Origin of the sequence: Corallococcus llansteffanensis (assembly GCF_003612055.1) — a bacterium.
Lineage (GTDB): Bacteria > Myxococcota > Myxococcia > Myxococcales > Myxococcaceae > Corallococcus > Corallococcus llansteffanensis.
In genome coordinates this window covers 1-49,320 of the sequence record NZ_RAWB01000009.1, presented here as the reverse complement: position 1 = coordinate 49,320, position 49,320 = coordinate 1, and the positions used below count along the sequence as shown (strand labels likewise).

37 protein-coding genes are annotated in these 49,320 nt (G+C 70.1%); 22 read left to right on the top strand and 15 right to left on the bottom strand.

The window, feature by feature from the left end; all coding sequences use genetic code 11:
• The 8 genes from D7V93_RS01855 to D7V93_RS01820 all read left to right on the top strand — a co-directional run.
• A partial coding sequence (locus D7V93_RS01855) for an AMP-binding protein (protein WP_147451005.1) occupies positions 1-697 on the top strand: 697 nt, incomplete at its 5' end.
• Positions 698-731: 34 nt separating this feature from the next.
• Positions 732-2,492 carry an acyl-CoA dehydrogenase family protein gene (locus tag D7V93_RS01850; RefSeq protein WP_158623620.1) on the top strand — a complete coding sequence of 587 codons (1,761 nt, stop codon included), beginning with the start codon at positions 732-734 and terminating at the stop codon, positions 2,490-2,492.
• Between the two features lie 62 nt (positions 2,493-2,554).
• Positions 2,555-4,606, top strand: coding sequence for an aminotransferase class I/II-fold pyridoxal phosphate-dependent enzyme (locus D7V93_RS01845; protein WP_120641690.1), 2,052 nt, complete (start codon positions 2,555-2,557; stop codon positions 4,604-4,606).
• Positions 4,603-5,007: a nuclear transport factor 2 family protein gene (locus D7V93_RS01840; protein ID WP_120641689.1), complete on the top strand. Its 405-nt coding sequence runs from the start codon at positions 4,603-4,605 to the stop codon at positions 5,005-5,007. The genes D7V93_RS01845 and D7V93_RS01840 overlap by 4 nt, the downstream gene beginning before the upstream one ends.
• 56 nt (positions 5,008-5,063) lie before the next feature.
• Complete coding sequence (locus D7V93_RS01835; RefSeq protein WP_244237056.1) at positions 5,064-6,266, top strand: c-type cytochrome; 1,203 nt, start codon at positions 5,064-5,066, stop codon at positions 6,264-6,266.
• Positions 6,267-6,314: 48 nt separating this feature from the next.
• A complete protein-coding gene (locus D7V93_RS01830) occupies positions 6,315-8,714 on the top strand; it encodes an efflux RND transporter permease subunit (RefSeq protein ID WP_147451004.1) in 2,400 nt (799 codons plus the stop codon).
• Between the two features lie 94 nt (positions 8,715-8,808).
• Entirely contained in the window at positions 8,809-9,627 is an 819-nt protein-coding gene (locus D7V93_RS01825) for an outer membrane lipoprotein-sorting protein (RefSeq protein ID WP_120641686.1), read from the top strand.
• A gap of 38 nt (positions 9,628-9,665) precedes the next feature.
• Positions 9,666-11,618: a DUF1302 domain-containing protein gene (locus tag D7V93_RS01820; protein WP_120641685.1), complete on the top strand. Its 1,953-nt coding sequence runs from the start codon at positions 9,666-9,668 to the stop codon at positions 11,616-11,618.
• 47 nt (positions 11,619-11,665) lie between these two features.
• On the opposite strand, the gene D7V93_RS01815 is transcribed toward D7V93_RS01820, so the two are convergent.
• Both D7V93_RS01815 and D7V93_RS01810 read right to left on the bottom strand, forming a co-directional pair.
• Positions 11,666-13,408 (bottom strand): fatty acyl-AMP ligase, encoded by a 1,743-nt coding sequence (locus D7V93_RS01815; protein WP_120641684.1) that lies wholly within the window; start codon positions 13,406-13,408, stop codon positions 11,666-11,668.
• A 55-nt stretch (positions 13,409-13,463) separates the two neighbouring features.
• Complete coding sequence (locus tag D7V93_RS01810; RefSeq protein WP_120641683.1) at positions 13,464-13,910, bottom strand: hypothetical protein; 447 nt, start codon at positions 13,908-13,910, stop codon at positions 13,464-13,466.
• 131 nt (positions 13,911-14,041) lie between these two features.
• On the opposite strand from D7V93_RS01810, the gene D7V93_RS01805 reads away from it, so the two are divergent.
• The gene (locus tag D7V93_RS01805; RefSeq protein WP_120641694.1) at positions 14,042-15,967 is read left to right on the top strand and encodes a cytochrome c3 family protein; all 1,926 of its coding nucleotides are present in this window, start codon (positions 14,042-14,044) and stop codon (positions 15,965-15,967) included.
• 15 nt (positions 15,968-15,982) lie between these two features.
• Complete coding sequence (locus D7V93_RS01800; protein WP_120641682.1) at positions 15,983-17,068, top strand: hypothetical protein; 1,086 nt, start codon at positions 15,983-15,985, stop codon at positions 17,066-17,068.
• 102 nt (positions 17,069-17,170) lie between these two features.
• Here the strand turns inward: D7V93_RS01800 and D7V93_RS01795 are convergent, their stop codons facing one another.
• Positions 17,171-17,476, bottom strand: a complete 306-nt coding sequence (locus D7V93_RS01795) for a hypothetical protein (protein ID WP_120641681.1) — start codon at positions 17,474-17,476, stop codon at positions 17,171-17,173.
• 240 nt (positions 17,477-17,716) lie between these two features.
• Here D7V93_RS01795 and D7V93_RS01790 point away from each other — a divergent pair, with 240 nt between their 5' ends.
• From D7V93_RS01790 to D7V93_RS01775, 4 genes are all read left to right on the top strand, one after another.
• Complete coding sequence (locus tag D7V93_RS01790) at positions 17,717-18,247, top strand: SLOG cluster 4 domain-containing protein (protein WP_120641680.1); 531 nt, start codon at positions 17,717-17,719, stop codon at positions 18,245-18,247.
• Positions 18,248-18,286: 39 nt separating this feature from the next.
• On the top strand, positions 18,287-18,751 hold the full coding sequence (locus D7V93_RS01785; RefSeq protein WP_341870903.1) for a hypothetical protein: 465 nt from the start codon (positions 18,287-18,289) through the stop codon (positions 18,749-18,751).
• 15 nt (positions 18,752-18,766) lie between these two features.
• Positions 18,767-23,074, top strand: a complete 4,308-nt coding sequence (locus D7V93_RS01780; protein WP_120641679.1) for an AAA family ATPase — start codon at positions 18,767-18,769, stop codon at positions 23,072-23,074.
• 90 nt (positions 23,075-23,164) lie between these two features.
• Entirely contained in the window at positions 23,165-23,980 is an 816-nt protein-coding gene (locus tag D7V93_RS01775) for an acyl-CoA desaturase (RefSeq protein WP_120641678.1), read from the top strand.
• 27 nt (positions 23,981-24,007) lie between these two features.
• Here the strand turns inward: D7V93_RS01775 and D7V93_RS01770 are convergent, their stop codons facing one another.
• Positions 24,008-25,423, bottom strand: coding sequence for a B12-binding domain-containing radical SAM protein (locus D7V93_RS01770; RefSeq protein ID WP_120641677.1), 1,416 nt, complete (start codon positions 25,421-25,423; stop codon positions 24,008-24,010).
• A gap of 221 nt (positions 25,424-25,644) precedes the next feature.
• Between D7V93_RS01770 and D7V93_RS01765 the strand changes: the two genes are divergently transcribed.
• On the top strand, positions 25,645-27,429 hold the full coding sequence (locus tag D7V93_RS01765; RefSeq protein ID WP_120641676.1) for a hypothetical protein: 1,785 nt from the start codon (positions 25,645-25,647) through the stop codon (positions 27,427-27,429).
• Positions 27,430-27,514: 85 nt separating this feature from the next.
• On the opposite strand, the gene D7V93_RS01760 is transcribed toward D7V93_RS01765, so the two are convergent.
• The 3 genes from D7V93_RS01760 to D7V93_RS01750 all read right to left on the bottom strand — a co-directional run bounded on the left by D7V93_RS01760 (position 27,515) and on the right by D7V93_RS01750 (position 30,003).
• A complete protein-coding gene (locus tag D7V93_RS01760) occupies positions 27,515-28,540 on the bottom strand; it encodes an inorganic phosphate transporter (RefSeq protein ID WP_120641675.1) in 1,026 nt (341 codons plus the stop codon).
• A gap of 1 nt (position 28,541) precedes the next feature.
• Entirely contained in the window at positions 28,542-29,168 is a 627-nt protein-coding gene (locus tag D7V93_RS01755) for a DUF47 domain-containing protein (protein WP_120641674.1), read from the bottom strand.
• Positions 29,169-29,340: 172 nt separating this feature from the next.
• Positions 29,341-30,003 carry an iron-containing redox enzyme family protein gene (locus tag D7V93_RS01750; protein WP_120641673.1) on the bottom strand — a complete coding sequence of 221 codons (663 nt, stop codon included), beginning with the start codon at positions 30,001-30,003 and terminating at the stop codon, positions 29,341-29,343.
• 340 nt (positions 30,004-30,343) lie between these two features.
• Between D7V93_RS01750 and D7V93_RS01745 the strand changes: the two genes are divergently transcribed.
• Complete coding sequence (locus D7V93_RS01745) at positions 30,344-31,222, top strand: fatty acid desaturase family protein (protein WP_120641672.1); 879 nt, start codon at positions 30,344-30,346, stop codon at positions 31,220-31,222.
• Positions 31,223-31,239: 17 nt separating this feature from the next.
• On the opposite strand, the gene D7V93_RS01740 is transcribed toward D7V93_RS01745, so the two are convergent.
• Positions 31,240-31,890 carry a macro domain-containing protein gene (locus tag D7V93_RS01740; protein ID WP_120641671.1) on the bottom strand — a complete coding sequence of 217 codons (651 nt, stop codon included), beginning with the start codon at positions 31,888-31,890 and terminating at the stop codon, positions 31,240-31,242.
• Between the two features lie 13 nt (positions 31,891-31,903).
• Positions 31,904-33,289 carry a M28 family metallopeptidase gene (locus tag D7V93_RS01735; RefSeq protein ID WP_120641670.1) on the bottom strand — a complete coding sequence of 462 codons (1,386 nt, stop codon included), beginning with the start codon at positions 33,287-33,289 and terminating at the stop codon, positions 31,904-31,906.
• Positions 33,290-33,583: 294 nt separating this feature from the next.
• On the opposite strand from D7V93_RS01735, the gene D7V93_RS01730 reads away from it, so the two are divergent.
• Positions 33,584-34,396, top strand: coding sequence for a hypothetical protein (locus tag D7V93_RS01730; protein WP_120641669.1), 813 nt, complete (start codon positions 33,584-33,586; stop codon positions 34,394-34,396).
• A 73-nt stretch (positions 34,397-34,469) separates the two neighbouring features.
• On the opposite strand, the gene D7V93_RS01725 is transcribed toward D7V93_RS01730, so the two are convergent.
• Both D7V93_RS01725 and D7V93_RS01720 read right to left on the bottom strand, forming a co-directional pair.
• Positions 34,470-36,935 (bottom strand): lytic transglycosylase domain-containing protein, encoded by a 2,466-nt coding sequence (locus D7V93_RS01725; RefSeq protein WP_120641668.1) that lies wholly within the window; start codon positions 36,933-36,935, stop codon positions 34,470-34,472.
• 210 nt (positions 36,936-37,145) lie between these two features.
• Positions 37,146-37,829 carry a DUF5689 domain-containing protein gene (locus tag D7V93_RS01720; protein WP_120641667.1) on the bottom strand — a complete coding sequence of 228 codons (684 nt, stop codon included), beginning with the start codon at positions 37,827-37,829 and terminating at the stop codon, positions 37,146-37,148.
• A 252-nt stretch (positions 37,830-38,081) separates the two neighbouring features.
• On the opposite strand from D7V93_RS01720, the gene D7V93_RS01715 reads away from it, so the two are divergent.
• Positions 38,082-38,717, top strand: coding sequence for a proline and serine-rich protein 1 family protein (locus tag D7V93_RS01715; protein WP_120641666.1), 636 nt, complete (start codon positions 38,082-38,084; stop codon positions 38,715-38,717).
• Positions 38,718-38,782: 65 nt separating this feature from the next.
• Here D7V93_RS01715 and D7V93_RS47250 read toward each other — a convergent pair whose 3' ends face one another.
• From D7V93_RS47250 to D7V93_RS01700, 3 genes are all read right to left on the bottom strand, one after another.
• Complete coding sequence (locus tag D7V93_RS47250) at positions 38,783-43,141, bottom strand: carbohydrate binding domain-containing protein (RefSeq protein WP_120641665.1); 4,359 nt, start codon at positions 43,139-43,141, stop codon at positions 38,783-38,785.
• Positions 43,142-43,227: 86 nt separating this feature from the next.
• A complete protein-coding gene (locus D7V93_RS01705) occupies positions 43,228-44,625 on the bottom strand; it encodes a BamA/TamA family outer membrane protein (RefSeq protein ID WP_120641664.1) in 1,398 nt (465 codons plus the stop codon).
• Positions 44,626-44,698: 73 nt separating this feature from the next.
• Positions 44,699-45,379 (bottom strand): lysophospholipid acyltransferase family protein, encoded by a 681-nt coding sequence (locus D7V93_RS01700; RefSeq protein WP_244237054.1) that lies wholly within the window; start codon positions 45,377-45,379, stop codon positions 44,699-44,701.
• 144 nt (positions 45,380-45,523) lie between these two features.
• Here D7V93_RS01700 and D7V93_RS01695 point away from each other — a divergent pair, with 144 nt between their 5' ends.
• Positions 45,524-46,000 carry a MaoC family dehydratase gene (locus D7V93_RS01695; RefSeq protein ID WP_120641663.1) on the top strand — a complete coding sequence of 159 codons (477 nt, stop codon included), beginning with the start codon at positions 45,524-45,526 and terminating at the stop codon, positions 45,998-46,000.
• Positions 46,001-46,100: 100 nt separating this feature from the next.
• A complete protein-coding gene (locus tag D7V93_RS01690; protein ID WP_120641662.1) occupies positions 46,101-47,261 on the top strand; it encodes a fatty acid desaturase family protein in 1,161 nt (386 codons plus the stop codon).
• A 1-nt stretch (position 47,262) separates the two neighbouring features.
• Here the strand turns inward: D7V93_RS01690 and D7V93_RS01685 are convergent, their stop codons facing one another.
• Complete coding sequence (locus D7V93_RS01685; RefSeq protein WP_120641661.1) at positions 47,263-47,760, bottom strand: hypothetical protein; 498 nt, start codon at positions 47,758-47,760, stop codon at positions 47,263-47,265.
• 152 nt (positions 47,761-47,912) lie between these two features.
• Between D7V93_RS01685 and def the strand changes: the two genes are divergently transcribed.
• The gene (def, locus tag D7V93_RS01680; RefSeq protein ID WP_120641660.1) at positions 47,913-48,539 is read left to right on the top strand and encodes a peptide deformylase; all 627 of its coding nucleotides are present in this window, start codon (positions 47,913-47,915) and stop codon (positions 48,537-48,539) included.
• Positions 48,536-49,320: NADH:flavin oxidoreductase/NADH oxidase (locus tag D7V93_RS01675; protein ID WP_147451003.1), on the top strand; the 785-nt coding region annotated here is incomplete at its 3' end. The genes def and D7V93_RS01675, both read left to right, overlap by 4 nt.

Sequence of the window (49,320 nt, the reverse complement as noted above, 5' to 3'; positions counted from 1 at the left end):
CTTCATCGGCGTGGGTGGCGCGGCGGTGTCCGCGGGGCTCGTGGAGCGCGCGCACCGCGTGGGGCTGCCGGCCTTCGAAGGCTATGGGCTGACGGAGATGGCGTCCGTGGTGACGCTCAACTCGCCGTCGGGCAATCGGCCCGGGAGCGCGGGCAAGGTGCTGCCGCACGTACGGGTGCAGTTCGCGCCGGACGGCGAGCTGCTCCTGGGCGGCGCGAGCCTCTTCTCCGGCTACACCGGCGACGTCGTCTCCGGCATCGAGGGCGGAATGTACGCCACCGGGGACCTGGCCCAGCTGGACGCGGACGGCTACCTGCACATCACCGGGCGCAAGAAGAACATCTTCATCACCGCCTTCGGCCGGAACGTGTCGCCGGAGTGGGTGGAGCGCGAGGTGTCCACGGACCGCGTCATCGGTCAGGTGGTCGTCTTCGGTGAGGCGAAGCCCTTCAACACCGCGGTCATCTTCCCGGTGCCCGGCGCGGCGGACGCGGACGTGGACCGGGTGCTGGCGGCCGTGAACCCGACGCTGCCGGACTACGCCCGGGTGTCGCGCTGGGTGCGCGCGGACGCGCCCTTCACCCCGGCCAACGGCCAGCTCACGGCCACCGGCAAACCGCTGCGCAATTCCATCCATGCCGCGTACGCCGAACGCATCTCGGCGCTGTACGCGGACGACACCGCGACCGGCGGCTGACCGTCAGCCCCACGCAGCCCGGAGGAGCCACCCCGTGCCGAGCCATCCCATTCCACCCCCCTCCACGCAGCAATGGGCGGAAGAGCTGGAGCGCAGGCTGGGCAGCCCGTGGGACGAGGAGAGCCCCCTGTCGCTGGCGCGCGGCGCGCGGCTGGACGAGGAGGAGCGCTTCCCCCAGGAGGCCATCCAGTCGCTGCACGCGCTGGGGCTCCCGGAGTTCTACATCCCCACGGAGTACGGGGGGCGCTTCGAGTCCTACGAGCAGCTCCTGCTGCTCGCGCGCCTGCTCGCGCGGCGGGACCTGACGGTGACGGTGTCCTCCAGCACGCTGGCCTGGTCCACGCTCACGTGGCTGGGCGGCACCGACGCGCAGAAGCGGCGGCAGGCGGCGTTCCTGCGCGCGGGCCACAGCCCGTGCCTCGCGTACTCGGAGGAGGCGCACGGCGCGGATTTGTTGTCGGGCGCGACGACGGCGCGTCGCGTCGCGGGGGGCTACCGCATCACCGGTGAGAAGTGGCCCATCAACCGCGCCACCCGGGGCGAGGGCTACATGGTGCTCGCGCGCACCGACCCTTTGGGCGGCCCCCGGGGCCTGTCGCTGTTCATGCTGGACAAGGCGCAGCTGGAGCCCGGCACCCACGCGCCGCTCCCGCGCGTGCCCACGGTGGGCGTGCGCGGCTGTGACATCAGCGGCGTGCGCTTCACGGACTGCCTCGCGCGCGACGACGACCGGCTGGGACCGGAGGGCGGCGGCCTGGAGCTGGCGCTCAAGGCGCTGCACATCACGCGCGCGCTGTGCTCCGGCCTGGCGCTGGGCGCGGCGGACACGGGGCTTCGCACCACGCTGAACCTGGCGCGCGGCCGCAGGCTCTACGGCGACACGGTGTTCGCCATCCCCAGCGTGTCGCGCGCGTGCGCGGATTCGTTCCTGGACGGGCTCGTCGCCGACGCGGTGGCGCAGACCGTCCTGCGCGGCGTGCACGTGGCCCCCGAGCGCTTCGCGGCCTGGTCCGCCATCGCGAAGTACTTCGTGCCGTCGCTGTCGGAGCGGGCCTTCCAGCGGCTCACCGCCGTGCAGGGCGCGCGCTTCTACATGCGGGACCGGCACGACTGGGGCGCCTTCCAGCGCTTCTACCGGGACAACCTGCTCATCGGCATCTTCGACGGCAGCGCGCCGGTGAACCTGCACTCGCTGGGGCTCCAGCTCCGCGCGCTCTGCCAGGGCACCCTGAAGGGCACCGGCGTGCCGGACCTGGACGCGCGGCTGGAGAACCTGTTCACGCTGTCCCAGCGCGTGCCGCCCCTGGATCCGCAGCGCCTGGACCTGGTGGCGCGCGGCCCCGACGAGGTCTTCCTGGGGCTGCCGGACGCCGTGCAGCGACTGGAGGGCCAGGTGGGGCACCTGGACGAGTCCCACCGGGGCGTGCTGCTGGCGCTGGCGCGGTGCCTCATCAAGGAGCAGGGCGCGCACGCGCAGGCGGTGCTCCAGCTGGCGACGCGCGCCGGGCGGGCCTTCGCCACGTCGCCGGAGCTCTTCGACCTGGCGCGGCGCTACGCGGTGCTCTTCAGCGCCGCGTCCTGCCTGCACCTGTGGGTGCGCAACGCCCGGACGCAGGGTGGCTTCTTCGAAGCGGGGGCCTGGCTCATCCTGGCCCTGTCGCGCCTGCTGCGCGAGGCCGGGTCGCTGGACGCCCCCGAGCCGCCGCCGGGCCTCTATGACTCCCTGACCTCCGAGCTCGTCCGCCGCCACGACGCGCGCCAGCTCTTCTCCCTTCAGCCTCTCCAGGTGGCCTGACCGGGCAGCCTGTTTCTCCCCCTGCAGCACCCCCGCAGTTCCTTTCCCCCGAGGGACGCACCGTGAACGCCCAAGACACTTCCGTTTCCGCCCAGGATGGCGCCACCCCCGAGCTCCGGCCCGGGGGAAGCGCGCAGCAGATCGAGAGCTGGCTCGTCCAGCGCATCGCGACGCTGATGCAGCGCTCGGCCCAGGAGATCGACGTCAAGGTGCCGCTCACGCGCTATGGCCTGGACTCCGTGGAGGCGGTGACGCTGTCGGGCGACCTGGAGGACCTGCTGGAGCGCCGGCTCGCGAGCACGCTCGTGTGGGACTACCCCACCATCTCGCAGCTCGCCCAGCACCTGGGCCAGGCGGCGGCGCAGGGCAGCGCCAACGTCATGACCAACCGCGTGCGCGTGGAGCCGCAGACGACGAGCGCGGCCCCCAGCTTCGCGGACGACGACGACGTGAAGAACAACAGCCGGCGCCTGCGGCTCTTGGACGTGCCGGGCGTGGGCAACCCGTACTTCCGCCGGTGCGAGGGCATCAACGGCGACCGCGCCATTATCGGCCAGCGCGAGGTCGTCAACTTCGCCAGCTACAACTACCTGGGCCTGTCCGGCCACCCGGACGTGTCGGCGGCGGCGAAGGACGCCATCGACCGCTATGGCACGTCCGTGTCGGCCAGCCGCCTCATCTCCGGCGAGCGGCCGGTGCACGTGGAGCTGGAGGCGGCGCTCGCGAAGCTGGTGGGCGCGGAGGACGCGCTCGTCTACGTGGGCGGCCACGCCACCAACGTGACGACGCTGGGGCACATGTTCGGCCCGCAGGACCTCATCGTCTACGACGAGCTCATCCACGACAGCGTGCTGGGGGGCGCGGAGCTGTCCGGCGCCACGCGGCTGCCGTTCCGGCATCAGGACCTGGCGGGGCTGGACGCGCTCTTGACGCGCCGGCGCGGGGACCACGCCAACGTGCTCATCGTCGTGGAGGGCGTGTACAGCGCGGACGGCGACGTGCCGGACCTGGCCGCGCTCGTGGCCCTGAAGAAGCGCCACCGCGCCTTCCTGATGGTGGACGAGGCGCACTCGCTGGGCGTGCTCGGCAAGACGGGGCGCGGGGTGGGGGAGCACTTCGGCGTGGATGGCCGGGACGTGGACCTGTGGATGGGCACGCTCAGCAAGTCGCTGGCGAGCTGCGGCGGCTACATCGCGGGCTCGCGCAAGCTGGTGGAGTACCTGCGCTACACGTCGCCGGGCTTCATCTACAGCGTGGGCATGCCCCCGTCGAACGCGGCGGCGGCGCTCGCGGCCATCCAGGTCATGCAGCGCGAGCCGGAGCGGGTGACGCGGCTGCACGAACGCGTGAAGCTCTTCCTGTCGCTCGCGCGGGAGTACGGGCTGGACACCGGCACGTCGGCCGGCTCCGGCGTGGTGCCGGTCATCGTGGGGGACACGCTCCAGGCCATCCGCCTGTCGGGCATCCTGATGGACCAGGGCATCAACGTGGCGCCCATGATCTACCCCGCGGTGGCCAACGACGGCGCGCGGCTGCGCTTCTTCATCTCCTCGCTTCACACCGAAGAGCAGATCCGCCACACGCTCGAGACCGTGGCCCGGGAGCTTTCGCGGCTCAAGCGCGACTTCTCCGGCAGCTTCGAGGTGATGACGCTCAAGGCCTCGCCGGACGAGCACCCCAACATGACGCTCGCGCGCGAGGGCTTCGACGGCTTCGTGACGTTGGACCTGCCGGCGCTGTCGCGGCAGCTCGCCCCGGACGTCGTCTACCACTTCCCGGGCCGCAGCCCGCTCGCGGGCGCGCACAAGGGCAAGGACGCGGTGCTGGACTTCTTCGTCAACGCGTTCCGCTACACGGTGGGCACGCTCAACGTGCGGCTCAAGGAGCTGCTCGCGGACGCGAACCACGCGGTCCTCTACTGGAGCAACACCGCGCACCTGCCGGGCACGGACCTGCGCCTGTCGGCGGACATCTGCGAGGTGCTCACCCTCAAGGACGGCAAGGTGGTGGAGGCCCACTGGTTCGTCGACAACCAGCGCGCCTTCGACGAGTTCGTCACCCAGGGCGCGCGCTTCATCGAAGCGCACGAGGCGGCCGTCGGAGGAACGCGATGAACGCGCTCCAGTCGCAGGTGGAGGTCGCCCGCCGCAGCCTGGAGGCGCTGGCGGGCGCGGATGCCGCCACGCTCTCCGGCTACCTGGACGAGGCCTCCGTGTTCCGCTTCCGGGGCGACGTGCCCCTGGCGGGCGAGCACCGGGGCCCGGAGCACGTGGGGCGCTTCGTGCGCGACTTCGCGGCGCTGCTCTCCGCCCGGGGCGCTCGCCTGGAGGTGGCCCACGTCGTCCCGGGCCCCGAGCATGTCTACGCACGCTTCCGGGTGACGGCCCCTGCGTCGCCCGGCCGTGCCCCGGTGGAGCTGGGGGGTTGCTTGATGACCCGGGTCCGTGAAGGCCACATCCTGGAGTCCTCGTTGCTGCTGGACGACGCCTACGCGTTCCAGCGCGACCTGGGATAAGACGACACCCCCGCGTGGGCATGCTGCCCGATGAAAGAGGAAGGTCTCCCTTGGCGATGAAGGTTCTGAAGACGCTGGGCGCACTCCTGGCGCTGCTGCTGCTGGCGGTGGTGGGCATGGGCTTCTGGGGCGGCTCGAAGGTGTCCGAGGTCGTGGACGCGCCGCTGCCGCCGCTGGTCGCCGCCACCGACCCGACCCAGGTCGAGCACGGGCGCGCCATCTTCCGCGCCGTCTGCGAGGACTGCCACCGGCAGGACAGCAGCGGCCGGGTGACGGGCGGCGCCATGAAGGGCGTGCCGTCGTTCCTCGGGAAGTTCTACTCGGCCAACATCACCGCGCACCGCGAGGCGGGCATCGGCGCGATGAGCGACGGGGAGCTGGCGCGCGCCATCCGCTACGGCATCAAGCGCGACGGCCGGCGCGTCCTCATCATGGGCCACTACGGCCTGGATGACGCGGACCTGTCCGCGGTGATGGGCTTCATGCGCTCCGACGACGCGCTCTTCGCCGCGGATCCGCAGGCGCAGCCGAAGTCGGAGACGGGCCCGCTGGGCAAGGTCGTGATGGCGGTGATGCTGGGCAAGGTGCCGCTCGACCGTCCCGCGTCCGGCCTGAAGGCGCCCCCCAGGGGCGCGACGGTGGAGTACGGCCGCTACCTGGCGCACAACGTCTATGAGTGCGCGGGCTGCCACACGCCGGGCCTCAACCCGTCGAAGGTGGACGGCGACAAGGCCTTCTCCGGCGGCTTCAAGTACTCGGAGACCCCCACGAGCGTCGTCTACTCCAGCAACCTCACCCCCCACGAAACGGGGCTCAAGGGATGGACGCAGCCGCAGTTCACCCGCGCCATGCGTGAAGGCATCACGCCCAATGGGTACGTGATGCGCCCGCCCATGCGCCGCTTCCGCGGCATGGACGACGTGGAGGCGGAGGCGCTCTTCCGCTTCTTCGAAAGCCTGCCCGCCATCGACCATGAGATTCCCCAGGGCAGCGTCCCGCGCGTGAAGGCCGCGCAGGGCACCCCCGAGCAGCTCTTCACCAGCCTGGGCTGCGCGGTGTGCCACCAGGAGGGCGCCAAGTTCCGCGCCATGCTCAAGCAGTCGCGCGCGAAGCCCACGGTGGAAGTGGCGAAGTGGATCCGCAACCCGGAGTCCATCGCGCCCGGCACGCAGATGCCCACCTACAGCGAGCTGCTGGACGAAACGCAGGCCCTCTCGCTCGCCGGCTGGGTGCAAGAGCAGGCCGCCCTGATCCCCTAGATCCAGGACGTTCTGGTATAACGCGGCCCCCCTGCTCTGGACTCCCCCATGATGACCCCCCGCAGTCGAGTCGAACGCGTCGCCGCGTGGATGGTGACACACCCCAAGACGCTGCTCTTCGTCTTGTTGGCCATCATCGCGGTGAGCGCCAGCGCCCTGCCGCGCCTGAAGATGCAGGCCGGCTTCGAGGCGCTGACGGACCGCACGTTGCCGGAGCAGCGGGTGCTGGACACCGTGGTTGAACGCTTCGTGGGCGACAACCTCATCGTGCTCGCCTACGAGGCGGATGACGTCTTCTCGCGGCCCGCGCTGGAGACGGTGTACGGGCTGTCGGAGGACCTGCAGGGGCTCACCATCAAGCACCCGGACGGCGCGGAGGTCCGCCCCGTCGCGCGCGTGGACAGCCTCACGCACGTGAAGGACGTGGTGGGCGCGGACCTGAGCTTCCGCGCGGAGCCGCTCGTGCCGCAGCCGGTGCCGCAGGACGCGGCGGCGCTCGCGCACATCCGTGAGCGGGCCCTCTTCAACCCGCTCATCTCCGAAGGGCTGCTGTCGCCGCAGGACCCCAAGCTGGCCATGGTCGTGGTGCGGCTCATCCCGGACCTGTCGGACGACGACAACACCGCCACCGTGGCGAAGGTGCAGGCCCTGGTGGAGAAGGCGAAGGCCACCGGCGGCGTGAAGGCCTTCTACGTGACGGGGACGCCCACCATCCTCGCGGAGCTGGGCGCGTTCATGCAGCGCGACCTGAACGTCTTCATCCCGGCGCTGATGGTCTCCATGTTCGTGCTGCTGCTCGTGTGCCTCCGCCGGCTCGCGGGCGCGGTGCTGGCGTTCGTCAACATGATGGTGGCGCTGGTGGCGGGCCTGGCCATGTTCCCGCTTTTGGGCCGCTCGATGACGAACTGGTCCGTCATCGTCGCGCCGGTGGTGCTGGTGCTGTCCACGGCGCTGCTCATCCACTTCCTGTCGGAGCTGGCGCACCACGCGAAGGAGCAGGGCGGCCGGGAGGTCGTGGAGTCCACGCTGGCGGAGCTGCTCATCCCCGCGACGATGTGTGAGTTCACCACCATCATCGGCTTCGGCTCCATCGCGGTGAGCAACATGCCGGCGCTGCGCGACTTCGGCATCACGTCCGCGCTCGCCATCGTGGCCGTCTTCCTGACCACGATGACCATGGTGACGCTGGCGGCGCTGTGGAAGCCGCCGTCCTTCTGGGTGGCGCCCGGCAGCCTGGGCGTGTCGCCCTTCTTCACGAAGTGGGTGGGCCGCTACACGGCCGCGGTGCAGCGCCGTCCGCTGCCCATCCTCATGGTCAGCATCGTCCTGCTGGTGCTGGGCGCCGCGGGCATCCCGCGCATCTACACGGACTCCAACCTCCAGGAGAACCTGGGGCACGCGACGCCGGTGCGCGCGGCCACGGAGCTGGTGGACAACCGCCTGGGCGGCGCCAGCGCGCTCGTCATCTCCCTCAAGCACGACAAGGAGGGGCACTTCCTGGAGCCGGAGGCGCTCCAGCGCGTGGAGGCGCTGGAGGAGTTCCTGCGCAAGGACCTCAACGCGAAGGTCGTCACGTCGCCCGCGGACTACATCAAGCTGATGCACCGCGGCTTCTTCGGGGATGATCCGAAGGAGTACCGGCTGCCGGAGACGCGCGAGCAGACCGCGCAGCTCTTGCTGCTCAACGGCGACGACAGCTTCGCGGAGTACCTGGACCCGTCGCGCGGCTGGGCGCGCGTGGTGGTGCGCTACAACGAGCACAGCGTCGCGAAGCAGAACGTCATCTTCGACCAGGTGGACGCGTACCTCGTGAAGCACTTCCCGGCGTCGGACGGCTACGCGGCGGTGGCCACGGGCGACAACCGGATGCTCGTGAACACCATCGACCGGCTGGTGCAGAGCCAGATGGGCAGCCTGGGGCTGGCGTTCATCCTCATCTTCGGGCCCATCTTCATCGTGCTGCGCTCGGTGCGCGCGGGCCTCTTCAGCATCCCGTCCAACATCTGGCCCGTCATCGTCATCCTGGGCGTGATGGGGTGGATCGGCGTGCCGCTCAACGAGGCCACGTCGATGATCGCCTCCATCGCGCTGGGCATCGTGGTGGACGACACCATCCACTTCCTGGAGTACTTCCGCTCGCGGCTCGCGGAGCACGACGACCGGGAGCGCGCGCTGCGCGAGACGATGCTCGTGAAGGGCGCGGGCGTGTCCATCTCCACGCTCGTCTTCACCATGGGCTTCGGCGTGCTGATGCTCTCGCAGTTCCCGCTGGTGTCCTGGTTCGGCCTGCTCACGGCGCTGGCCATCCTGCTGGGCATGGTGTCGGAGATGCTGGTGCTGCCGCCGCTGCTGGCCGCCACCCGCACGCGGCTGGGCGTTCCGGTCCGCACCCCTGCCAGCCACCCGGCGGGGGACACGGTGCCGTCGCTGCCCGGGACCGGTGCCTGAGAGCGATCCTGCCGCGGACCCTGGAATTCGCGGCCTCCTCGCGCGTCTGACGCAGCAACTCGCGGTTTCCATTCCGCAATCCGGAGGACTCACCATGGAACGGTCGCAAAACCGGGGCACGGCCACGCGCCGCCTGCTCCTTGGAAGCGCGCTGGCGCTCGTGCTGGGGACCCCGGGTATCGGGGCCGCGGCGGACAGCGCCCAGGACCTGATGCGCAAGAGCGACAAGCTGCACCGGCTCAAGTCCGAACAGCTGCACATCACGCTGTCGCTGGAGGAGCAGGGCGGCACGCCGCGCAAGCTGTCCCTGGAGTCGCTCTACCAGACGGACGCGGATGGGGCGGAGAAGCTGCGGATGCGCTTCGACGCGCCCGCGGACGTGAAGGGCACCACCCTCCTGTCGGTGGACCCGGTGGGCGAGCCGGAGGCCGAGCAGTGGCTGTACCTGCCCGCGTTCCGCAAGACGCGCCAGCTGGGCGCGTCGGACCTCAAGGACCGCTTCGTCAACTCCGACCTCTGGTACGAGGACCTGAAGCAGCGGGACGTGGATGACTTCGCGTACACGCTCACCGGCACGGAGAAGCTGGGCGGCGCGGACTGCCACGTGGTGGAGGGCAAGCCCGCGCGCGAGTCGGTGGCCAAGGACTCCCCCTACGGCAAGGTGCAGGTGTGGCTGCGCAAGGACAACCTGATGCAGGTCCGCATGCGCTACTTCGACAAGCAGCTGCAGCCGGTGAAGTCGCTGGAGGGCTCGAAGCTCACGAAGGTCAGCGACACGGCGTGGCGCACGGACGTGATGACCATCGTCGACTTGAAGCGCAAGCACCGCACGGTCGTCACGGTGGACTCGCGGCAGGTGAATCCCACGCTGCCCGCGGACACCTTCAGCCGTCACGCGCTCGCGGGGCCGTGAGCTTGGGACGCCGTCGGCTCGCGGGCGCATGGGGGGCCGTGGGAGCGCTGCTCCTCGGCCTGTGGACGCCGACCGCGCTCGCGGCGGGCTGGGCGGAGGTGACGCCCGGCCTGGACGCGGAAGCGCTGCGCTCGCGGCTGGGGCCGCCGTCGTCGCGGTGGAAGACCCGCCACGGCGAGGTGCAGCGCTTCGTGGGCAAGCGCGCCCCGGAAGGCGCCCGCTCGCTGGAGGTCACCCTGGAGGCGCAGCACGTGCGCCGCCTCCAGGTGCAGCCCGTGGGCTGGACGCAGCAGCGGCTGGAGCGCGAGTACGGGCCCGCCTGCGCCACCCCGTCGGAGCCCGCGCCCTGCTGGGTGCGCGTCAAGGGCGGCGCACTGGTGTACGCGAAGCGGGGCCTCACGGCCCGCCTCAAGGGGCGGGCCGTCCAGTCGCTCGTCTTCGTGGCGCCGCCCGCCGTGTCCGCGCCGACCGTGACGAGCGCGACGCCACCGACGCCGGAGCCCGCCGCGGCGCTGGAGCAGAAGCCCACGGTGGAGGCGTCCAGCAACACGGCTCCGCCCGAGGCCGTGTCGCCGTCCTCCGGGGAGCCCGTGGCCTCGGCCGCGGAGCCCGCACCGTCCTTGGAGGCCTCGCAGGAGCCCGCCTCCCCCGCGCTGTCCGAAGATCCGGCCTGGGGTGAGGTGTCGGGCTTCACGCCGGTGACGGAAGAGCCGTCCACGCCAACGCCGACCTCCGCCCCCACCGAGACGCTGGGGGTGAAGGGGCTGGGGTTGAGCGGCAAGCTGCGCGTGCAGAGCTTCTTCGTCCCGGTGTCGCCCGCGGAGGGCAAGACGGTGGGGCGGCAGAGCGTGGACCTGTCGCTCAAGAGCGAAGTGACCTTCGGCGCGGGCCATGCCGCGGGCACGCTGGTGGCGCGCCGCGACTTCGCGGACAGCAGCCGCGACCGCTTCGACGTGGACGAGCTGTTCGTCACCCTCAAGGGCGACCACCTGCGACTGACGGCGGGCCGCCAGTTGGTGACGTGGGGCTCCGCGACGCTGACGAACCCCACGGACGTGCTCAACCCGGTGGACTACCGCGACGTGCTGCGCACGGAGAAGCGCGGTGCCTGGATGGCGCGCGCGGGGCTGGTGCTGGAGTCGTTCCTCGCGGAGGTCTACTACCTGCCCGTGCCGGAAGCGCACCTCCTGCCGTCCTTCACCGGCGTGGCGGACGACGGCACGCTCCAGAGCAGCTCGCCGTGGGTGGTGGGCTCGGTGGGCGGAGGCCCTTCGCCCATTCCCCTGCGCTACCAGGTGCGCAGCGAGTCCATGGGGTCGCCCACCCCGAAGAACGCCCAGCTCGCAGGGCGGCTGGCCTTCTCGCTCGCGGGCACGGACGTGTCGCTGGGCCAGGCGTACCTGATTGACCACCTGCCCACGCTGACGAGCTCCGTGCAGGTCGCGGATCCGCCCACGTCCGCGGACGTCACGCTGGCGCTGTCGTACCGCCGTCAGCGCGTCACCACGCTGGACGTGGAGCGGACCTTTGGCGGCCTGCGCGTCGCGGCCGAGGCCGCCCTCATCCACACCCTGCGCACCCGTCCGGAGGAGCCGGAGGACCGCTTCCTGTCCTACGTGCTGGGCGGCGACTACCAGACGCCCGAGTTCCTCGGCGACCACCAGCTGCGCTTCTTCCTGGAGTTCGCGCAGACGCGAGGCGTGGGCGCACCGCTGCGCGACGACTTCGTGCGCCGCCTGCGCTACCCGCTGGAGCGCGCGCTGTGGGGCCGGGTGGAGTGGCAGGCCGGGCGGCGGTGGACCGCGATGCTGACGGCCGCCACCGCGCTCAACCGGTATGACGTCCTCGTGCTGCCGGAGGTGGAGTTCAGCTTCTCGGACGTGCTGCGCGCCCGCGTGGGCGGCGCCATCCTCCGGGGGGACAAGAACAGCTTCTTCGGCAGCTACCGCGACAACTCCCGCGTGGAAGGCCTGCTCGAAGCGTCCTTCTAGGCCACCGCCGGGCGCTCGCACCGCCGCGCCCGGCAGGAAGGCCGCTTTCAGCCCAGGACGGGCAGGGTGCCGTCGCGCAGGCCTTCGTTGCAGGCGCGCCGCCGCAGCTTGCCGCTGGACGTCTTGGGCATGCCGCCCGTGGGCAGGACGGCCACGGTGTGGGCCTGCACGTCGAAGTTCTCGGCGATCGCCTGACGGACGGTGTCCACCAGCGCCGCGAGCTGCTGACGCAGGGCCTCTGGCGGCAGCTCCTCCGCCTGGGTGCGCTCCAGCTCGAACGCGATGCCCAGCCGCTCCTCGCCGTTCTCCTCCATGGCGAACGCGGCGCAGCAGCCCCGGCGCACCAGCGGGTGCGCTGCTTCCACCACCTGCTCCAGGTCGGTCGGGTAGAGGTTGCGCCCGCGGATGATGATGAGCTCCTTCAGGCGCCCCAGCAGGTAGAGCTGTTCGCCGTCCAGGCACCCCATGTCGCCGGTGCGCAGGAAGGGCCCGTCACCGTTGGCGAGCCGCGCGCCGAAGGCCGCCTGCGTCTCCTCGGGGCGCTGCCAGTAGCCGTTCGCCACCTGCGCGCCCTGGACCCAGAGCTCGCCCACGGCCCGGGGCGGCAGGGGCTCCCGCGTCTCCGGATCCACGATGAGCAGCCGGTCCACCCACGAGCGCCCGTAGCCCACCACGCGCTGCGCCTGGAGCGTCCCGGCGGGGACCTCCACCAGCTTGCGCAGGCGCATCGACTCCGCGTCCACGCTGATCTCCTGGAAGGGCGTGTTGCGCAGCTGCGTGCTCACCATCAGGGTCGTCTCCGCCAGCCCGTAGCAGGTGAGGAAGGCGGTGGGCCGCAGGCCCACGGGCGCGAAGAAGGCGTTGAAGCGATCCAGCGTGTGGGGGCGGATGGGCTCCGCGCCGTTGAGCAGCATCCGCAGGTTCGACAGATCCAGCTCCGCGCGCTTCTTCTCATCCACCCGGCGCAGGCACAGCTCGAAGGCGAAGTTGGGCGCCACGGTCATCTCCGCCCGGTACTTCGTCAGCGCCTGGAGCCAGCGCATGGGCCGCTGCAGGAAGTCCAGCGGGGACATGAAGACGAAGTGCGCGTCCACCACCATGCTGTGCAGCGCGAACATCAGGCCCATGTCGTGGAACATCGGCAGCCAGCTGACGTTCACCGGCCGCCCGCTGAAGGGCGTGAAGGCCACCACCTCCAGCCGCCCGTTCGCGATGACGTTGCGGTGCGTGATGACGACGCCCTTGGGGATGCCCGTGGACCCCGACGTGTACTGGATGAACGCCGTCTCCCACGGGTCGAGCTTCGGATCCGTCCACGCGTCCTCGCTCCCCTCGGGCAGCGCGTCGATGCACACCCACGGGATGCGCCGCAGCTCCGGCGCCTCCTGGTCGATGATGGACTCCATCATCTCCCGCAGGAAGCTGGTGGTGAGGATGACGCTGGGGCTCGCGTCCTGGACGATGGCCCGGAAGCGCGGCAGCGTCTGCTGCAGGCGCATGGGGTTGGGCGGATACGTCGGCACCGCCACCAGGCCGCCGTACATGGCCCCCAGGAAGCCCGCCAGGAAGTCCAGCCCGGGCGGGAACAGCAGCAGCGCCCGGCCCCCCCGGGGGTGGGTGGGCTGCAGGGCGGCCCCCACCCGGCGACACCAGGTGTCCAGGTCCGCGGAGGTGTAGCTGCCTGCCTCCTCGCCATCCACCAGGAAGGTGAAGAGCGGGTGGTCCGGCGTCAGTGCCCGGCGATCTCGCAGCAGGGCGACAAGGTTGGGGGACTCCAGCAGAAGGGCCATGGCCCGCCAGCTTACCAAGTTGCGCGGTGAAGGCGTCCCAGCCCCCCGGTGAAACCTAGAACGGGTAGATCATCAGGACGAAGATCAGCAGGAACCCCACGTGCCAGGCGGTGACGAGGCTGACGAACCGGCCGCGCAGGTTGCCCACGAGGGCGGCCTCGCCCGAGCCCTGGACCGCCACGGCGAGCTGCTTCTTGGTGGGGTCCAACCCCAGCTTCCCGATGAGGGCCAGCACCACGGTCAGTCCAAACCCGGCCCAGAAGCGCCACGGCGCCGTGACGAAGCCCTGGGTCGTCTGCATCAGCCCCAGGCCCGTCAGGAGGGTCAGGGCGGCGGCGGGGATCATGATCTTGTCCGCCCGCGCCACCTGTTCAGGGATGAGGTCCACGTACGGCCGGCCCCGGGCGAGCGTGCGCAGGATGTCGAGAGGGGAGGTGATGGACGCACCGAGCCAAACACCCATCGCGAGCAGGTGGAGGCCCTTCAGCAGGTAGTAGATCATGGCGGATTGCCACGGTACGCGAGGCGTCCGGAGCGGGCAATGTCAAGGGTTGGGGGCCGGTAATTGTCACGGCTGGACACGGGTGCTAGAAGTCGGCTCCTGGTCCCCCGCGTTTGCTACCCGTGCCCGACATGATTCGTTCGACCTTCGTGCGCAGCGCCCTGTGTGCGCTCCTGGTGCCCACACTGTCCTGCAATCTGCTGGACGTGAATGACGACGAGGACGTGAGCGGACGTGGCGCGCGCGTCTTCGACCCGTACCAGTCGTCCGCCTCGGGTGCCATCCGCCTGAGCCTTCAGCAGTTCAACGGCTGCGCCATCCTGCCCAACGGCCTCGCGGTCTCCAAGGGCACGCTGAACCTGCCGGACTACCCGGACACCTGCCCGGACCTGGCGGCCACCGACCCCACCAGCGTCCGCAGCAAGCCCACCGGCACGCTGCGCCTGATGGCCGGCACGAAGTACTTCCTCAATCAGCTCACGCTGAGCGACATCGTGCTCAACAAGCACACCAACACGTCGGACCTCACCCAGGCCGTGCGCTGGATGAAGTACGAGTCGCGCTTCCGCAACCTGGACTGGGGAGACCTGGGCAAGGTGTCGGACACGTGGACGTTCAACACCGGCATCGAGGGCTTCTCCCAGGACGCGTGGACGCGCGAGGTCCTCTTCGACAACGCCCGCTGGCGCCGCGTGACGGACGACACCTTCACCGTGGAGATCCTCGACGCGGACGGCGTGACGCCGCGCATGACGCCGGTGGTGTACTCGCGCGGGGACTTCCTCGCGGACTCCGCCAGCGGAGGCCACACGCGCCTGGGCTGGCGCATGGAGACGGTGCAGGCGCCCCAGTTCCCGGGTGACACCGCCCCGCACCCGCTGCCGGTGCTCTTCGGCCAGCCCCCGTCGCCGCCCGCGTACCGCACCATGGTGAAGATGGACATGGTGGGCAGCACCAACCCCTTCAAGACCTTCGAAGCGCCCTTCATCCCCGGCGCCGCCATCCTGAAGGTGACGTGGAGCCAGCTGCCCAACGAGCCGTTCCTCTTCCCCATCGAGCTGGTGACCCAGGACAACCTGGCCCCCACGTGCGCGAACGCGGAGGGCCAGCCGGTGGTTTGCGGCTTCGGCGTCGACCCGCGCTTCAAGTTCAGCACGCCCGCCAACGGCAAGGGCTACTACGAGCCGGCGGAGTCGTTCCGCCTGTTCCTCGACCTGCGCGACGGCGACGGCAACCAGATGCTGCCCGCCGGCGTGCTGCCCAGCGGCAAGGACTTTCTGGCGGACAACTCCAACGGCCTGCTGTACCCCACGCAGACCAACTACTTCGCGCTGATCGAGCGCGACGCCCAGCCGGCCTACATGGTCGCCGGGCCCCTGCAGAATCTCCGGGTGCGCAGCGATCCCCAGCTCAAGGCGCCGTACTGGTCCGCGGACGCGGAGTCCATCGGCCTCGTGGATGACCTGGCCACGCTCAGCGCTTTCCCGGGCGTCTACGGCTCCACCTGGACGACGCGCTACACGGTGGATCTGCCCAAGGACGCGGAGCCGGGCACGTACGTGGCCATGGTCAAGAGCCACCGCTACTTCCTGGGCGAGCGCGTCGCGAAGATGAACGCGTACTTCTTCCAGGTGGGCCAGGCCGAGCCCACGACGTACCCGAACTCCGTCGGCAACTGCCAGCTGTGCCACCGCGGCGTGCTGTCGCTGGACAACCTGCGCCACGGCATGGGCGTGGACCACGTGGAGGCCTGCAAGACGTGCCACCAGCGCGACAGCGACTTCGTGGCGCGCATCCAGCAGGTGATCCACTCGGTGCACAACACGTCGCCGCGCTTCACGCAGAACAAGACGGACTGCACCGTGTGCCACCTGACCCGGGAGAGCGCGCTGCGCCCCAGCATCAACGTCTGCGCCTCCTGCCACCCGTCGGTGCACGGCGACGAGTACTTCTCCGAGCAGTTCAGCGCCAAGGGCGACCCCAACCGCTTTGGCAACTGCGCGCAGACGTGCCACGCGCAGTCCACGCCCCGTGGCCACATCCTCCCCGAGAACTGACCGAGACCTCCCGCCATGAACCGCTCACTGCGTCTGGTGTCCGTCCTGAGTGCGCTGGCTGTCGGAGCCGGCTGCGAATCCAACCCGTCCACGGAAGTGGTGGGCACGCCCATCGTGAACACGCCGGAGTTCCAGGATACGGACCTGGCGGTGCTCACCACGCGCGTGTCCGGCTTCGCCTGGGATCCGGAGGCGTTCTTCTTCAGCTGGATCACGAACGGGGGGCCCGCGAGCCCCATCACCCCCATCATCTCCGAGATCAACCCGCTCTTCCTGCGCTCGGTCACCCAGAACGCCCAGGTCACCATGCTGGATCCGGTGCTGGGCAAGCCGGCGGTCGCGCCCGTCGCCGCGGCGGCCAACGGCTTCTGGGTGTCGCCCTCCGTGCCCAGCCGCGCCTCGCCGCCGTTCTTCTCGCTGAACGCGGGCGGCGGTTCGCTGCCCACCACGCAGCCCCCGGGCACGCCGCCGACGCTGCCGCCCATCCCGCCCGTGGGCCGCTACCTGCCCACGGTGACGCTGCGGCCCATCGCGACGAACCACAGCATGTGCGTGCTCCAGGAGTCGCTCGCCATCGGTGACAACGGCATCCTGGACGCCGTCGCGCGCTACCTGACGGCCACGGGCACGCCCACCACGGCGCTGGACTTCGTGGACCCCACGAAGTTCCACGGCGTCAACGTCTTCTGGCTCTTCCAGCCGGGCTTCCCCATGCTGCGCGCCCCGGCGCCGGGCACCACCATCGAGGCCACCTCCGGCCAGGTGTTCAACGTCGCGTGGCAGCCGCCCGGTGCCCCCGGCCTGCCCCCGGGCCTCCAGTCGCCGCGCGGCTTCATCGTGCAGGCGGGCTCGCCCACCAGCGGCCTGGGCATCATCGTCGTCACGCAGCCCGCGTCCGGCCCCAAGGCCCCGGGCGTGCGCTTCACCGTGCGCGACGACACCACGGACGCGGCCAACCGTCGGCCGTGGAAGTTCGACCCCATCAACGCCCCCATCGTCCCGGGCGTCATCACCTTCGCGGGCCTGCAGATCCGCCCGTCGACCTTCGAGCCGCCCAACCCCTACGGCCCGGTGAACGGCGCCCACCTCTGCCTGCCGTAGCAGGGGGGCCGTTGGTGGCCTGAAGCCAGCAGCACGCCGACAAGGGCCTTTCCCCGGGAAGGTCCTGTCGTCGCCGTCACCCGGGAAGGGCTCCGGGTGGCTTCAGTCGTGCGTTCCCACGTGGAGGTCGCCGTGGCGCACGCAGACCCAGTGGAAGGCGCAGGAGCAGGCCACCGCGCGCGCGTGCGTGCAGCAGCGCCCTCCGAAGTGCTCCGGCAGCGGCTCCGGCGTGGCCAGGGGCGGCTCGGGCAGCTCGCGCGGTGCGCCCCGGCCGGAGTCCGCGGGCACGCTGCCGCAGCAGCCTCGGGTGAGGCACGCGGGACACAGGGACAGCTCGCAGTGCGCGCACCAGTCGAACACCTCTCCGGCGGTGCCACGGCGCTCACAACCTCCACAGGCGTCGAACATGGGCGGCCTCCAGGCTCACTGCGCACGAAGCTAGAGCAGGGGTCCGACATCACGGGCGGTGCGGGCAGCCTGCCGCCCCGGGCAGGGAAGCGATGGGTGGCGGACGCTCGCCTCCCGGAGCTTCCACGGGAGGACGGCAACGGCACCGCACGCCGGTCCGTGATCCCTTGCGGCCCTGGCCGCGGATTCGCATGGAACAGGGGTGGGCATGCGGTTCAGGACCCCCGGGAGGCCGTCGCCATGCGCAGACAGCGCCGCATCATCGGAGTGTTCGGCTCCGGAAAGGAGTCCCACGAGGCGTGGGTGATACCGCTGGCGCGGTGGATCGCGGAGGCCGGCTTTGATCTGCTCACCGGCGCGGGCGGCGGCGTCATGAGCGCGGCGGCGGGCGCCTTCGTCGCGGTGGAGGGACGGCGGGGCGCGGCCATCGGCATCATCCCCGGCACCGTGGGGGCGGACGGCCGCTACCAGCCCCGCCCGGGCTATCCGAACACGGACATCGAATTGCCCATCTACACGCACCTGCCGCTCAGCGGCGAGCAGGGCACGGACCCGATGAGCCGCAACCACATCAACGTGCTGACGCCCCACGCGCTGGTGGCGCTGCCGGGAGGCGCGGGCACCGCCGCGGAGGCCGCCCTGGCGCTGCGCTATGGCAAGCCCCTCATCCTGCATGGGCCCCCGGAGGCCTTCCGCCGCTTCCCCGCGGAGGCCGAGCGTACGACCTCCCTGGAGCGGGTCACCGAGTTCCTCCTGGCCGCCACGCGTTAAGGGGGGGAGGCGCCCCACGGGGTTGGAAAAGATTCTAGGATGGACACGTGGGGTCGGGCGCGCCCAGCACGGGGACGCCTCGCCGTCGCCACGTTCGCCACCATGATCAACCCCGACTATCCGCTGGCCAGCTGGTTCCTCGCGCTCTCCACGTCACTCTTCCTGGTCCTCTACGCACTGCCGTTGCTGTTCGCCCCGCTGCGCTGGGCGCGCAAGTTCGGGTGGGAGCTGCCCACGGGCAACAACGACCTGACCGTCTACTTCGCCCGCTGCCTGGGCGGACTCGCGCTGGCCGTCATCATCGCGGTGGTGCAGTTCATCCCGGACCCGAAGAGCCACCTGGTCATCTTCGAGCTCATCGGCCTCATTGGCGGGGTGATGACGGCGATCCACGTCTGGGGCGCGGTGATGAAGCAGCAGCCCTGGAGCGAGACGGCGGAGATCCCCCTCTACGGAGCGGTGTGCGTGGCGGCCCTGTGGCTGCGCTACGCCACGCTGTCCTGAGCCCAGGCCCCCGGGATGCCCTCCGAGCAGCACATCGATCCTGTCGTCGCGACGCTGGCGCCCTACATGCCGGCGGCCATCCTCGCGCGGCTGGCGCACCACGAGGCGGAGGCCCTGCCCCGGGTGGAGCCCGTGCGGGGCGCCATCCTGCTGCTGGACATCGCGGGCTTCACGCCCATCGTGGTGGGGCTGAGCGGCGCGGGCCCTCGCGGCATCGACGCGCTCCAGCGGCTGCTCACGAACTACTACACCGAGATGATCGACGTGGTGCGCGACCACGGCGGTGACATCTACCAGTTTGCCGGGGACTCCATCCTCGCGTGCTTCGAGTCCGCGCCCGGGGAGGCGGACGGCGACGTCGTGCAGCGCGCCGCGGTGTGCGCGCTGAGCGTGCAGCGGAGGCTGGCGCGCTTCGCCCGGCTGGAGCTGTTGGGCCAGCGCTTCGGCGTGTCGTCGCGCATCGGCATCGGCTTCGGCGAGTCGAACCGCATCGTGATGGGCGCCACCGGCCTGTGGATGCACCCGGCGCTCGTGGGCGAGCCGCTCGCGCAGGCGGTGGGCGCGGAGAAGCAGTCCACCGTGTCGGAGGTCGTCCTCAGCCCCCGGGCCTGGAGCGCGCTGCCGGAGTCCGCGCGCCGGGGTGAGGAGCGCGCGGGGGGCAACCACCGGCTGGCCCTGGACGCGCCGGTGGAGGCCGTCAAGCGGCCACTGCCCGCGCCCGCGGGAGGCTCGGAGCTGGTGGGGCGGTGCGCGCTCCTGCTGAACCCGGTGCTCTTCACGAAGATCACCACCGCGCACCAGGAGTTCTCCGGCGACTTCCGCGACGTCACCTGCTTCTTCGTGCGCTTCACGCACGCGCCGTCGGACGGGGACCCCACGTCGTTCACCCGCGACCTGAACGCCTACTACGAGTTCGTCCAGCGCGAGAGCGCGCACCACGGCGGCGTGCTGCTGATGACGGACTTCACGGACAAGGGCAACGTGCTCTACGTCCTGTTCGGCGCGCCCACCGCCCAGCAGAACAAGGAGGTGCTGGCGTGCCGGCTGGCCTGCAAGCTGCTCAAGGCCCGGGACGCCTTCCCCTTCCTGGACGAGCTGCAGATCGGCATCGCCACCGGCCACGCCTACTGCGGGGACATGGGCTCGCCGTGGCGCAAGGGGTACTCGGCGCTGGGCGAGGTCGTGAACATGGCCGCGCGCCTGATGACGCACGGGCGCGCCAGCGGCGTGCACCTGTGCGCCAACACGCAAGGGCGGCTGCACCAGGGCGGCTTCGCCACCGAGTTCGTGGAGGACGCGAAGCTCAAGGGCGTCTCGCGCACGGTGCCCGTCTACCGGCTGCTGGGGGAGACGCGCCGCAGCCTGTTCATCAAGGGCCAGGGCGACATCGTCGGCCGGCGCCAGGAGCTGGTGGTGCTGCGCGAGGCGCTGGACGCGTCGCTCAACGGCCGGGGCCGGGTGTGCGTGGTGTCCGGCGAGGCCGGCATCGGCAAGTCGCGGCTGGGCGCGCGCGTGCTGGACGACGCGGAGGCTGGCGGCGCGTGGGCGCTGTACGGCATCTGCTACTCCTACGAGATGTTCACCCCCTTCTTCCCCTGGAAGGAGGTGCTGCTCCAGGCTTTCGGACTGGGTGACGCGGATGATCCGCAGACGCAGCTGGGGAAGCTGAGCCACGGGCTGGACGGCCTGGAGGACGTGGGGCCGGAGTGGATCCCCGTCATCGCGAACATCCTCGGCGTGTCGATGGAGGAGACGCCCGACACGGTGGGCCAGGACGCGCGCCGCAAGCAGCAGAAGGTGTTTCAAATCGTCTTCCAGCTCCTGGAGAAGCTCAGCCGCGCGCGGCCGCTGCTGCTCTTCTTCGAGGACCTGCACTGGGCGGACAACATCTCGCTGGACCTGCTCCAGTACCTCGCGCTGCGCCTGGGCTCGCACCGGATGATGGTGCTGGCGACGATGCGCCCGGGCGACCAGCTGCGCGGCCTGCGCGACCTGCCCGAGTACTGCCCCGTGGAGCTGTCCAGCCTGGACGACGAGGACACGCGCACGCTCCTGCGCGTGCACCTGCGCCTGTCGCCGCCGGACCTCGCGCTGGAGGAGCGGCTGCTCGCGAAGGTGCAGGGCAACCCGTTCTTCATCGAATCCATCGTGGATGGCCTGACGGAGCAGGGCTACCTGGGCCCCGCGGAGCCTGGCTCGGAGCGCATGGAGCTGAAGCGCGGCCTGCAGGACCTGCTGCTGCCGGACTCCATCCAGGACGTGGTGCTGTCGCGCATCGACCTCTTGAGCGAGACGGAGAAGCTGGTGGTGAAGGTGGCGTCCGTCATCGGGCGCGTCTTCACGCTGGACGCGGTGTCGGCGCTGGTGCCGGGCTCCATCGTGGGCCCGCGCCTGCGCGAGGCCATGGACACGCTGACGCGCCTGGGCCTCATCCTCCTGGAGTCGGAAGAGCCGTACACCTGCTTGTTCAAGCACATCGTCATCCGCGACGTGGCGTACAACACGCTGCTGGTGTCGGCGAAGGAGGACCTGCACCGGCGGCTCGCGCGCTACCTGGAAGCGCGCGCGAGCGACAACCTCGCCGGCTCCGCCGGTCTGTTGGCCTTCCACTTCCTCGCCGGCAACGTGGAGGACAAGGGCCTGGAGTACACGCTGATGGCGGCCCGCAGCGCGCGGGCGCAGTACGCCAACGACGACGCGCTCTACCACTACAACCGGGGGCTGGAGCTGCTGGGCACCGTGGCCCCGTTGGATCCGGAGGCGCTGCTGCTGAAGACGCGCCGGGTGATGCAGGAGCTGGCGGAGACGCTGCTCCAGGCGGGCAACTACGCCGGCGCCATCATCATGTTCGAGCAGTGCCTGGTGGACGAGGAGGAGGTCCCCCGTCAGGCGGAGCTGCACCTGGGCCTGGGCCGCGCGCACCAGGAGAAGGGCGAGTCCAGCCGCGCCACCCACCACCTGGAGCAGTCGCTCATCCTCCGGGGCCGGAGCCTGCCGCAGAGCCTGCCCGCGCTGGCGCTGCGCACGCTGGCGAACCTGCTCCTGCGGGGGCTGGCCACGCTCCTGCCCTTCATCCTGCGGCCGCTGCCCGCGGCGCGCCTGCCGCAGTACCTGCAGCAGCTGAGCACGCTCAACTCGCTCATCCGCATCTACTACTTCGCGGACATCACCAAGCTCACCTGGGCGACGCTCGTGTCCACCAACATGGCGGAGCGCTCGCGCAGCGACTACGCCATGAGCCTGGCCAGCGGCTACTACGCCACGCTGCTGTTCGGCGCCGGGCTGCTCAAGCGCTCGCGCTACCACGGCGAGCGGGCGCTGGAGTACGCGCGGCGCTCGAAGGACCCCGTGGCGGAGGGGCTCGCGCTCAGCCGGCTGGGCATCCAGGCCTTCTTCGCCAACGAGCTGAAGCGCTCGCGCGACTTCCAGGAGCAGGCCGTGTCCACGCTGCGCGTGGTGGGCGAGCGCTGGGAGCGCCAGACGTCCCTGATGATGCAGGCGACGGGTGAGTTCCTCTGCTCGCGCTTCAAGACGGCGGAGGAGCTCTACGAGCAGATGAAGACCATTGGTGTGGAGCTCAACGCGCTGATGCACCAGGGCTGGGCGCACTCGTGGGCGCCCATGTGCCGCTACCTGCTGGGCGAAGGTGACGTGGGCGAGCTGTGCGCGGAGCTGGAGCAGGGCCTGCGCATCAGCGAGGAGGTGGCGGACCTGGCCAACCAGTGCGCCAGCCTCAACCATCTGGCCAACGTGACGGTGCGCGAGCACCAGGTGGAGGAGGCGGCGCTCGTCGCGGTGCGCTGCTTCAAGAGCATCTGGAGCTACCAGGTCCTCGTGCCCTTCCTCCAGGTGGGGTTGGTGGACGCGGCGGAGGCGGCCCTCTTCGCGCTGGAAGAGGGCGCCACGGTGGTGCCGCGCAAGAAGCTGCTCAAGGTCGTGCGGCTGGCGTGCCTCAAGGCGCGCGTGATCTCCCGGCTGTACCCCTACCTCAAGGGCCCGGCGCTGCGCGTGACGGCGCGCTCCCTGCGGCTGCGCAAGGGGGCCAAGGCCGCGGAGCCCGTGTTCCTGGAGGCCATCGCCGTGCTGGAGGCGAGCCCCAACCGCTGGGAGACGGGCGTCGCCTACTTCGACGCGGCGGTGGCGCTGCCGCACCGTCGGGAAGCCTTCCTGGCCCGCGCGCGCGAAATCTTCACGGAGGTGGGGGCCCAGGCGGAGCTGCGCCGCATCGACCGGCTCCAGGCCTCCGCGCAGGCCCTGCTGCCCGCCGCGCCTCCGCTCCTGTCGTCCCAGGCCCGGGGCGGCCAGGACGCGCGCGTGATGTGAGCGGTGCGCCCGCGAATCCGGGCGCAATCCTTGTCCCGTCGGCCCCGGCCCCTAGACTGCGGGCTCCACCTTCCGCTCCCGCACCGGGTCATGACCCCCGCTCCGCTCCGCTTCCAGGCCAGTCCCGTCATCGTCGGCTACATGCTCGTGGTGCACGCCCTGGCCGCGCTGGCCTTCGTGCTGCCCTGGCCCCCGCACGCGCTGCCCGTAGCGCTGGCGGTGTACGTGACCATCGGGCTGGGCACGACGGTGGGGCTGCACCGCCTGCTGTGTCACCGCGCCTTCTCCTGTCCCCGCTGGGTGGAGTACGCGCTGGTGACGGTGGCCATGCTGACCGCGCAGGGCAGCCCGCTGCTGTGGGCCGCCACCCACCGGCTGCACCACGCGAAGGCGGACGCGGAAGGGGACGTGCACTCGCCCGTGCGCGGCTTCTGGTACGCGCACATGGGGTGGATCCTCAACGAGGCGTCCACGGACGACGACGGCTGGCGCACCTGGTGCCGCGACATGGCGGAGGACCGCTACTACCACTGGCTCTTGCGCTTCCGCATCGTGCCGCAGGTGCTGGCGGTGCTCGTGGTGGGGCTGACGTTCGGCTGGCGCACGGTGCCCGCGTACTTCTTCCTGCCGGTGGTGTGCTGGATGCAGAGCACCTACGCGGTGAACTCGGTGTGCCACGCGAGGTTCGGCGTCCGCGTCCACGACACGCGCGACCGCAGCCGCAACGTGTGGTGGGTGGGCGTGCTGGCGCTGGGCGAGGGCTGGCACAACAACCACCACGCCTTCCCCGCGTCCGCGCGACACGGCTGGGTGTGGTGGCAGTGGGACCCGGGCTGGCTCTTCATCCGCTCGCTCCAGGCCCTGGGGCTCGCGTGGGACGTGAGGCTGCCCTCGCGGGTGCGCTGAAGCTCCGGAGCCGGCTCCGGAAGCCGGTCAGGTCACGAGCTGGGGCTTCAACCCCAGCGCCGTCATCTGCTGGACGTCCCAGTCCTCCAGCGCGTCCAGGCCCGCGATGTAGCGGCGCGCCGAGTTCTTCACCGGGTTGCGGATGCTGACGATCTCCGGGCCGGAGAAGAGGATGGTCTGCTTGTAGCGCGGCATGTCGCTCATCATCAGCTTGGACGCGTAGTGCCGCGCGATGTTGGGCAGGCTGCCCAGCGTGCGGCACAGCCGGAGGAAGTGCTCCACCACCTCGGAGCCGTGGAGCTGCTTGGGCCGGTGGCACAGCGTGTAGCCGTCGTAGTCGCGGCTGGTGGTGCCGGGCAGCAGCCGGTCCTCGGCCTGCAGCTCGCGGAAGAAGGGCGTCTCCGGGTAGGGGCAGACGATGCCCAGGAACGTGACGGAGAAGTACTTCAGGTCCGCCAGGTACTCCGGCAGCCGGTACAGGTAGTCGTTGGTGTCGCCGTCCGAGCCGACGATGAGCCCGAAGGACAAGAGGATGCCGGAGGAGAAGACGCGGCGGATGACCGCGTCCACCTCCGACAGCTTGTTCTGGCCCTTGTTCATCGCCTTGAGCGAGTCCGGGTTGAGCGACTCCAGGCCGGTGTAGACGTAGCGGCAACCCGCCTTCGCCATCAGCTTCACCAGCGACTCGTCCTTGAGCACGTTGAAGGTGAGGGCGCAGCCCCAGGTCTTCTTCAGGGGGATGAGCGCCTCGCACAGCGCGCGCAGGTACTTGGGCGACCCGCCCAGGTTGTTGTCCAGGAAGACGAACGCGTCGTCCATCAGCCCCAGGTAGTTCGGGTTCCAGCGCATGCGCGTCTGGATCTCGTCGATGACGTCGGGGATGGGGCGGAAGCGGTAGCGCTCGTTGCCGGTGAGGACGCAGAAGTTGCACGCGAAGGGGCAGCCGCGCGACGCCTCGATGCCCGGCAGCCGCACCTTGTTGTGCGTGAAGTCGATGAGCTCGTACCGGTAGGGCCGGATGGCGGCGGCGCCCAGCGAGGGGTTGCTGTAGCGCGGCTTCAGCTCGCCCTTCTCGAAGTCCGCGACGAGCGCGGGCACGTTGGACTCCGGCTCGCCGGTGATGACCGCGTCGAAGTACAGCGCCGCGTCGTCGGGGAAGTAGCCCGCATGACGCCCGCCCGCCACCGTCGTCATCCCGCGCTTGCGGAAGAGGGTGGAGAGCACCTTGGTGTGCTCGTAGTACGAGTGCAGGTACGAGAAGAAGACCAGGTCCCAGTGCCGGTCCAACGGGAGGTCCGCCTCCTTCTCGTTGAAGATCTCCACCTCCGCGTGCTCCGGGCACAGGCCGGCGATCAGCTCCGGCACGGAGGACTGCATGATGGAGGGCTCCTTGATTCGCAGCCGGGTCGGATGGGTATACGTGGCGATGATGGCGATGCGCATGCGTGCGCTCCGGGCGAAAGGCGCGGAAGGAACGGCACGCACCCGCGCGCGAGAACACCGCCGGACTGCGTCCCCCCTCCGTGGGCGTGAGAATCACCCGGAGTCCGGGCCCTGGCAACGGATTCACGCTGGGAGCGCCGCACTCCGCGTGCTTCCGGTGCCAGCGGACGACCCAGGAGGACCTATCTCGCGGGGGGGCCGCGCTGATAGATATTTGAAACATGGATGACTCCCCCAAGCCGACCTCCCGTGGTTGGTCGTTTCAGCGTTATTTCTGGATCTCCGTCGCCTGTGCCGCGCTCCTGGGCGCGCTGACCCTGCGCGTCGGCTTCATGCCGGATGACTACATCTGGCTGGGCGTCTGGGACCACGTGCCGCCGCCCGCGCCGCTGGGCAACACGCCCTTCGACGTGTACCGCACGGCGACGGGCATCCCGGAGCACACGCATGCGCTCGCCCAGGCCGGCGTCTTCCCGTGGTGGGTGGTGCCCACGGTGAAGGTCGCCTTCTTCCGGCCGCTGGGCAGCGCGCTGTACGGCCTGGATCACCTGCTCTACAACCGTCAGGCCTTCGGCTACCAGCTGCACTCGCTGCTCTGGTACGTGGGGCTCGTCATGCTCGCGGGCCTGCTGCTCAAGCGCGTGCTGCCGACCGCGGTGGGCGCGCTGGCGATGTTCCTCTTCGCCATCAACGGCTCGCACGCGGCGCTCCTGGGCTGGCTGTCCTACCGCAGCGTCATCGTGTCCATGCTCTTCGGGCTCTTGGGCTTCTGGTTCCACGTCGAGTGGCGGGAGCGAAAGCGCAAGGGCGCCCTGGCCTTCGCGCTCATCGGCTTCGCGCTGAGCCTCGCGGGCGGAGAGACGATGATGATCCTCAGCCCCTACCTGCTCGCCTACGAGGCCTTCTCCGGGCCGGGCCGTCCGGTGGACCGGCTCAAGGGGCTCCTGCCCTTCGGCGCGCTGATGGCCTGCTACTTCGCGCTGTACCGGGTGATGGGCTACGGCGCGTCCGGTTCGGACATGTACCTGGACGCGGTGGAGACGCCGGTGGCGTGGTTCCAGACGATGTTGATCCGCGTGCCGGCGGCCATCGCGGGGCTGACGCTCACCGCCCCCTCGGACATGATCATGGACCTGTCCTACGTGCCGCTGTTCACGGCGCTGGGCGCGGCGGGGGTCGTGCTGTTCGCGCTGCTCCTGTGGGGCGTGTGGCCCTCCATGGACCACGCGGAGCGGCGCACGGTGGGGTGGATGCTGACGGGCTCGTTCGTGTCCACATGGCTGGCCAGCTCCGCGTTCGCCGGGTCGCGCACGCTGATCGTGCCCAGCCTGGGCTCCGCGGTGGCCGTCGCGATGGTGCTGCGCCACGCGTGGCGGGGCCGCGCGCGCACGTTCCGGGCGGGCGCGGTGCTGGCGGGTGCGGCGGTGCTGGGCCTCTTGCACGTCGTCTCCGCCCCCTACGTGTGGTGGCAGACCATGGACGTGTACGTGCAGATCCAGGCGAGCATGGAGCGCGTGCAGCAGCGCTATGAGGAAGCGTTGGATCGCTCGGTGCTGCCCACCCAGCGGCTGGTGGTGCTCAACGCCCCCAACGGCCTCGTGGGCATCTACGGCTCCGTGCACTGGTGGTCCCTGGGCAAGCCGCTGCCGAAGGCCTGGTGGACGCTGTCCTATTCGCTGGACGAGCAGCTGGTGACGCGCACGGGCCCCAACACGCTGGAGCTGGCGCTGCCCAAGGGGAACTTCCTCACGTCGGTGGAGGAGCGCATCCACCGCGCGGCGCGCTACCCGCTCAAGACGGGGGACGAGGTGGACCTGAAGGGCTTGAAGATCCGCATCGAGGAGACCGACGCCGGGGGCCCCAAGCGCGTGTCCTACACCTTCGACGTGCCGCTGGAGGACCCCTCGCTGAAGCTCGTCGAGTGGAAGAACAAGAAGGTGGTGCCCTGGACGCCGCCCGCGCCGGGCGGACCGCCGGCGGTGGTGAACGCCCGCGTCGTCCACTAGTCCGGAAGCAACGAGGCGGGCCGCTTCCGGGAGTGCTTCCGGAAGGGGCCCGCCATCGGGTGGAGCAGCGGCGGGGGGCTTCGCTTCAGCCCACCAGCCGGACCACCACGAGCGTGATGCCGTAGACGATGACGGACACCAGCGCGGCGGCGGGGATGGTGAACACCCACGCCCAGATGATGCGTCCGGCGGTGCCCCACTTCACCGCGCGCCAGCCGCGCGTGGACCCCACGCCGACGATGGCGCCGGTGATGGTGTGGGTGGTGGAGACGGGGATGCCCAGCTCCGCCAGGGCGATGATGGTGACGCCGCCGCCGGTCTCCGCGCTGAAGCCGCCAATGGGCGCCAGCTTCGTGAGGCTGTGGCCCATGGTGCGGATGATGCGCCAGCCGCCGAAGAAGGTGCCCATCGCGATGGCGGCGTGGCAGGAGATGATCATCCACCAGTCGATGTGGAACGGCCGGTCCCGCCAGATGGTGCCGAAGAGCACCACGGCGATGATGCCCATCACCTTCTGCGCGTCGTTGGTGCCGTGGCTGAAGGAGAAGATGGCGGACGACACGAGCTGGAGCCTGCGGAACCAGGTGTCCACGCGCAGGGGCGTCTGCTTGTGCACGGCCCAGGTGCTGGCCAGCATCATGGAGATGCCCAGCACCATGCCGATGAGGGGCGACAGGACGATGAAGGACGCGATGCGCGCGATGCCCGAACCCACGAGCCCCTGAAAGCCCAGCACCGGCAGCGTGGCGCCAATCATCCCGCCCGCCAGCGCGTGCGACGACGACGAGGGCAGCCCCCACCACCAGGTGAGCAGGTTCCAGGTGATGGCCCCCATGAGGGCGGAGAAGATGACCATCAGCACCGCGGTGGGGCCGGCGGCGCGGAGCATCTCGAAGTTGATGATGCCCTTGCCCATCGTGTTGGCCACGTGGACGCCGCCCGCGAACGCCGCCACGAAGTTGAAGAACGCGGCCCAGGCCACCGCGAGGTTCGGCGACAGCACGCGCGTGGAGACCACGGTGGCGATGGAGTTCGCGGCGTCGTGGAAGCCGTTGATGAAGTCGAAGACGAGCGCGACGATGACGATGAGGATGACCGCGGCGAGCAGCATTTCAGGAGTGCTCCAGCACGACGCCTTCAATGACGTTCGCGACACCCTGGCACTTGTCGGTGGCCGTCTCGATGAGGTCGTAGATCTCCTTCCACTTGATGATGGTCAGGGTGTCCACGCCGCTCTTGAACAGGCGGCCCATGCCGGAGCGCAGCACTTCATCCGCCTGGGACTCCAGGGTCTTGATCTCCTTGCAGCCGGCGAGGATCTGCTCCGGCTTCTTGATGAGGCGCAGGGCGGCGACGACCTCCTGCACCTTCAACGTGGAGAGCACCAGCAGGCGCGCCAGCTCCGCGGCATCCGGTCGGGTGGATTCAATCTCGTAGTACAGCAGCCGCGCGGCGGCCGCGTTCGTCAGGTCCAGCACGTCGTCGATGCGCGACAGCAGTGAGTGGATCTGCGTGCGGTCGAACGGGGTGATGAACTGCTGGTGCAGGCGGTTGAAGGCCGCGTGGGTGACTTCGTCTCCGCGGTGCTCCACGTCCTTGAGCGCCTGGACGCGCCTGGGCACGTCCCGGTAGTCGCTCAGGAGCTCGTGAAGGAGGCGGGCTCCCTCGACGGTCCTGGAGCACTGCGCGTCGAAGTCGTCGAAGAACTCGTCCGACTTCGGCATCAGCTTTTCGAGCATGGCGTCTCCCTCGGCGCCTGGGGCGACAGGCGCGGTCCGCCGCGGGAGCTGGTTGCGCGAGGGTGTAACACTCCCGTGACGCGCCGTGACTACCCTACCTGGAGAGATTCGCCAGTGTTCCGTGCACAAGCGCACGGATTCCAGGGGGTTGGCCGCGTCGCGGGGGGGCGGGTCAGACGACGCGGTTGCGCAGCTCCTCGAAGAACCCGACCCACAGCTGCCACATCTCCTCGGCACCCCGGGTGATGGTGGCCAGCTCCGCGTCGGTGTACTCCAGGCCCACGGTGTGGCCGGCGGTCTCCACGTGATCCGGCTCCTGCTTCACGTGGATGTCCACCCACGGCAGGGACTTGAGCCCGGTGGTGCGGCGCACCAGCTTGCCCAGTTTGGCCACCATGGTGAGGTCCGCCACCTCCGTGCCGTAGAGGAAGCCCAGGCCGGTGAGGTGGCTGTCCGTGGAGCGCTGGTAGCCGTCGATGAGGCGGCGGGTCGCGGGCGTCATCTGCGCCTCGGACACGCCGGCCTTGGTGAAGCCCGCGTCCGTCATCGTCTGGATGAAGAAGCGCTCGTGCGCGCGCGCGGGATCTCCCTCACCGACCTCCTGGTTGAGGATGTGCGTCACCGCCGTCTTCATCTCCATCTGCGGGCAGATGGCGATGAGCTTGCCCAGGAAGCTGGGGAAGTAATGCAGCGGGTGCCACCACTGGCCGAGGACCATCTCCGCCTGCTCGCGGCTGAAGGCCTTCTCGTCCACCACTTCAAAGAACCGGTGCTTGATGAGCTGCTCCCGGTGGGGATTCTTCGCGAGCGCCGCTTCGATGGTCTGGTTCCGCATGACGCCTCCAGGGCCTTGGCCCAAAGGTCTGAGGCGACCGTTTATCACAAAGCAGGACTGTGATTCTTGGAAGAATGGAAAGACAAGTTCAGTGTGTCTATCATGTTTACCGCCTCGGTGGAACCGTCGCGAAGAAAAGGGCGACCTGCACGAAGCCCCAAGGCTGCAAGGCACAGGCAGGCGGCGCGGCCCGTGTCCCCACGGGTGTCCCTGAAAAGCGGGCCTTGATCCGAAGACTCCAGGAAGGGGAAGGGGCGGGGGCCTGTTCCAGGTGGGGCTTCACGACTTACAGTCGGAAAGTCAGCAAATCCTCCCTGGTCCCTCTTGTCGTGGAAGGCGAATGACCCTGTTCCGGCACCCTGAAGATCGCATCCCGGTCCTGATGTTCGCGGGCGTGTTCGCGCTCGATGTGACGGTGTTCCTGACGGCGCGGAGCTGGTGGGTGCCCGTGCTGTGGTTCGCGCTGGGCATCATCCCCAAGGGGTGGATCAGCGCGTGGAACCACCACCACCAGCACCTGACGATGTTCCGGCACGCGCTGCCCAACCGGTTGCTGGAGATCATCTTCGGATTCCAGACGGGCGTGACGTCCCAGGCGTGGTTCCTCCACCACGTCGTGGGCCACCACCGCAACTACCTGGACCAGACGAAGGACGAGTCGCGCTGGAAGCGGGATGACGGCACGACGATGGGGGAGCTGGAGTACTCGCTGCGCACCATGCTCACCGCGTATCCGCGCGCCGTGGAGGTGGGCCGCAAGCAGCACCCGAAGTCGCTGCGCCTGTTCATCGTGATGGCGGCGCTCCAGGTCGTGCTGCTGGCGGGGCTGTTCTGGGTGAACCCCTACAACGCGCTGTTCGTCTTCCTGCTGCCGATGGTGGCGTCGCTCTTCGTCACCGTGTGGGCGACCTTCTTCCACCACGTGGACCTGAACACCGAACAGCACGCGGAGGCGTCGTACAACATCCTCCACCGCGGCTACAATTTGATGACCGGCAACCTGGGCTACCACACCGCGCATCACACGCGGCACGGGCTGCACTGGTCGAAGCTGCCGGAGTTCCACGCGCAGCTCGCCCGCGACATCCCGGCCCACCTCTACCGGCAGCCGGGCATCCCGTTCGTCTGGCGGGGCTCCGAGGAGAAGCTGGTGCTGAGCGAGCACGAGCTGCGGACGCTCGCCGGCGCTCCGGTGCCCGACGAGACGCTGGCCGCCTGAAGCGGCCTGCCGGGCCCTCAGGTCTCGGACCGCTTGCGCGCCAGGTACTCGCGCACCTCCGCCGGGAGCGAGTCTTCCGGCAGGGGGAAGTGCCGGGTCACCACCTCCAGCGTGTTGAGGTACTCCGGCAGCTCGTAGCCGTAGAACACCACGCGCGCGATGCGGGAGCGCTCGCGCGCCGCCAGGTGCGTCTTCAGGGTCGTGCACGCCAGGGCCACCGGGTCGTTCACGCCCAGGCCGCCGGTGCCCGCGCCCAGCGCCACCATGGCCACGGAGAGCGGCGCGCCGTCGTCGTCGCCGCCTTCAATGGACTCCAGCGCGTTCCACAGGTTCACGCAGCACACCTGGATGCGCGCGCGGTTCGGCGCCGAGTTCCCGGAGAACCCCTGGCGGTAGTCCATCACCGCCACGTGCGCGACCCACTTCGCCCGGGGATGCGTGCCCGCGTCCGTCACCAGCACCTGTCCCGGCTCCATGGGGCCCCGGAAGCGGGCCTGCAGGGCCTCGGTGAGGTGCTGCTGGTAGGTGGGGCCACACGCGAGCCGGATGGCCCGGGACACGCCCGAGCCCAGCTGCACGTTCGTGTTGGAGGCGTTGACCAGCACGCGCTCGGAGCCGTCCGTCAGGCTGCCTTGCGCGACCTCGATGCGAGGGTAGGGGGCGCTCATGCCCCCAGTCTAGTCACGGCGCCGTCGTGCGGTTCGCCGCGATGTTGATGACGTTCACCATCAGGTCCTTCACGCGGCGCGGCTTCTCCCCGCCGTTGTCCTCGATGATCTTCCCGATGTCGTCGTCCTGCTGGTGGTACTCGGGGATGAGGTCGCCGCCGCCCTCGGGGTTGGACAGGCCCTCGAAGAGGAAGAGCACGTCCTCGCCCTTGCGCCCGAACGACGCGCCGTCCTGCCGGTCGCGGTAGACGTTGATGTCCCGGTTGATGCGGTCGAACGGATCCGCCAGCTGCTGGTTCGCCTGGTCCACCACGTCCCGGAAGTAGTTGGGCTGGCCCCGGGTGTTGGTGTCGACGACGGACAGGCGCTGATCATCCCAGCGGCCCACCATGTCCGTGTTGATGACGCCGGCGATGTTCTTCAGCTCCAGGCCGGGGATGGGGTGGTCCACGAAGTACTGCGAGCCCACCAGGCCCTTCTCCTCGGCGCCCGTCCAGATGAACAGCACGGAGCGGTCCAGCTCGCCGCGCTTCTGCGCCTCCGCGAGCTCCGGCACCGCCGCCATCAGCACCGCGCTGCCGGACGCGTTGTCGTCCGCGCCGTTGAAGACGTTGCCCTTGCGGTCCACGCCCACGTGGTCCAGGTGGGCCATCACGACGATGACCTCGTCCTTGTGCGGCCCGGTGCCGGGCAGCATCGCCATCGTGTTCACCGCCTGGCCCGTCGCCGTGGCCACCTGCCGCAGCTCCTCCACGCTGCGCTGCGTCCCCGCCCGCGCCGGCACCAGCGGCTTGCCGGCCGCCTTCATCGTGTCCTCGTACTTGCGGTTGAGGAGGGCCAGCGTGTCCCTGGGCATCTTGTCATCCAGGTAGAAGCCCTCTTCGAACGTCTTGTGCCCGAAGTCCTTGTGGGGCGCGTGGCTCGCGCCGTGCGCCGCGCCCTCCGCCGCCGGTGAGCCGGCGAAGGAGAAGACGTTGAACTTCTGCTGGAAGGGGTTCTCCGGGTTGTTGGAGTTCGGGCCCACGAGGCCGTACTTCTGCACGTGCTCCTGCACGTAGGCGGACGCCGCGTCCAGGCCCTCCGAGGGGCTGTTGCGTCCCTTGAGCGCGTCGGAGGCCAGGTACTCGATGTGCTTCATCGGATCCGAGTCGTCCGCGACGGGCGGCTCGGTGGGCTCCTCCGGCGGCACCGGCGTCGTCGTCACCGGCGGCGGCAGCGACAGCACCGGGGGGGGCGCCGGCAGCCGGGGCAGCGGCGGGCGGGCGCCGGACGACTCGAAGCCGTCCTTCCACGCGAGGGGGCGGTTGCGGGACTTCGCCTCCGGAGCGCGCGCGTCCTGCGCGGACGTGCGCGAGACGGAAGTCAGGGGGCGCGAGCTGTCGTTGATCTTCGAGGCCATGGTGGGGAGTCCGGGGGAGGAACCGCGCTCCCCAGATTATCCGACCGGGCCGGTCACAAGTTGTGCGCCGCGGCACATTCCATGAATCCAGGTTTCAAGAGCGCGTCATCGCCGCGAGGCGGCCTCCGTCCCCTGTGACCCGCCTTGCTACAAATACACTGTTTCATGTGACGCCCGGGGTTACACCTGCTTTCTCAATCCATGACAAACAAGAGTGAAAACAGACAGACCGCCGGTATTGGCGCAAGGGGTGCAGGGGTGGGCCGCGCAGTCCACCCCACGACGAGGTAGTGCATGCACCTGAAGATGACGGGCACCCTGCTGGCTTCCATGCTCCTGAGCATGGCGGGCTGCGCGGGCGGCGCCGACGACACCCAGACCTCCGGTTCCCTCAACACGCAGGAGTCCGCGGCGCAGCAGTGTCTCAACCAGTTCGATGGCATCACGAGCTGTGCGCTGGGCCGGGCGAAGCTCGCGACCGTGAAGGAGGGCCTGGCGGTCTCCGGGCTCCTCGCGAAGACGGACGGCGTCTCCAGCACCTTCACGAAGGCCGTGAAGTGGGAGCAGCGCTCCGCGGTGAGCCTGGGGCAGGCGGGCGGGCTCCAGCTCGCCGCGCGTGACGCGGATCAGGTCGTCAGCACGCTGAGGATCACCCCGGGTCGCGAGGCGAACACGGTCATCATGGCGCCCACCTTCACGGGCTCGCCGGGCGGCTCGAGCTACACGATGAACATCTACCGCGGGGGCGTGCTCCAGGGCTCCAGCCCGCAGCCGGCCGGGATGATGATCACCTTCACCAACTGGCGGGACTTCCTCCGCTGGGCGGAGATGCACGCCTGGTTCCTGAACGACTTCGACATCGACATGCACTCGCGGAGGGCGGCGGCGGACGTGGGCGCGTGCGTCTGGCGCATGGGCGCGGAGAACAACACCTTCACGGTGGACGTGAACGGCAAGCCCGTGGTCGGTGACGAGGTGGAGTTCGTCGAGACCATCGCGGACGGGGCCTATCCGTACCGCCACTTCACGGGCATCGACGTGAACGCGGTGGCCAGCCAGTTCACCATCCGCTCCGAGTCCATCACGCAGCCCGAAGGCGCGAAGTAGCACGCGGCCGTCTGGCGCCGGACGGGCCCCCTTGGGTCTCCGTCCGGCGTCGCAGGTCGGGCCGCGGGAGGGCTTAGCGCCCGACGGAGGACGTCGGCGTCGCCACGTTCCTGCCGCTGCCGCCCGTGCCCGTCGCGGGGCTCACCGACGGCATGCGCGCGGCCTCCAGCGGGGCCTTGCGGGCGGGCTGGAAGGTGGTGGGGATCTGGTTCGCGTAGAGCAGCTTGTAGGCGCTGTAGCTGCTGAGCACGCGCTTGACGTAGTCGCGGGTCTCCTCGAAGGCGATGTGCTCCACCCACTCGTCCAGCTCCGCCTGGGGCAGGGCCTTGCGCCAGCGCTCCACCGCCGCCGGGCCCGCGTTGTAGGCGGCCACCGCGTAGGCGGGGTTGCCGTCGAAGTGCTTGAGGAGCTGGCCCAGGTACGCAGCGCCCAGGCGGATGTTCTGCGCGGGTTGCAGCAGCGACGCCTCGTCCACCGAGGCCAGCTTCAGCGAGTCCGCCACCTGCCGCGCCGTCGCGGGCATGAGCTGCGCGAGCCCCAGCGCTCCCGTGGAGGAGCGCGCGCGCGGGTTGAACCGGCTCTCCTCGCGGATGAGCCCCTGCAGCAGGTCCGGATCCACGCGCGCGGCGCGGGAATGGCTCTGGATGAGCGGACGGAACGCGAGCGGCCACGTGGCCTCCCACACCGGTCGCGACGCGGCGCTCAGCGGCCCGGAGGCCTCCTGGCGCAGCGACATGCGGGCCACCTGCCGCGTGGCCCGGCCCCGGCCGGTGCGGCGGATGGTCTGGTAGAGCAGCCGCGAAGGCGCCTCCGCCAGTCCGCGGGTGTCCACCGCGAGCAGCTCCTCCGCCACGCCCGGCTGTCCCAGGCGCAGCAGCTCCACGCCCGCGGCGAAGCGCGGATCCTTCTGGAGCGGGCCGGGCGGCAGGGGCCAGACCTCGTCGGAGACCGGCGCGGGGGCCTGCGCGGCGGCGGGCACCGTGGCGCTCGCGTTCGTCACCACGGGCGCCGCGGAGGCCTGCATCAGTCGCGTCAGCCGCTCCGGGGCGTGCTGGGCCAGCCGCGCCCTCGCGAGCAGGCCGTACCAGGCCGCGGGGCGCTCCGTGGCGATGAGCTCGTAGCGGGCGAGCGCGGAGTCCAGCGCGCCGCCGGACTCCTGGATGCGCGCCTGCCAGTACTTCGCGCGCCACAGCGCTTCGTCCGTGCGCGCGGCCTCCGGAAGTTGCTCCACCGCGGTGAGCGACGCCAGCGCGGCGGCGGTGTCGCCCTTGCGCGAGTGCAGCCAGAAGGCGCGGAAGAGGGCCTCGGCGGCGAAGTTGCCGGAGGCGTAGCGCGTCGCCAGCTCCATGTAGCGCGACAGCGCCTCGTCCGAGCGGCCCACGCGCTGGAGGGTCCACGCCTCGAAGAAGAGCGCGTCGTCGGCGTAGCCGTGCTCCGGGTAGTCCTTCGCCAGGGTGGCGTACGTCTCGATGGCCGCCTCCGGCTGGACCACCGACTGCGAATAGCCCAGGAGGTAGAGCGCCTGCGGGCGCTGCTCGGGGGACATGCACTCGCGCGCCACCGGCTCCAGCACCTGGATGGCCCGGCGGTGCAGCCGCTCCTTGCGCAGCGCGCGGCCCATCGTGAGCTGCGCGCGGCAGGCCAGCTCGTCCGGAAGCTCCGTGCGGGGCCCCGAGCGGGTCAGCATCGTCATGGCCGCGACGTTCTGGTGCAGCTCCACCAGCGCCTCCGCGCGGCGCACCCGCCACTTCATGGGCAGGGGCAGGTCGCGCAGCATCGCCCGCGCGCGGTCCGCCTCACGCGACATGGGCGCGGTGGCCCAGACCTCCAGGAGCGCGCGGTGCTCGGCGTTGTACTGGCCCGCCGCACGGGCCAGGTCGCAGTACGCCAGCAGAGCCTTCATCCGGAGCGGATCCGGCCCACGCGCCTGCCGGCTGTCGATGAACTCCTGCAGCGCCGTCATCGCCTCCGGGATGTGGAGCTGGCGCTTGAGCACGCGCGCCATGGCGAAGCGCGCGTCCGGGTAGAGCGGGGAGCCCGGGCTCACGGCGCCGTACTGCTCGGCCGCTTTCAGGGGACGGCGCAGGCGCTCATGGGACTCCGCGGCGCGCATCAGGCAGTGGTCGCGCAGCGGGACGTAGTCCTCCGCGAGCGCCGTGAACTCCGCGGCCGCGGTGGTGAAGTCCCGCGCGAGGAACGCGCTCTGGGCCTGGAGGTAGCGGCCCGGAAGGGTAGGGGGCGCCTCGGTGGCGAGCAGGGCCCGCGCCGACTTGTACCGGCCCCGGTCGAACTCCGCCCTCGCCTTGGCCAGCAGCCCCTCTGAGAAGTAGGAGGTGAGCTTCTCCGGTCCGAACGCCTCCGCCGTCAGCTCATCTTGCGAAGGCTGCGCCGTCGGCGTGTCGAGCAGCGCCTCCAGCTTCTCTTCCGACATCACGTCGCTGGAGTCGTCCTCGCCAGGCGCCTGCGCCCACGCAACGCCCGGCCCGAGCACGCTCGCACACGCGAACAAGACCACCGCTGTTCCTCGAAGTCCGTCCATGCCAGCCCTCGTTCGTCCGCCTGGGACCCCGATGGATTGGCACTGCCGGTACGGATGGAACCTGCCCGCTCGTTCGGTCTCCAGGCACGCGTTGGCGAGTGGATAGGGCCGCAGGGGAAAGGGCCGGTGGAGTGCACGAAATCCAACGACCCGGTCGCCCTGGAACTGGCACGCGCTGTGCCAGCGGGCTCGGCATGAGGAGGGGGGTCTTTACGGAATCGGGACCTCACGGCGCAGGTCGGCCGGCTGGCGCGGGGCCACCTCGTAGGTGGTCTCGTACTGCGCGGCGAGTCCCGTCACGCTGATGGACTCACCGACGGCGAGGGCCTGCAGCGTCGCCTTGTCGAAGCCGGCGGAGACGTGCACGAACACCTGCACCTCACCGGAGCCGTCGTTGATGTAGAGCTTGTAGCCGTAGGGGGAGTCGTCCTGGAACGACTGGGTGATGGCGCCCGTGACCGTGATGAGCTGACCCTCCACGGACTCGTTCACGTCGCCGGTGCTCACCTTCTTCGAGGGCACCTCCTGCGTTCCGGAGCGCAGCTCGACGTCCTCGGGAGCGGCCTTGAGGATGCGCAGCTGGTTCTGCTCGTCCAGCGTGCCGGTGACGCGCACGTGCGCCCCCAGTCCGAAGGTCTGCTTCGCGTCCAGCTTGACGTAGATGCCGCCGGTCCCGTCCTGCACGGAGAAGCCTTCATCACCCAGGGCGGAGACGAACGCGCCCGGCTGCACGGAGACGTAGCCGTCCACTGTCACCTTCGCGCCCGTCTCGAGCGCCCGCGCCTCGGCGATGGGCGTGTCGGAGTCTGAGCACGCGCTGACCACGAGCGCGAAGACGCCAACGAGCGCCAGGAAGGACCGGGGGAGCAGGGAAGGGAGTGGGGTTCGGTTCATGGGACGGTCCATATCAGCCGCCTGCCAGGAAGGCCGGGTTTACTGCCTGGACGGATTTGCGACTGGGAGAAGGGTGTCTGTCTTTGAGTCTCCAGGGAGGGTGTGAATGCACCCCAAGAGGCAGCCCTTGCCGCGCTCAGGGATGACGGACTCCAGGTGAATAAATCCACGGAGGCTTCGTACGGAGGTTGCGGCGGTGCACCGCCCCCGGCGCGGGACCACCCGTGCCTCTCGACCCTCCAGGAAAACCCCATGACCCCGTTCGTTCGCGCAGTGCTTGCTTCGTCCCTGTTCGTGTCCTCCGTCTCCTTCGCCCAGGAGGTGGAGATGGACATGCAGGTGGACGCCGACAATCAGGACATGCCCGCGGCCCGCATCAAGATCCGGACGTCGGGTCCGGAGGGGGACGGCAACGCCACGGTGCGCGTGCGGGGCGGCACCACGACGACGACGGAGACCCGGACGGAGACGCGGACGACGACGCACTCGGGCCGTGGCCACGGTGAGACGGTGCAGGTCCGCGAGGTCCAGAGCGAGCCCTCGTTCCGCGACTGTGGCACGCGTTCGGACGAGGGCTGCACCACGCGGCGCGACGGGAACCTCCCCATGGACGCCAGCACCTGGCGCGGCTTCTACCAGTCGCTCAAGACCGAGAGCAACGAGATCGTCCGCGAGGAGAAGGCGGGCAAGATGCTCAAGCGCGTCTACCTCACCGCGGTGCAGTTCGGCATGGTCCTGGACCTCTTCAACAATGAGATCACCCGCCTGGACGTGGCGAAGGTGGCCGCGCCCCACGTGGTGGATCCGCAGCACGCCCTGGGCTTCTCGTCCAAGTGGAACAACTCCATCAGCGGCAGCGAGTACACCGACCTCATCACGGAGCAGTAGTCGTCGCTCGTGAAGAGGCCCCGCGCCCGTGGTGAGCACGCGGGGCCTCCGGCTGCGTCGACGCGCTACTTCCAGGTGTCGTTGAGCGTCACCGTTCCACTGGCGGGGGTGGTGGAGGCGCGGTTGGTGCCGCCCTCCCAGACGACGTTCCCGCCGCCGTCCTTCTTGATGTACTTGTATTCAAACGCGGTTGAGCCGGGCAGGCCCACCGTCACGTCCCACGTCGGGTAGTTGGCCGGCGAGAGCGCGATGGCCGCCGCCGGGCTCCAGCTTCCCAGCGCGGGCAGGCTGCCCACCACGTAGATGTTCTGCCCCTGCACGGTGCTCGCCGTCTCGCGGAAGGTGACGGCGGCCCCGGACGTCGCGGTGGTGACGCTCAGGGCGCTGCTTTTCGCGGAGGCGTTCCCGGCGTTGTCCCGCGCGCGCACCGTGTAGCTGTAGGCCGTGCCCAGCGTGAGCCCGGTGTCCGTGTAGGCCGTGGAGGTGGGCGAACCCACGAGCGTCCCCGCCCGGTACACGTCGTAGCCCGCGATGCCGCTGGCGTCCGTCGAGGCCGTCCACGTCAGGCTCACCGTCGTGGCCGTCTTGGACGGAGAGGTGAGGCCCGTGGGCACGCTCGGCGCCGTGGTGTCGGTGGACGGCGCGCCGGCCGTGATGACGCCCGCGGTGAACGTGGAGGTGCCCTCCGGCAGGAAGTAGTTGAGCCCGCCGTTGTTGTCCCACGTGCCGCTGCCGTTGTTGAACACCGCCTCCAGCTGCGTCGCGCTGCCCAGGCTGACGGTGAGCTTCGCGTAGCCGGCGACCTCCGCATCGGGCATGGCCTGCCCCGGAGGCGTCGTCCACGTCCCACCCGCCGGGCGGGAGTGGAGGTAGGGCGTGGTGAAGCCCTTCTTGTAATAGACGGTCGCGGTGCTGCCCGTGCTGGTGGTGACGGACAGGGCGGTGCTCGCCGCGGAGAGGTTTCCCGCCGCGTCCTTCGCCTTCACCGTGTACGCATACGTGACGCCGCTGGAGAGCCCGGTGTCGGTGAAGCCGGGGCCCGTGGGCGTGCCCACCTGGGTGCCATTGCGGAACACGAGGTAGCCCGTGACGCCCACGTTGTCCGTGGAGGCCGTCCACGACAGCGACACGGAGGTGTCTGTCCTTGACGGCGCCGTGAGGCCCGTGGGCGTGGAGGGCGCGGTGGTGTCCACCACCGGCCCCCCTGGCGTGATGGTGCCGGCGTTGAACGTGGAGGTGCCCGCGGGGAACAGGTAGTTCAAGCCGTTGTTGTTGTCCCACGTGCCGCTGCCGTTGTTGAAGACGGCCTCCAGCTTGTCCACCGCGCCCAGGTTGACGGTGAGCTTCGCGTAGCCCGCGACCTCGGCGTCCGGCATGGCCTGACCCGGCGCCGTCGTCCACGTCCCGCCCGCCGGGCGATAGTGGAGGTAGGGCGTGGCGAAGCCCTTCTTGTAATAGACCGTGGTGGTGTAGCCCGTGCCCGTCGTCACCGGGAGCGCGGTGCTCGCCGCGGACGTGTTGCCCGCCGCGTCCTGGGCCTTCACCGTGTAGCGGTACGTCGTGGAGGAGGAGAGGCCCGTGTCCGTGTAGGTCGTCCCGCTGACGGCCGCCACCTGCACGCCCTCGCGCAGCACGAGGTAGCCGGCGACGCCCTGGTCATCCGTGGAGGCCGTCCAGGACAGCGCCACCGACGAGCTCGTCACCGCCGCTGACGCCAGCCCCGTGGGCACCGACGGGGCCACCGTGTCCGGAGCCTTCGTGGTGACGGAGAGCGCGGTGCTCGCGCCGGAGACGTTGCCCGCCGCGTCGCGCGCCTTCACCGTGTAGCTGTAGGTCGTGTTCGGCGTCAGGCCCGTGTCCGTGAAGGACGGCGTGGGGCTGGTGCCCACCTGCGTTCCCGCCCGGAAGATGAGGTAGTCCGCCACGCCCACGTCGTCCGTGGAGGCCGTCCACGTCAGCTTCACCGAGCGGTCCGTGCGCGTGGCCGCCGCGAGGCCCGTGGGCGCGGAGGGCGCCGCGGTGTCCACCACCAGGAAGGGCGACGTGCCCGTCACGGCGCCGTTCACGTCCTCCACGTACTTGCCGCCCGTCAGCGTGTAGCGGCCCGCGCCCACGTAGACGGATTGGATCTCGCCGCGGGTGACGTTGCCGCGCGTGTCGGTGGCCTCGATGTAGTAGTCGAGCAGCTGGTCGCGGTAGCTGCCCGTCGTCACGTAGTAGAGGTCCCCCGTCTCCTGCGCCGGCACCTTCGCCATCACCGCCAGGTGCGCGGGCTGCCAGGACACGCCGTTCATCGACGGGCGCAAGTCGCGGCGCTTGAGCGGGAGGTCCACCCACGCGCCCACGCGCGCGGGGTCGATGTTCGGGATGCCTGCCGCCTTCAGCGCCGCCGGATCGTAGACCTTGTGCGTGTTGTCCGTGGGGTCGATGGACTTCGCCGCGTGGACGCGCACGCGCGCCTTGATGCTGGCGATGCCGCTCACGTCATGGGCATACGTGTAGAGGCCGAACACGTTGTTGAAGTGGTGCAGCGTCCAGCCCTCGGACTTGTCCGTGTTGGCGCTGCCGGGGTTGTACGGCCAGCGCTGGGCCCACCACACGGCAGGGCCCGTGCGGTCCTGCGTGAGCCGGTCCTGCACGTAGGGCTTGGAGAAGTAGAGCGACTGGTTGAAGGACAGCGTCGGCTTGACGATGTCGTCCACGTTCTCGTCGTAGTAGCCGAACCCGGAGTCCATCGCGGGCAGGAGGAAGTACCAGGCCAGCTCCGCCGGGTTCGCGCCGCCGGCCCAGTCATTGGCCGCGTCTCCCTTCACGGGGAACGCATACATCCACGGGTTGAGCTGGTTGCCCGCGTGCGTGATCTGGCTGTCGAGCGCGGTGGTGGGCTTCCAGTGGTTGGGGTGCGCGTCCAGCCAGATCTGCTCGGCCGTCCTCGCATAGTCGAGCGCCGCCTGGAGCTGGGCGAAGTTGCGCTCCAGGTAGTGCCAGCCGTGCTCGAAGGAGACCGTCATCCCTTCCTGGATGCCGCTCAGGTTCGTCTTCGGCGCCAGGTTGAGGCCGGTGGCCGTGTTGAAGGCGGGGAACTGGCCCTTCCAGATGCCCATGGGCAGGCGCCAGTGGTGCCACTGCGGATCCGACGACGAGTCGCGCGTGTCCACCCACGAGCCGTCCTGCACGTGCACGACGTCGCTCGCGACAGGCGTGTGGGCCGTCAGGTATTCGCTGATGCCCACGCACTGCACGCCCGCGGCGCAGGTGGCCGTGCGGCCGTTGTACCAGGTGTCCGCGGAGCCGGCCCGGCCGCCGCTGTTGTCGCCGTCATGGGCGAGCACGAAGAACTGCCGCTGCGGCACCAGCCCCTCGAAGCTCTGGAGGTTCACGACGTCCACCGTCGCGGAGCCCTCCCAGCCCTCCAGCCAGGAGCCGTTCTGGTTCACCGGGATGCCCACGACGCGGGACTCCGCGCCCGTGGCGGGGTTCACGTAGCGCACCCAGTGCGGCGTGGAGGCGAAGGGGTACTTGTTGCGGATGGTCTGCTGCTCGTGCGCCATCTGCGCGCTCACCCAGCTGCCCACGCCGCTCGTGTTCTGCAGGTCCGCGCGGTTGGGCGGGGACACCAGCGTGTCCGCCCCCGGGTCGTTGAGGAACGGGTAGTCCTTCAGCGTGCGGGAGAAGTGGTTGTCCCCGATGACGGACCACTGGATGCCCAGCTTCGCCAGCGTGGGCACCAGCCGCTCGGAGAACCCCAGCTCCGTCGGGAAGAAGCCCGGCGACGACTGGAAGCTGCCGCCCAGGAAGTAGGGCTGCGCGAGCGTGGCGCTCTGGTAGACTAGGTCCTTGAGGAAGTAGTCCGGCCCCACCAGCGGCCCCATGCTGTGGTGCCCGGTGAAGTGGATGAGATCCAACGAGCGCTTGCCGGAAGGGGTGCGCAAGGCGTCGTACTTCGCCTTCCACGGCGAGCCCCACGCCGCGTTGTCGTAGCCGGCGACGTTCTTGCGCGTGGACAGGTCATTGACGTTGTTCACCACCGCGCCGGACATCGTCACGTGCACCTGGCCGGAGGCGGCGTTGGTGCGCATGTCCTGCGCGACGTCCGGCGGCCAGTACAGGTACGCGCCCGTCTTCGCGTTGTGCGAGTAGTACGTCACCAGGTCGTCGTGCGGCATGGGCGCGCCCGACGGCAGGAAGTACGTGTAGTTCGCCGGCGGCGACTGCTTGAGCTGGATGACCTGCGCGTCGTAGGCGTAGCGGATGGGGCCGCCCACGGGCGTCGTCGCGTATTGCGAGACGTCGTAGTACGGCCAGAAGTTGGGCATGTGGTTGTGATACACGTGCGCCGCCGCAATCGACTGCGCGCGTGACAACCCGGGGGACAGCACAGACGTCACCGCCGCGAGCAACGCGACGGCCTTCAATCCACGCATGGGGGAGCCTTGTCCGGGGTTCGCAGAAAAGCCGCGAATCCCGGAGTTGTTCTAATGCGCTTCCCGGAGGATTCGAAGGGCGAGGCCTACGAAGGCGTGACACCCGCGACGAGGTAGACGCGCAGCTGCCCGGAGTTGACGCCGTAGGCGACGTCCACTCCAAGCAGGGGCAGCACGACGTTGCTCAGGTACAGGCGCAGGCCGGCGCCCACGCCCTGGGCCACGGTGGCGTTCTCGAGGCCGGACTTCGACTCGGGCAGGTAGCCGCGGATGACGCGGCCGTTGGCATCGCGCAGTTGCCCGCTAGCGGGCAGCTCGCGGAAGGCGATGACGCCCGTGTCGGAGAAGCCCACGCCCCGGAATGCGAGGGATTTGATGGTGAAGAGCGGGAAGTGGTACTCGGCCGTGAAGGTGAGCCGCGTGTCGCCCCGGAACTGGCGGTACTGGAAGCCGCGCAGGGTGTTGCCTCCCATCACCAGCTCCTGGTGGAAGGGCAGGTCCTTTCCCACGGACAGCTCGCCTCGCAGGATGAGGTTGTTCTCCGTGAAGAAGCGCACGCCGTGGCGGTAGAGGACGCCGAACTTGCGGTAGCGGAACTCGCTCCCCACGCCCGGCGCGGACACCTCGTAGGAGCCCTCCACGTTGATGCCCTCGGTCACCGCGTGCAGCGTCTGCCGCGAGTCCAGGCCCACCATGAAGCGCAGGGACGTGTCGAGCAGGGACGGGCCGGTGGAGAAGGCCTGTTCCGTCACCGGCTTCTCGGGGTCGGGCGACTGCGCGTCGATGCTGGACAGGCGGTACTTCGCCGCCGCGCGCACACGCTCGAAGAGGATGAAGCCCAGCTCGCCGGCGACGGACGCCGAGTTGAGGCGCGTCCTCCGGACGACGGCGGGGTCGTCCTGGCTGGCGTCCGGGAGGTACTCGTCCACGCGGTCGCTGCGCAGCAGTCCCTCCAGGCTGAACTTGAGCTGCGGGAACCCGAAGACGAGCGGATCCAGGTAGCCCACGAAGAGGCCGCTCTCGCCGGTGCTCACCTGGACGCCGGCGGCGAACTTCTTCGCGCGGCCCGCCAGGTTGTTCTCCGCGTAGAGCACGCCGCCGCCGGTGTTGCCGGAGGACAGCGCCACCGTGGGGGCCACCACCCACGATGCCTTGTCCTTCACCGCCAGCATCAGCCGCACGCGGCCGTCGGGCAGGGGCTCCGTGCGCGCATGCACCTCCTGGAACAGGCCCGTGGCCAGCAGGCGCCGCTCCACCTTCTTCAGCTCCTCGTCGTCGACGAGGTCTCCCGCGCCCAGCTGCGCGTAGGAGCTAACGGTCCCGTGCTTCGTCTTGTCGGGGCTGTCCACCACCACCTCCGCCACCTCCGAGCGTCCGGAAGTGGACGGTGGGGCATCCTCGGCGAGGGCACGGGGGGCTCCCAGCGCCAGCAGGAGCGTGGCGAGGAGGGGGACGACACGGCGGAGGTTCAGGGCGACAGGCACGCGCTGCTCATACCCCGGCAGGCGCGCAGGCCGACGGTTTCATCGTGTGACGGCCGGCACGTGCGCGTGATGTTCAACGTTCGGCATCCATGCGCGCCTTCTCTCGAACAATGACGTCGCGCACGTGGTCGCGCATCGCCTGCACATCCCCGGCGAAGCCCGCCGGGTCGATGGGCTCCAGCACGCGCACCCGGGCATGGACGGACTGCCGGAACACCAGCCCGTGCTTGGGCATGGTCCGCGCGGTGCCGGTGAGGACGACGGGGATGATGGGGCAGCGCTGCTGGATGGACAGCGTGAAGGCGCCGTCCTTGAAGGCCTTCACCTCGCCGTCCTTGGAGCGGGTGCCTTCGGGGAACATCAGGATGGGCACGCCGCGCGACAGCCAGCGCTCGCACCCGGCCATCATCTTGATGATGCTCTCGCGGTCTCCGCGCACCAGCGGCACGTACCGGTTGAGGTGCATGTTCCAGCCGATGAGCGGCAGCTTGAAGTTCTCCGCCTTGGAGACCCACTTGAAGGGCCGGTAGAGGCCGAAGAGGACCAGGATGTCCCCGAGCGACTCGTGGTTGGCGACGAGCACCGCCGCGCCCCTCCACGGCAGGCGTTCGCGGCCCTCCACCCTCAGGTTCCAGAGAGGGTTCACGTAGAAATAGAGCTGTGCCCAGAAGCACGAGTACAGGTGGAGCACGCGGCCATCCGCGTCGAACGGACGCGTGATGGCCCACAGCAGGAGCGCACCGATGAAGAGCAACGCGCTGGACAGCGCGAAGAAGGCCCAGAAGGCAATCGAGAAGAGGATTCGGATAGTCCTCAGTCTGTCATGGATTGGCGGATCCACCCACGGAGAGTGAGCACTATCATCGCGCGACGCACGCAACGCGAGGGAGGCTTTGTCATGACCACGTCACAGCCGGGTGAACGCGGGGAATTGTTCCTGGACGACCTCCAGGTGGGGCAGCGGTTCGTCAGCGGCACGCACGCCGTGGACGAAGCGCAGATCCTGGCGTTTGCCCGGGAGTTCGATCCGCAGGGATTCCATCTGGATGACGAGGTCGCGAAGGGCACGCTGTTCGAGGGTCTGGCGGCCAGCGGCTGGCACACGGCGGCCCTCACCATGAAGCTCAACGTGCGGGGCGGGCTGCCCTTCAAGGGCGGCATCGTCGGGGCGGGCGCGGAGATCCGCTGGCCCAAGCCCACGCGCCCGGGGGACGTGCTCCACGTGGAGAGCGAGGTGCTGGAGCTGATTCCTTCGCGCACGAAGCCGGACCGGGGCATCGCCACCGTGCGCAGCGAGACGCGCAACCAGCACGGAGACGTGGTGCAGGTGCTCACCGCGAAGCTGGTCCTGCCCCGTCGCCCGGCGAGCGGGTGAGCGGGAACGAAGGCTTTTCGCAGCAGCGGACGAAGGTTAGCGTGCAGCCTTGTTCCGGCCGTGCCCGTGGTTCCCCGTCCAGCTTCCGAGGAGTTCTTCCATGTCCCGCGGCACCCCCGACTTCGACCTCGCCTCCGTGGACGTGGAGGGCTTCTACCGGGAGCTGAGGGAGATCCGCGCCCAGGTGGACGCGTCCCTGGGCGAGGCGGACGCGGCGCACCTGCGGAAGCTGGAGCGGTGGGGGCGGGTGGCGACGTGGCTGGGCGTGGCCACGGCGTGGATCGCGCCCAACCCGTTGAGCGCGGTGGCGCTGGGGTTGGGGCGCTCGACGCGCTGGCTGCTCATGCACCACGTGGGGCACCGGGGCTACGACCGGGTGCCGGGCCTGCCCGCGTCACGCACGAGCAAGGGCTTCGCGAAGGGGGCCCGGCGCTTCGTGGACTGGCTGGACTGGATGCTTCCGGACGCCTGGGTGTTCGAGCACAACGTGCTGCACCACTCGCACACCGGCGAGGACGCGGACCCCGACCTGCTGGAGCGCAACGCGGAGGGCACGCTGCGGGACACGGGCCGTCCGCTGCCCCTGCGCTACGTGCAGCTGGGGCTGCTGGCCGTCACCTGGCGGGCGAGCTACTACGCGCCGGAGACGCTGGGGTCGCTGCGGCGCAAGGGGCGGCGTGAAGGGGGCTCGCTCACGCGCGCGGAGGTGTGGGAGCTCGTCACGCGCTGCTACCTGCCATACGCGGCCGTCTACTTCGGCCTGTACCCGGCGGCCTTCCTCATCGTGGGGCCGTGGGCGGCGTTCAGCGTGCTGTGCAACTCCGTGCTCGCGGACGTCGTCACCAACCTGCACACGTTCTTCGTCGTGGGGCCCAACCACACCGGCGAGGACCTGTACCGCTTCGACACCGCGCCCGCGAACAAGGCCGAGCGCATGGTGCAGCAGGTGCTGGGCAGCGCGAACTACCGCACCGGGGGCGACCTCAACGACTTCGCCCACCTGTGGCTGAACTACCAGATTGAGCACCACCTCTGGCCGGACCTGCCGATGCTGAAGTACCGCGAGGTGCAGCCCCGGGTCCGCGCGCTGTGCGAGAAGTACGGCATCCCCTACGTGCAGGAGAGCGTCTGGACCCGCGCGAAGAAGATGGTGGACGTGGTCGTGGGCAAGGCGTCCATGAAGCGGCTGCCGAGGTCCGGGGCGCTGGCCGTGACGGACGCGAGCGCGGAGGCGAGCGCGGCGGAAGTGTCCGCGGCCTGAGTCACGCGGGCGGCGCGCGGCGGCGGCGGGGCAGGGGGACGAGCGCCACCGGCGTGGCCTCCACCGGCGCCTCCTCGTGGCGGACGGCCTCCGCGTTCACCACGCGCACGCCGTCCGGCTGCACGGGCAGGCCAATCGTCTCCACGAACAGGCGGTAGCTCTCCTCCAGACGCCGGTGCAGGGCGATGAAGGTCTGGTGCGCGGTGCCGGGCATGTCCTCGGTGTAGGTGAAGTACCAGCGCAGCTCGTCCAGGCGCGCGTAGAAGTGGTCCACCACCGCCTGCTCTTGTTCGGAGAGGTGGATGAGCTGGACGAAGGCGCCCTCGGCGTAGTGTGACGCCACCGTCTCCACCAGCGGGCCCCGGCTGCGCAGGCGGGAGAAGAGGATGAACATCTCCTCCCGGCGGGCAGCCAGCCGGCGCATGATTCCGGCGGCGTCCAGGGCGAGCAGGTTGCGCACGCGAGCGCTGGTCTCTTCGGCCTTCTTGCGGCGAGCCATGGTGCGACGCAGCCTACCGTCAGTGGCCTGGGGGCCGTGAGGCCTGAGGCGTCCAGGGGTCGTCTTCCTCGTAGGGAGGCTGGCGACCGGGCCCGTGCCTGCCTCACGGCGATGCAGCGCGGCAGTGGAGCGATTGGTACGGTGGGGCCACCATGGTGCTCAAGATCGTCCAGGCGGGGGAGCCGGTGCTGCGACAGCGCGCACGCGAGCTGACCCCCGAGGAAATTGGCAGTGCGGAGACCCGGCAGCTCATCGCGCTGATGCGCGACACGATGCGGGACGCGCCCGGCGTGGGGCTGGCGGCGCCCCAGGTGGGGGTGGGCGTGCGGCTGGTCGTCATCGAGGACCGGCCGGAGTACCAGGCTGGAGCTTCGCCCGCGGACCTGGCCTTACGGGAGCGGGCGCCGGTGGCCTTTCACGTGTTGATCAACCCGCGACTGGTGGTGGAGGACCCGACGCCGGTGGAGTTCCACGAGGGGTGCCTGAGCGTGAACGGGCTCGCGGCGCTGGTGCCCCGGGCGCGGGGCGTGCGGGTGGAGGCGCTGGATGAGCAGGGCCAGCCGGTGACGGTGTCGGCGCGAGGCTGGTACGCGCGCATCCTCCAGCACGAGTTCGACCACCTGGAGGGCACGCTCTACGTGGACCGGATGGAGACGCGCAGCCTCACCACGCAGGACAACCACCGACGGCACTGGATGGGCAAGAGCACGGCGCAGGTGCGCACGGCGCTGGGGTTGGCGGAGCGCCAGGATTCGGTTCCCCCGGAGGACAAGTCATGAGCAGCAGTCGGTTGTTCACCCCCCTGAAGCTGCGGGACATCACGCTGCGCAATCGCGTGGTGGTCTCCCCCATGTGCCAGTACTCGAGCGACGACGGCTTCGCCAACGAGTGGCACGTGGTGCACCTGGGCAGTCGCGCGGTGGGGGGCGCGGGGCTGGTCATCACCGAGGCCACGGCGGTGGAGGCGGAAGGGCGCATCTCTCCGCAGGACCTGGGGCTGTGGAAGGACGCGCACGTGGAGATGCTGGCGCGCATCAACCGCTTCCTGCACCAGAACGGGGCCGCGTCGGGCGTGCAGCTGGCGCATGCGGGCCGCAAGGCCTCCACGCTCCGGCCCTGGGACACGGGGACGCACGGGGCGACGGTGACGCCGGAGCACGGTGGTTGGACGCCGGTGGGGCCCACGGCGGAGGCGTTCGATGAGGGCTATCCGAAGCCGGTGGCGCTGGACGAGGCGGGCATCGCGCGGGTGGTGAAGTCGTTCGGGGACGCGGCGGCGCGGGCGAAGGCGGCGGGGTTCCAGGTCATCGAATTGCACGCGGCGCACGGCTACCTGCTGCACGAGTTCCTGTCGCCGCTGTCGAACAAGCGCACGGATCGGTATGGCGGCTCGTTCGAGAACCGGACGCGCTTCGCGCTGGAGGCGACGCGCGCGGTGCGGGCGAAGTGGCCGGAGTCGCTGCCGTTGTTCATGCGCATCTCCGCCACGGACTGGGTGGAGGGGGGCTGGACGGTGGAGGACTCGGTGGCGCTGGCGAGGCTGGTGGCGAAGGAGGGCGT

What these genes read in the sequence shown, in the direction of transcription:
- D7V93_RS01835 (WP_244237056.1), top strand. Translation starts at nt 5,064, where the DNA reads ATGAAGGTTCTGAAGACGCTGGGCGCACTCCTGGCGCTGCTGCTGCTG.
- D7V93_RS01740 (WP_120641671.1), bottom strand. Translation starts at nt 31,890, where the DNA reads ATGAGCGCCCCCTACCCTCGCATCGAGGTCGCGCAAGGCAGCCTGACG.
- def (WP_120641660.1), top strand. Translation starts at nt 47,913, where the DNA reads ATGGTGCTCAAGATCGTCCAGGCGGGGGAGCCGGTGCTGCGACAGCGC.
- D7V93_RS01750 (WP_120641673.1), bottom strand. Translation starts at nt 30,003, where the DNA reads ATGCGGAACCAGACCATCGAAGCGGCGCTCGCGAAGAATCCCCACCGG.
- D7V93_RS01830 (WP_147451004.1), top strand. Translation starts at nt 6,315, where the DNA reads ATGATGACCCCCCGCAGTCGAGTCGAACGCGTCGCCGCGTGGATGGTG.
- D7V93_RS01755 (WP_120641674.1), bottom strand. Translation starts at nt 29,168, where the DNA reads ATGCTCGAAAAGCTGATGCCGAAGTCGGACGAGTTCTTCGACGACTTC.
- D7V93_RS01695 (WP_120641663.1), top strand. Translation starts at nt 45,524, where the DNA reads ATGACCACGTCACAGCCGGGTGAACGCGGGGAATTGTTCCTGGACGAC.
- D7V93_RS01800 (WP_120641682.1), top strand. Translation starts at nt 15,983, where the DNA reads ATGAACCGCTCACTGCGTCTGGTGTCCGTCCTGAGTGCGCTGGCTGTC.
- D7V93_RS01725 (WP_120641668.1), bottom strand. Translation starts at nt 36,935, where the DNA reads ATGGACGGACTTCGAGGAACAGCGGTGGTCTTGTTCGCGTGTGCGAGC.
- D7V93_RS01775 (WP_120641678.1), top strand. Translation starts at nt 23,165, where the DNA reads ATGACCCCCGCTCCGCTCCGCTTCCAGGCCAGTCCCGTCATCGTCGGC.
- D7V93_RS01770 (WP_120641677.1), bottom strand. Translation starts at nt 25,423, where the DNA reads ATGCGCATCGCCATCATCGCCACGTATACCCATCCGACCCGGCTGCGA.
- D7V93_RS01690 (WP_120641662.1), top strand. Translation starts at nt 46,101, where the DNA reads ATGTCCCGCGGCACCCCCGACTTCGACCTCGCCTCCGTGGACGTGGAG.
- D7V93_RS01805 (WP_120641694.1), top strand. Translation starts at nt 14,042, where the DNA reads ATGATTCGTTCGACCTTCGTGCGCAGCGCCCTGTGTGCGCTCCTGGTG.
- D7V93_RS01760 (WP_120641675.1), bottom strand. Translation starts at nt 28,540, where the DNA reads ATGCTGCTCGCCGCGGTCATCCTCATCGTCATCGTCGCGCTCGTCTTC.
- D7V93_RS01735 (WP_120641670.1), bottom strand. Translation starts at nt 33,289, where the DNA reads ATGGCCTCGAAGATCAACGACAGCTCGCGCCCCCTGACTTCCGTCTCG.
- D7V93_RS01840 (WP_120641689.1), top strand. Translation starts at nt 4,603, where the DNA reads ATGAACGCGCTCCAGTCGCAGGTGGAGGTCGCCCGCCGCAGCCTGGAG.
- D7V93_RS01825 (WP_120641686.1), top strand. Translation starts at nt 8,809, where the DNA reads ATGGAACGGTCGCAAAACCGGGGCACGGCCACGCGCCGCCTGCTCCTT.
- D7V93_RS01720 (WP_120641667.1), bottom strand. Translation starts at nt 37,829, where the DNA reads ATGAACCGAACCCCACTCCCTTCCCTGCTCCCCCGGTCCTTCCTGGCG.
- D7V93_RS01745 (WP_120641672.1), top strand. Translation starts at nt 30,344, where the DNA reads ATGACCCTGTTCCGGCACCCTGAAGATCGCATCCCGGTCCTGATGTTC.
- D7V93_RS01790 (WP_120641680.1), top strand. Translation starts at nt 17,717, where the DNA reads ATGCGCAGACAGCGCCGCATCATCGGAGTGTTCGGCTCCGGAAAGGAG.
- D7V93_RS01815 (WP_120641684.1), bottom strand. Translation starts at nt 13,408, where the DNA reads ATGGCCCTTCTGCTGGAGTCCCCCAACCTTGTCGCCCTGCTGCGAGAT.
- D7V93_RS47250 (WP_120641665.1), bottom strand. Translation starts at nt 43,141, where the DNA reads ATGCGTGGATTGAAGGCCGTCGCGTTGCTCGCGGCGGTGACGTCTGTG.
- D7V93_RS01780 (WP_120641679.1), top strand. Translation starts at nt 18,767, where the DNA reads ATGCCCTCCGAGCAGCACATCGATCCTGTCGTCGCGACGCTGGCGCCC.
- D7V93_RS01810 (WP_120641683.1), bottom strand. Translation starts at nt 13,910, where the DNA reads ATGATCTACTACCTGCTGAAGGGCCTCCACCTGCTCGCGATGGGTGTT.
- D7V93_RS01715 (WP_120641666.1), top strand. Translation starts at nt 38,082, where the DNA reads ATGACCCCGTTCGTTCGCGCAGTGCTTGCTTCGTCCCTGTTCGTGTCC.
- D7V93_RS01685 (WP_120641661.1), bottom strand. Translation starts at nt 47,760, where the DNA reads ATGGCTCGCCGCAAGAAGGCCGAAGAGACCAGCGCTCGCGTGCGCAAC.
- D7V93_RS01765 (WP_120641676.1), top strand. Translation starts at nt 25,645, where the DNA reads ATGGATGACTCCCCCAAGCCGACCTCCCGTGGTTGGTCGTTTCAGCGT.
- D7V93_RS01795 (WP_120641681.1), bottom strand. Translation starts at nt 17,476, where the DNA reads ATGTTCGACGCCTGTGGAGGTTGTGAGCGCCGTGGCACCGCCGGAGAG.
- D7V93_RS01785 (WP_341870903.1), top strand. Translation starts at nt 18,287, where the DNA reads ATGGACACGTGGGGTCGGGCGCGCCCAGCACGGGGACGCCTCGCCGTC.
- D7V93_RS01730 (WP_120641669.1), top strand. Translation starts at nt 33,584, where the DNA reads ATGCACCTGAAGATGACGGGCACCCTGCTGGCTTCCATGCTCCTGAGC.